This window comes from Faecalibacterium sp. Marseille-P9590 (assembly GCF_017377665.1).
Taxonomy (GTDB): domain Bacteria; phylum Bacillota; class Clostridia; order Oscillospirales; family Ruminococcaceae; genus Faecalibacterium.
Window position 1 is genome coordinate 1 of the sequence record NZ_JAFREF010000013.1, and the last position, 57671, is coordinate 57671.

Here is a 57671-nt window from a genome sequence, read left to right on the forward strand (position 1 = left end):
CGCTACCTCCACCTTGGCAAGGTGGCGCTCTACCAGATGAGCTACGGCCGCATATCCATTGTGGCGCGCCGGGCGTTCCCGACGACGTCGATTATTATACCGCAGCTTTCGCCTCTTGTCAACTACAAATTTGCATTTTTTGAAAAAAGGGACGTTTCCGTCTCCCCACTGCGTACAAAGCTGCGCCGCCATTCAAGTTTGCCGTAACTGACGCGAAGAAAATTTAATTGCTTTCCTTTCTTAATATCGTTATAATTAAGATTGTCAAATCGTTGCTGAACTTTCGCGCCTGCCGCTTCGGGCTGCTGCACCGAGGAACAGGCGTGTTTTCATGCAGGGGAGAATATAGGAATAAGGAGCAAACGCAATGTACAAGATCACGGAAAAGGTGGCGCTGAACCCCACCGTTACAAAGATGGTCATTGAAGCCCCGCTCATTGCCAAAAAGGCAAAGCCCGGCCAGTTTATCATTGTGCGCCCGTTTGAAGACAGCGAGCGCATCCCCCTCACCGTCGCAGGCTATGACCGTGAGAAGGGTACTGTGGACATCATCTTCCAGATCGTCGGCGGCACCACCATGGAGCTGAACAGCCTCGAAGTGGGTCAGAGCGTCCACGACTTCGTCGGCCCGCTGGGCCGCGCTACCGAGGTGGAAGGCCTGAAGAAGGTCTGCGTCGTCGGCGGCGGCGTGGGCTGCGCCATTGCGCTGCCCATCGCCCGTGAACTCCACGAGCAGGGCTGCGTTGTCCACAGCGTGGTCGGCTTCCGCAGCAAGGACCTGCTCATCCTCGAGGACGAGTTCAAGGCCTGCAGCAACGAGCTGCGGATCATGACCGACGATGGCAGCTACGGCACCAAGGGCGTCGTCACCGCTGCCCTCGACGAGCTGGTGGCTGCCGGCAACCAGTACGACCTGGTCATCACCATCGGCCCGCTCATCATGATGAAGTTCGTGGTCAAGACCTGCCAGAAGCACGGCCTCAAGAGCACCGTCTCCATGAACCCCATCATGATCGACGGCACCGGCATGTGCGGCGGCTGCCGCCTGACCGTGGGCGGCGAGACCAAGTTCGCCTGCGTGGATGGCCCCGACTTCGACGGCGACCTCGTGGATTTCGACGAGGCAATGGCCCGCGGCACCATGTACCGCCCCTTTGAGGCCAAGGCCCGGGAAAAGGCCTGCAATCTGTTCAAGACTCAGGAGGGAATGTAAAATGGCTTTCAATATGGACCCCAAAAAGTGTCCCATGCCCACTCAGGACCCCAACGTCCGCAACAAGAATTTTGAGGAAGTGGCTCTGGGCTACACCGCCGAGATGGCCGTGAACGAGGCCAAGCGCTGCGTCCACTGCAAGAACAAGCCCTGCCAGACCGGCTGCCCCGTCGGCATCGACATCCCCGAGTTCATCGGCCATGTGGCTGAGGGTGACTTCGAAGCCGCCTATCAGGTCATCAATCGTTCCTCTTCCCTGCCCGCCGTCTGTGGCCGTGTCTGTCCGCAGGAGAGCCAGTGCGAGGGCAAGTGTACCCGCGGCATCAAGAACGAGCCCGTCGGCATTGGCCGTTTGGAGCGCTTCGTGGCCGACTGGCACCGTGAGAATGTCCACACTGCCCCCGTCGTGCCTGCGTCCAACGGCCACAAGGTCGCCATCATCGGTGCAGGTCCTGCCGGCCTGACCGCCGCAGGCGACCTCGCCAAGCTGGGCTATAAGGTCACGGTCTACGAGGCCCTGCACGTCGCAGGCGGCGTGCTGATGTACGGCATCCCCGAGTTCCGTCTGCCCAAGGCCATCGTCCAGCAGGAGATCGACGGCCTCAAGAAGATGGGCGTCGATTTCGAGTGCAACATGGTCATCGGCAAGGTGCTCACCATCGACGAGCTGATGGGCGAGTACGGTTATGAGGCCGTCTTCGTGGGTTCCGGTGCCGGCCTGCCCCGCTTCATGGGCATTCCGGGCGAGAGCCTGAAGGGCGTCTACTCCGCCAACGAGTTTCTCACCCGCTCCAACCTGATGAAGGCTTATCTGCCCACCAGCAAGACCCCCATCCGCACCGGCAAGAAGGTCGCCGTCGTCGGCGGCGGCAACGTGGCAATGGACGCTGCCCGCAGCGCTCTGCGTCTGGGCGCTGAGACGGTCTACATCGTCTACCGCCGCGGCATGGCTGAGCTGCCTGCCCGTAAGGAAGAGGTCGAGCACGCCGAGGAAGAGGGCATTATCTTCAAAACCCTCTGCAACCCCGTGGAGATCCTGCCCGATGAGGACGGCTTCGTCAAGGCCATCACCTGCATCGAGATGGAGCTGGGCGAACCGGATGCTTCCGGCCGCCGCCGCCCCATCGAGAAGAAGGGCAGCGAGTTCACGATGGACGTGGACACCGTCATCATGAGCCTGGGTACCAGCCCCAACCCCCTCATCCGCTCCACCACGCCGGGCCTCGAGACCAACAAGCACGGCTGCATCGTCACCGAGGGCGACGAGGGCAAGACCAGCCGCGAGGGCGTGTACGCCGGCGGTGACGCCGTCACCGGTGCCGCCACCGTCATCAAGGCCATGGGCGCAGGCAAGGCTGCCGCCAAGGCCATCGACGAGTACATCCAGAACAGGTAACCACCGATAGCAAAAGCAGGTCATCCCGCCGGGATGGCCTGCTTTTTGTTATCGGTAAAGATTTGCCGCCTCTGCGTTTTCCAGCGTCAGCAAGCGTATCTTCTTTTCGATGCCGCCCGCGTAGCCGGTCAGGCTGCCGTCGCTGCCCACCACCCGATGGCAGGGTACGATGATGGAAACAGGGTTATGCCCCACCGCGCCGCCCACAGCCTGCGCGGAGACGCGCTTTCCGCCGTTTATCTCCGCCAGCTGTTTTGCCAGTGCGCCGTAGGTCGTGGTCTGTCCGTAGGGGATCTGCAGCAGCAGTGCCCACACCGCCTGTCGGAAATCGGAGCCGATAAGATGGAGTTTCGGAGTAAAGTCCGGCTCCCGGCCTGAAAAATAGACGTCCAGCCAGCGGCAGGCGTCTCCCAGCACCGGTGTTGTCCCCTCTTCATGCTCTGGAGGAAGCTTCGCCGCAAAATACTTCTGTGCCTCGAACCATACTCCGGTCATCCCTTCTTCGTCTGCTGCCAGCAGTATCTTTCCCAGCGGCGAATCGTAATGCATCGTATAGGTCACGACGGTTCACCCTGCCTTCTTTCGTTTCGCGGGCGCGTGATCTTTCAGGCCTGGCACCGCGCCGCCTGCTGCCGCCCAGAGGTAGAGGCTGGCCACGCTGCAATAGGGACTGAACCGGCGGCGGTACTTTTCGAACAGTTTCCGGTCGATTTTTCGGTGGTGGTACACCATCCGCAGCCCACGCTGGATGGCAAGGTCGTCGTAGCTGAACACGTCGGGCCGCTGCATACAGAAGAGCAGTATCATCTCTGCCGTCCAGACACCGACGCCTTTCAGGCTGCTCAGCTCCCGGATGGCCTCATCGTCCGGCTTCTGCCGGATGCCCTCAAGGTCAAATTCTCCGTTTTCGATTTTCCGGGCAAAGTCCGTAATGTATTCAGCCTTTCGGAAGGTCATGCCGAAGCTCTGCAGCTTCTCCACCCCGGCTCCGAGGACGGCAGCGGCATCCACCACACCGAACTCGTCCCGCATCCGCTTCCAGATGGTCGCCTGCGCTTTCGTGGAGATCTGCTGGCCGACGATGTGGTGTACCACCGCCGAAAAGAGGTCGGTATCCACTTCCCTCTCGATGTGTCCCGCCTGTGCGATGACCGCCGCCATCCGCTCGTCTCTTGCGCCCAGATACGCCGTTTCCGCTTCGCCGTATTGGAAATACATCTGTCCCGCCTTCTTTCTATACAACCTTTCGTTTGCTCATCAGTTGTTGATTTGATTATAACAGAACGTACGAAGTTTTGCAATATAAAAGCGCCCTGCCAAAAGGCAGAGCGCTGAAAGTTTGTTGGTAAGCCTATTCTTGGACGTTCAGGATGCAGCTGTCTTTTATCGCAAGTCAAGAAATTAGCGCAACATTCAAACAGCATATTTGCGATATGCAATTCAACGTTGTTGCTGTTGCATTAAAAAGTTGAATTGCTATAAGTGACAGCCCTACTTTTTATCGGTACGGTGTACAAATCACTTACATTCCTTCTTCATGGCAGAATAGCCGATGAGAACAGTCCACACATAGGCGCAGGTCTTAGGGATCATCAGCATCCCGATCATGGGGATGGCATTGGCCCAAAGAACAACGGGAATGTAGAAACCGAAGCTCAGCACGATGGTCAGCCACATCCAACGGAAAGCTGAGTCGTTGTGCTCCTTGGCGCTGCGGTAGAACAGCACGATGATCAGCAGGCCCATCAGTGCAAAAGGAATATTACGGTAAATGCCCCAGGACAGCGGGGATCCATCGTTCAGCCACTGGTTCTGCGGCATCATGCACAGGATAACACGCACAGCAGCCAGACCGTAGACGGCGGCAGTCAGGCCATTGCTGCCCTTGACCCGGTAGCGCTCACGCCAGACATAGTACAGCAGCACATAAAAGACTGTCATTGTCACAGAGGTGATCCACTTACCCAGACCCAGGGGAACGGTAAAGTTTTCAAAACCCGTGGTGCATAGAGCCAGCGCACGGGGAATCAGATGGAACGAGTCGCCGGCGCCCAGAACGACAGCCATCAGACCGAACAGCTTGAACTGGTGGCTGCCCTTGCAGCCGCGGATCATCAGGATACCGATGGTGATGACGGATACCAGATATACCGCATCAAAAACAGTTTCTACGATTGCTTGCATAGTTGATTGCTCCTTGTTGATACATCAAATTTATTGTAACACTGCATTTTTTTGCAGGGTCGTCTTAGTTTTTACGGTCATCAGAGGCTTGCCTGGCATAGCTGCATCCAACGCGCAGGATGTTGAAGCTGGCAGTGCTCCACACAAGGCAGGCGAGCCGCAGCAGGATACTGCGATGAACCTTCCTATGAGCGTCCCCTTTGAGTGAACATCGTTCAATTTGGACGTTATAAAATTCCCACAGCAGTGTGGGAAGAAAATGCGGTCAATATAAGGTTCTGCGCACGATCTCCAGCACAGCGGCGGGGTCGTAGTCCTGCCGCAGCAAAGCAGACAGCATAAGCGAAAACAGCACATCGGCAAATTTTTCAACGGTGAATTGCTCATTAAAAGCGCCCGGACGGATTTTGGTATCCTGTTGCAGCACCGTACACAGACCGTTTAAGATATGGTGCCAGATTTGCTGCATGTGCCGTTTGCCATCGGCCTTGTCCTCCTGCATAAAGCCGAGAGAGTGCAGTGTGAAGAATCCGGGATACTGCTCATAGCCGTAGGCCATGCGCTCGTACATCCATTTGACACAGGTCTGCACGTCCTGAAATACGGCCTCGTCCTGCGGGCGGTGGAAAATTTCGCACCAGACGCTCTCGACCGTGGCGCTGATAAGCTCAGCCTTGGAGTCATAATAGTTGTAGATCGAGCCGACCGAGACCCCGCATGCCGAGGCGACAGAACGGATGCTGACTGCCGCCCAGCCCTTTTCCCGGATAAGCTCACGGCTGTTTTTTAAGATCTCTTCCTTGGAGGTCACGATCGTATTCATGTAGTCACCCTCAATATGAACAATGTTCATTTTTATTATACTGCCCCTTCCCACTTTGTCAAGAGGATTTCATAAAAGGTTTATATTTTTGTGGTCATCCCTTTCAGCCATGTTCACGGATGCTTTTCTTGTACACCAGCGCCTTGGGCATGAAAAGGTTTCGACCACACCTGGCACCTATGACCACCTATACCCAGACCGAACAAGCAACGTCGCGGGCCGGCTGGAAGCTCTGGCTTTCCCAGGGAAGAAGAAACCGTGATACTGGTTTGATTCTTCCTCGGGTGTTATTTTTTCTGTTGCTTTGGATGCGAAAAAGCCCCGCCTTCAAGCGAAAAATCTCGAAAGCAGGGCTGTTTTTTATACGTTATTCCGTTCTATTTTTGATGGATTCAAAAAGTCGGAAGGCAAATTTTTATTACTCGAGCTCGGTAAGTTCGGATTCTTACTAAACAAATTTGTTTAGTAATGCTATTCTTGAATGTTCGCTTTTCCATGAGATTGCTGTGCTAGATGTGGCTTGCTGATTTTTTAGTATCAGGATAGTATCACATAGCCAGCGGAAGTTCTGTGAGTATTATAACGTATTTACGTTTAAGATGCAACTGCTTTTTCAGCAGGGAGATCCTTATTATTTCTTTAAGGTACAATCTCTGCTTCTAGCTGATCATGCTGAGCTTCTGATTCCAGCCATTTAGCTAGCTGTCGGAGAATCTCTGCACTCTGTGGAAACCTCAATTCCAGTTCCCGTGCCTGTGCTTGATAACACTTTGCTTGTTCATAAAGGTTTCGACCATCCTGTACAATTCGTGCACCACGGGAATTAAACTTTCCATAAACTACCACTTTCGTCAATTTCTCATTCTGCTGTTTTTCCAAAAACTCTCGGATAAATTCATGCGGAAAAGCACCGTCTTTTCCATTACAGCTTTTTCCCATAATATAGCCTAAAATCTCTGGAAACTCCTCATATAAACATTCAGCCCAGCAGTCAAATGCCCGTTTGTCCTGATACGCCTCCTCGGGCAGATAATAGTCGTTTTCTACATCAAACAATCTTGAAGGATTCTCTTCCAAAAACATTTTCATTTTCTCCGGATGCCTAAAGAAGAGTCGCCGCAAACACAGAGGAAGTTTCTGCAGCAACTCCTTTTTATAGAGTAGTAGACAACACTTAGCCCATTCATCAGTATAATATTGCTCATCCACTCTGCGGACAATACCAGAAAGGTATCCCCTTTCCTCCGCATTGACTCCCTGTTCAGCAATTGCCTCAAATACTCTCCTAAATAAATCAAACAAGTGCTCAACCTGGCCACTATTGCCATACAGGTAAAGTAAGATTCCTCCCGGATGGTACTGCAGCAGTTTCTTGTATCTTCGCTCGTTGTAGGACCACCTCATATCCTGATTCGCCCAATACGTCTGTTCTCTCTCCCGCGTTGTCAGCCATGAGTCAATTTCTTCACGCTGCAACGTAGACAATAGCCGAAGTTTTTCATTTTCTGACATTTTTTCAAAGACAGCAGATGCTTCTTGAAAATCCCCTTGATCGAAAAAGCCAGCCAACAGCTGTTGTTTTTCTTGTTTTCGAATTGCTTCAGCTACCTTCGCAAATTCTTCACATGTAGTGTTTTTAGCAAGAAATACACCCCATGCGTGCTGATTCCTCATCGTTTCCAGTAACCGCAACACTGCGTCCATTCCAAATTCTATTTTCAGTGCTGCAAATTTCTCCGCTCGAATGCGTTCCCTTTCCTCTTCTTCCCTCTTCCAGTTCTTTTCTTCTTGATTGTCTAAAAGCTCTTCCATAGGCAAGCAGTGCCATTCCAGAAATATCCATCCGAATTTTCCCACCGGATCACTGGATTCCGTGCAGCGTATCCATGTTTTCAGAACTTCTATCCATTCTGTCCAACCATATTCTTTACTATCACAAAGCTCAGTTCTTAACCAATACTGCATCGGTTGTAATTCTGTTGATGAGAATTGCGCTGCATCAAACTGCTCTGCCATCTCCAGTAGAACATCCTGTCCCAGCCGACGATACTCTTTCAACAGGTTTTCTATTTGCTCAAGCCATTTCTTCTGTAGTGCTGTACGATAAACAGCTCGTGTGATTTCATCGTAAGCTTCAAACAATTCTTGTTCTGGGATTAATTGAGCGGGTCGTTCCTTCTTTCCTCGGCGATGTCCTCGAATCAGTGAGGTTTTACAGAGTAGTTCAATGCCGAACTCCACTCCAAAATCTGGCTTTTGCTGAATTATCTGAATTGTCAGAACCTTTTTTTCTTCAAGAGTCAGCGCCGTATGAGAGCTCCATAAGCAAAGTGCATCTAACAGATGCTGTTTCGACTCTTTACCATTCTGTTTTCCTTGCAATGCCAGCCGACACAGTATTTGACAAGCCGAAAGACATGTATTCTCCCGTTCTATTAAAGTATCTAGCGTCCAGAGGACTTCATTTCGTCCATCCAGCTGTTCTTTCTTCAAAAATTCAAGTACAGCTTCCGGTGCTGCTTCAGCAAGGATTCGAAGTTCCTTTATCAGGCTCTCTTTACAATCATCTTTATGAAAAAAGGAAAGAATTTCCCTCACCTGAGCATCAATCATATTTTGATCTGACCCAGTCTCCGCAAAACAAATGTAATTTTTAAGCAACCGTTGAAGAACACCATACCTTCTATGATTTTGTGCTGCATCTGTGCAGGAGAGTGCCGCACGGATTTCCTGATGCATCCGCTGCCCCATGGCACTTTCTATGTCTATGTTCAGTGCCAGCCACGCTTCTTCATCATTGACGATTTGATACCACGCCCCAGCTTTTTTGATTGGGCTGTCATCTATCCGCAATAGTTCCTCATATTTTCGTTCCACTACAGGATATGGTGTTTCAGCCAATCGTGCAACCAGCTGTTTCTCTTTCTCGTCTAAAATATTGTAGTGTCGTAGAAGTACAAGCGGTTGCAACAAATCAATATCTGCCGCACTCATCCATTCAGGCTGTAGATCAGCTTCATTTCCCGGAATTTTTCGGATGAGTGCTGGAAGATTTCCATGCGTATAACTATAAAGTTCGTCAGCATTTGCGCTGTCGACACCCATCTCCTGCAACGCCTGAAGATACTGCGTTTTCCATCGTGGAAGCAATCGAATTGCATCCTTTTTCGCAGTGCCTTTTCCCTCGCAGAGAATTGTTCGGTTACGCCCTGATACCTGCCCGTTATACGGAAACTTCAACAGGAAATATGCGTTTTCGCATAAGTCATCCAGCTGATGATATGTCGTTTCACTACAAATAACAGTCACCTGTTCGGCCAATGCCGAATCTTGTATCAGCGCAGCCAAGCAGAATCCATATGCTTCGATTCGGGATTCTGCCGCCACACGGCATATCTTTTCATTCACCTTTTTGCGGAAAGCCTCCAGCTGCTCTTCCCTACCGATTTGGAACATTGCCTGATTAAGCGGAGGGTTTGTCCTTTGTACAAACTGCTCCCATGCATGCGCAACAGAATCTATTTCCACCGCTTCATTTTCCAGATAGTTTTGTATTAGCCATGCACAAACCGCCGGTTCCGAGTTAAGCCAATCGCACAAAACAGATGCGTCATATACATAGACTGCTTTCCATTCATCTCGGTGTTCCGCCTCCCACTCTGTAAGTGATATATTGTATGCCCATACTTTAGGCACTACGAGATAGAAAGTAGTATCTGATTTTTTCACTCCAAGCGGACAGGTCGTGCGTTTTCCATAATCGCTGTTGATTTTTTCCAAGGAATCCGCATTGGTTCCAAATTCCCACACGCTTGTTCCCTGTGCCACATAAGGCGTTTTTGTTCCGTTATCCACGATTCCATCATATCCCGGCGCCCAAATATCATCTTCCTCTGGTGCACGAATATATGAATAATCCGGGCAACTGCTTCGGATCAACCGCTTGATAATTTCTGGCAGCAGTCCTTCCGACTTTTTCTTTTGTTCGCCCATCAATCGTTCGAGCATTTTACTTGTGAACAATTTCATAGACATCCCTCCACAAGCAACTTTGTTTTAATTTCAGGGTAATATTCTCCCTGGAGCGTAAGAAGTTATTTTTCTGCTCACGAACACACGATATTAAACATTATTTGTTGTCTTCCTCTGCCATCGAGCTTCCGCCAATCCCAAAGAACTTATCAAAGAAGCTCTTCAACTTATCGATCACGCCTTGCTTCTTCTGCGCACGGCCACCGCCGCCAAAGCGGGAAACAGGCGGCATCAGCTTGTCAATATCAGTGCCCACGGTCTTGATCTCACCGTCACGGAACGCATTGGCCAGATATTTGCGCGTTTCCGGCTCCTTCAGCTTTTCCTCTTGGATGATCTTTGCAAGCTCTTTCTCCCGCTGTTCGGACACAAAGGCGTTCCACTCTGCCATCACGTCATCCACATCGTTGACCCCTGCAATAAAGGTTTCAATCAGTTGCTTTTTGCTGCGCAGTTCCGGGCTGGCATCAATCGCCTTGCGAATCGTGATGAGCACCTCTTTGTCATCGCAATGGGTGTCATGGTACTTTTTGACCAGCATCAGGATGTAGTCAATGTTGATCTCGACCTGCCGAATCAGCTCCACCTCAAACACCACGTCATCGGTGATGTCCTCTTTCGTTTCATCACGCTTCTTGTTTCGCCATTCATCCCGCAAATCCTGATAGCGGCCCAAATAGTCCTGTAAATCCCGTTCCGAGATCATCTCGTTGCCCTTGAAATCATCAAAGGAGGACAGCAGGTTCCGCATCCGCAGCAGTGCGCCAAACAGCACGATAAAGTCTTTCTGGTTCTGCTCCCCGATGATTTGCGGCTCTGTCAGTGGGAACTTCTGCGTCAGGTCATCGATCATGTCCGTATAGCCCTGATGGTATTTTCCCTGCTCATCCATATAACCGTGGTAGTAGTCCGCATATTTGCGCAGCAGAACGATGCCGCCCGCATTTTTATCTCCAAACAGCGAAATTGCCGCATCCACCCGCTTTTGCAGATTGCGGAAGCAGACGATATTGCCAAAGGTCTTGATGCTGTTCAAGATACGGTTCGTCCGGCTGAACGCCTGAATCAGACCGTGCATCTTCAGGTTTTTGTCCACCCAAAGGGTGTTCAGGGTCGTGGCATCGAAGCCCGTCAGGAACATATTGACCACGATCAACAGGTCAAGTTCTTTATTCTTCATGCGGAGTGATACATCTTTGTAGTAATTCTGGAACCGTTCACCATCCGTCGAGTAGTTCGTATGGAACATCTCGTTGTAGTCCTGAATGGCGGCATCCAGAAAATCCCGGCTGCTCTGGTCAAGGTTGGAGGTATCTTCCGGGTTTTCCTCGTCCAGAATGCCATCCGTTTCCGCTTCATTGGCTCCATAGCTGTAAATGGTAGCAATGCGCAGCCGCTTGGTTGGATCTGCCGCCATCTGTTTTTTGAACTCCTGATAATACAGCTTTGCCATCGGCACAGAAGCCACGCAGAAAATCGAATTAAAACCGCTGACGCGCTGTTTTTGCTTGATTTCCTCCACCGCACCACGCTGGGCAGAGGCCACCTCTGCCACATTCGTCAGCAGATTAAACTCATACGATTTGTCTCCCCGATAGGTTTTCTGGTCGAAGTGGTCGAGGATGTACTTTGTCACCAGAGAAATACGCTTGGGTGCCATGAACGCCTTTTCCCGGTCAATGTCCCAAACCTGCTTGTCGTCCATGTCCGGCTCTGCGTCCATCGTTTTGATGTAATCCACACGGAACGGCAGCACATTCTTGTCGTTGATGGCATCCACGATGGTGTAGGTATGCAGTGGTAGAACCTTTTCGCCTTTTTCATTTGGTTCACCGCCAAACAACTGAGGCGTTGTCCTCATACCGGGTTTTCCGCTCGTACCTGCATTTGCTGCGTAAATCGGTGTTCCGGTAAAACCGAACAGGTAGTACTTTTTGAAGTTGTGAACGATAGCACCGTGCATATCACCGAACTGGCTGCGGTGGCACTCGTCAAAGATGATCACAACATGCTTCTGGTAGACCTCATGCCCCGGATTCTTCTTGATGAAGGTCGCCAGCTTCTGGATGGTGGTAATGATGATATGTGCTTCCGGGTTTTCCAACTGGCGTTTCAGAATCGTGGTGCTGGTGTTGGAGTTTGCCGCTCCTTTCTCGAAGCGGTCATACTCCTTCATCGTCTGATAGTCCAAGTCCTTGCGGTCTACCACAAACAACACCTTGTCGATGTAGGGCAGCTGCGATGCCAGCCGTGCCGTTTTGAAGGAGGTCAGCGTCTTGCCGGAGCCAGTGGTGTGCCAGATGTAGCCGCCGCCCTCGATGGTGCCATACTTTTTGTAGTTGTTGGCGATCTCGATGCGGTTCAATATCCTCTCGGTTGCCGTGATCTGATATGGGCGCATCACCATCAGCATCTTTTCTGAGGTAAAGATGCAGTACCGGGTCAGCACACTCAGGATCGTGTGCTTTGCAAAGAATGTCCGGGTAAAGTCGATCAGATCCGTCAGCACACGGTTATTCGCATCGGCCCAGTAGGAGGTAAATTCAAAGCTATTGCTGGTCTTTTCCTTTTTCGTCTTGCCGTGTTTGGCATCCTTGATAGCATTGTAGCGGGTGCTGTTGGAGTAGTACTTGGTATTTGTGCCGTTGGAGATTACGAAAATCTGCGTATACTCGTACAAACCGCAGCCCGCCCAGAACGAATCCCGATGATAGCGGTTGATCTGGTTGAACGCCTCCCGGATGGCTACCCCGCGCCGCTTTAGCTCCACATGAACCAGTGGAAAGCCGTTGACCAGAATCGTCACATCATAGCGGTTATCATGCCGTGCGCCGTCTGCTTGTTTTACCTCATACTGGTTGATGACCTGCAGACGGTTGTTATGGATGTTCTTTTTGTCGATCAGCGTGATATTTTTGGAGCTGCCATCATCCCGGTGCAATACCTGCACATTATCTTCCTGAATCTTCCGGGTCTTTTCGGGAATATGCTCGTTGGGGTTGGCAATTACATCACTGAAAAACTGCCGCCACTCCGTATCGGAAAACTGGTAGTGGTTCAGCTCTTCCAACTGGCTGCGGAGGTTAGCAATCAGTTCATCCTCGGTATGCAGCGGCAGATAGGTGTAGCCCTGCTCGCACAACAGCCGGATAAACTCTTTTTCCAGTTCCGCCTCGCTCTGGTAGCTGTCAGAGCGCACCTTGGAGGGTTCATAGGTGGCAACAACGGTATCTTCATTGGTAGCCGCAACGATATTGAAAAAGGACATTTCAAATTCCTCCTGCAATTTATCCTTCCGCTATATGCCACAATTCACAATATAGCGAACTCCTATAAACTGGTATCATTTCAACAAATTCAAGTTTATCTCCTGTCCATTTGGTTATTACAAAGTTTTCTTTTTCGTAGATGAATGAAACATAGGTATCATACTCTGGCAACCTGTCCATTCGATATTGAAAAAGATACTTAAAATCCGCATTCAATCCATCAATTGCAAGTTTTCTTCCCTGTTCAAAATTGTCATTTGAATCAAAATTGAAATTATATGGAAAGAACAGCATTATATTTTTCTTTGTCTCAAATATCTTTATAATTTGAGATACATCCTTTTCCAATACATCTTCTTTCTCTTTCTTCTCTCGAATTTCTATCATTTTATTCCAAATTAGGCTCCGAAACACTGCATGCGGAATACTGTAAGTAATCGGTTTATACCCCGGAACACCTTCGTGCTTTTCTGGCAGTCCAAAGCCTATCACACTGGGCATGAATTCTTGGATTGATGGTGAGAGGATTTTAGCCGCTTGCAGCCTTGATTGAGATGCGAAAAGCTTAAAATCAAGCTTGTATTCATCTGAAGCGCAGTCGTATTCTCCGTGTGCTTCTGACTCCGGCTTCTTATATAGCTTTCCATTGGATTTTTTCAGGAAGCAGCTTGAACAATTCACAAAATCCCGCAAGTAATCTTCATACGAATATGGCTCCATCACACCACCTATAAAGTTGTCAATCACTCTAGCTGCTCCAAGAAAATCCACTCTCATTTCAGAATATTCCAATCAATTCAACTCCTTAAAACTCAACAGCCTATCCCGATAGTACTCATACTGCTTTTGCCTTGCCTCAATCTCCGCGGGCAGGCCGCTGGTCAAATCATTGCAGATTGCATCAAAGCGATCAAGGATAGAAACAACGCACTTCTGTTCCTCAATAGACGGTACTGCAATCACAGCCTTTGCAATATTGTCATTGTACAATCTCGGAATTGTTCCACCCTCAGATGCTTTCCACGGTTTCAGTTCATAGCAGTAGCGAAGATAGCTATTCAAAACAATACTTTCATCGTTATCAATCCAAACGATGTTAGAATCTTGGAAGTATGCAGGCTTCCCATCATAAACAACTGTTCTGCCAATCGTTCCCGCCGCAGAAATCAGCACATCGCCTTTTTTCGGAAAATTATACTTCGACCGATATTCGTTAAATGTTTCCTGCGAAATATAGGCATCTGCTTCTTTTCCAAAGGTTCCAATTTTATAGAACGGAACACCGCTCACCGTATTTGTCTGGCTCTTCAAAATACGCTTACACATACAGATAGAGCCAATATCACCTAAAGAGATTCTCACATAGCCAAACACATACTGCATGAGCTTAATCAGTGCTCTGCTCTGCTCTGCTCTGCTCTGCTCTGCTCTGCTCTGCTCTGCTCTGCTCGCTCTGCTCTGCTCTGCTCTGCTCTGCTCTGCTCTGCTCTGCTCTGCTCTGCTCTGCTCAAAATTGTGTTACCAGTTTCTGCAAATGTCAAGAGTTTATCACGGTAATACTCGTACTGCTTCTGCCGGGCTTCAATTTCAGCAGGTAAGCCAATATTGAGGTCGGAGCAAATCTTTTCAAAGTTGTCCAGCACATTTACAATACGGCTTTGGATATCAAGTGGCGGGATTGTCATTCGATATTGTGCAATCGTGTTTCCAGTCAAGGACGCTCGTGTTGTAAAAGCACAGTGTTTCGTCACATATTGTCTAAAGTCCGATGTGCTAAAGCAATAAGCACAGTATTCGGGCAAAAGCTCTTTGGTTTTCGGCGTTGCCTTTATTGTAAAGCCATTAAAGACGCAATCATCCATATCATCAAGCATTACAGACGACCATCCAATATCTTCCGCCGTTTCGGATGTTCTTGTAAAAAGGACATCCCCTCTTGATACTTTTAACCGTTCCTTTTCATCTTCAGTACACTCAACCAGTGCCGTTATATCCTTTTTTCTAAGCGTCCGATGATTGTAAACATCTGTGTAACGAATAAATGGGGTCCCCTTTCCAAAAAACTCTTTGCCCTTGCTAAGGCCGTTCCTGAAATCAAACATTTCCCCAAGTGTTCTTTGGCAGAAGTTAATCGTCCCCTCCTTGAGGACATCAAAAGTCAATAGCTTATCCCGATAGAACTCATACTGCCTTTGGCGAGCTGTAAACTCCGCTGTAAGTTTCGCTGCAAGTTCCGCTGTAAGATTTGTAAAATTGTCTAAAATACTGACAATTTCACGCTGAATTTCAAGCGGCGGAAGCGCAATTTTCAGTGACCGGAAATCCCTACCCGTAAGTTTAGGGATATTTCCATGAATTAATGAAGTAACATCAATTGTTTGAATATAAAAATAGAGGTACCGAAGCATTGTCCCCGACTTTTCTTCTATAACATGTGCGTGATTATTAACCCAAATTTTTCCTTCTGCCCATGTCACAACAGGTGTGCCAGATTTTGTTATTACACTACCATCTTCTCCAACTAAGACAAACTTTCCATTAAAAATATAATCAGAAACGTAATCCTGTACTCCATTAGCTCCATAATAGGGATATTCTCCCTTTTCGCGAGAGTTTTTTGTTACAGGCTTACGTTTTTTATCAAGAATATTACAGCACTCTTCCAATGGAAATGTTTCCACACCATCCGGGCAAAGTTCCCGAATCAGTTCATCCAGTTTACTCATCTTTTTTCACCAGCCTCAACTATCTTCCTTGCTTTTTCTCCCAATCCATCAAGTTTTCTTCCGCCAGCTATATCAATTCCTGCGCATTCGTCATGTTCTGTATCAAACACTAGTATTTCACATAGCGTAACGAAATAGATATATCTATATTTCTTTACTCCTACATTGATAGAGTTTACTGCCTGTATGAGCTTTGGAATCATCCAACTATCAATAACTTCTTCCGAGTAAACATACAAATCATATCCTTCTAATTCCGCATAATTGCCACTATTTAGTTTTCTTATTTTTTCTTCATATGCTTCAAGAAATCTTTTACAAGGAGTGTCTTTTATATTTACATCATTGAAATCGCCATCATACATATAGGATTCAGATGGATGTGCCATCCCATACTTCGTGTAGCGATATCCCATTTTTTTCAATCTCTTGCGTCTACGCTCTTGGGATTGTTCGTTCACATACGGCATCATAGCCGCTAAGTTTAATGCCTCTCGCTCTTCTTTTGGAATTACAGAGGTCACTTCTATACCAATATTATGTTTCAAATCTCTCAAATCTGGCTTATCGCTTAATTGTAGATTTTCATATTTGTTCGGAAAGAATTTTTCCAAAATCAGCTTAGCGTAACATTCATCATACGACAATTTCGTATGTGGGGGTAGCGGCTCGTTTTCTCTGATTTTTGCCACAGCTTTTCTCCTCCGCCTAGGTCACTCTGTACTAATAGTTTCCTCCAAATACCTGTCAAAATCGCTCTGGTACAGGCGATCCTGCACCACACGGTACTTTTCAAACTCCGTTTCGGCGTGCATCTTTGCAAGCTGCGCCGAGATTTTGCCTGCATCCTTCAGCACTTCCAAATCATCTGCCTGCAAATAGATGTCCAGCCGCTTAGCCCAGTCCTCCATGGTCATGGGAATATGACGGCGGGCACGGTTTTCCGCCAAATCGAGGTAAGCCGAAACGATCAGCTCCATGGACTTCATTTCCTCTTCGGTCAGGTAGTTTTTCGCCACCGAAACATCGCTCTTTTTGATTTTGCCGTTGGGAGCGTCCTTCCATGTGTGGAGCCCCATGTGCGGCTTTTCAGCATCGGCACGCTCATAGATCAGTTCTGCCGCTGTATGGCGATGCACGGCATAGTGCATCTTGTTCTGTACCTTCGCAAAAAACTCTTTTGTGGTCAGTGCATTGCGGTCATAATCCAGCGAAGTAGCGTAAATGTCAGTGAGTTTCTGGTAGAAGTTGCGCTCCGAAATGCGAATCTCCCGGATACGCTCCAACTGCTCTTCAAAGTATTTTTTGGTCAGGACAGTGCCGCCGTTTTTCAGGCGTTCCTCGTCCATTGCCCATCCCTTGATGGTGTACTGCTCCACGATCTGGTTCGCCCAGACACGGAACCGCACCGCCCGCTGGTTGTTCACCTTGAAGCCGACCGCAATAATCGCCTGTAAATTATAGTGATTCGTATTGTACTTTTTTCCGTCCGTGGCAGTTATTAAGTATTTCTTAATAACTGCTTCTTCCTGCAATTCCCCATCCTCAAAAATCTTTTTCAGATGCTGGTTTATCGCCGCGACAGATACATCGTAAAGGGTCGCCATCATCTTTTGCGTCAGCCAGATGTTTTCATCCTCGTAGCGCATCTCAATGCTGTCTTTGTCCTCGCCCGTAGAGGCAACAAAGGTCAGGTATTCCGCCGCAGAAGAACGTGTCAATGCAGAATCTTTCTTTTCGTTTTCCATCTCAGCCCTCGATTTCTGCCACGATCTGGTCAATGGCGGACCGCAGTTCGTTTTCTCGTGCTACGATTTGCGCAATTTCAGCGTTCAGCTTTACAATGTCGATCTTCTCACGGGTGTCCTTAGCCTCCACATAAGTAGAAACCGACAGGTTATAGTCATTTTCCTGCACCTCGGAATACTCCACCAGATGGGAGATGTGTGCTTCTTCTGCCCGCTGTGCAAAGGTGTCCACGATTTTGTTAATGTTCTCTGGGGTGAGTTTGTTGTTGTTCGTCACCTTGACGCACTCGGAAGAAGCATCAATGAACAGTACCTTATTGTCCGTTTTACCCTTTTTCAGCACCATAATGCAGGTGGCAATACTGGTACCAAAGAACAGGTTGCTCGGCAACTGGATGATGCAGTCAATAAAGTTGTTGTCCACCAGATACTTGCGGATTTTCTGCTCTGCGCCGCCACGGTACATAATACCGGGAAAACAGACGATTGCAGCCGTACCGTTGGAAGCCAGCCATGCCAGCGAGTGCATGATAAACGCCAAGTCCGCTTTGCTCTTCGGAGCCAGCACACCAGCCGGAGCAAAGCGAGGGTCATTGATGAGCAGCGGATTCTCGTCACCGGCCCACTTGATGGAGTACGGCGGATTCGATACGATCAGCTCAAAAGGTTCATCATCCCAGTGCTGCGGATTGGTCAGCGTGTCCTCACAGGCAATGTCGAATTTGTCAAATTCAATGTCGTGCAGGAACATATTGATGCGGCACAGGTTGTACGTTGTGATGTTGATTTCCTGCCCAAAGAAGCCGTTGCGCACGGCATCCCGTCCCAGCACCTTTTCTGCCTTCAGCAGCAGCGAACCGGAACCGCAGGCAGGGTCATAGACCTTGTTGATTTCCTTCTTGCCTACCGTACCCAGCCGGGTCAGCAGCTCCGAAACATCGGCAGGCGTAAAGAACTCGCCACCGGACTTGCCCGCATTGCTGGCGTACATGGTCATCAGGTATTCATAGGCATCGCCAAAGGCATCAATGTCATGCTCTTTCACATCGCCAAGGTTCATATCTGCCACGCCGTTCAGCAGTTTCACGAGCTTCTCATTGCGCTTGGCAACAGTCGCACCCAGCTTATTGCTGTTGACATCGTAATCATCAAACAGCCCTGCAAACTGCCCCTCGGAGGAGCTGCCCTTTGCGGATTCTTCAATATGTCGGAACACTGTTTCCAGAGTTTCATTGAGGTTTTCATCGTTGGCTGCTTTTGCCCGCACATTGCAGAACAACTCACTGGGCAGGATGAAGAACCCTTTTTCCTGTACCAGCCCTTCCCGTGCCTGCTCTGCCTCTGCATCAGACATATCTTCATAGCGGAAATCCGGGTTGCCTGCATCAACTTCGCCCTGATTGATATAGCTGGCAATGTTCTCCGAAATATAACGGTAGAACATCGTACCGAGAACGTAGCTTTTGAAATCCCATCCGTCCACTGCGCCGCGCAAATCATCCGCAATCGCCCAGATTGCACGGTGCAGTTCTTCGCGTTCCTGCTCTTTTTTGGTGTCTACCATTTTTATTTCCTCCATCAAATGCGGATTTCCGCATTGTTTTCTTTCATTTTAACATAGTAAATGTACCACTATTGGTACACCATGGTGTTTTTCCCAAAAAGGATATACTTTCCCTTTATACTATCCTAGTAAAGCGTACCACAGCTTTTCCGTGATTGCAAGCCGATAAAAATTTCTATTGCTTTTTTCGGGGTCGAATTATCACTTATATGTACAGACCCCCGCCAACTCCGCTGGCGGGGGTCTGCTATGCTTACAGTTCTACGCGGTTCTGCCTGTTCCTCTTCTGGCTTCTATCCGCGGTCTGCTCCCGCTCCCTCATAAGCCCAATGACCTGCTGCATCTTTTCGGCACCGAAATAGTTCCATACTCGCCCGAAATCACGTTTCATCGCATAGAGCTGCTCATTTTCTGCCTTCACCTCTTTCAGCCGCTGGCTTAGATGATGGGTAGCTTTCTTCTCGTCCTGATAGAAGTGCAGATACTTATCCCGCTCATCCTTGACCTCCCAGTACTTCCGATGGAGGGCAAAAAGTACCTTCACCAACTTCTGGATCAGCGGCATGGCCTTCTTCTCCCGATAGCTCTTGGCGGTCTCAAACGTGGCTGCTTCTGGCACCCATTCTTCTGGCCGCTGGGAATACTGTGCTGACAGGCTTTCCAGCCCATCCATAATGGGAGCCAGCTTGTTCAGTTCCTTGCTCTGCTTCTGGTAGGTCAGCTCTGCTTTCTGTACCCGCTGTTCAGCGGCTTCTACGGCTGTCTGCGCTGTTTCCAGCTGTTCCTGCATCTCGGTCAGGTCGGTCTGGCACTCCTGCTTGGCAGCTTCCAGAGCCGCTACCTCTTTACTACGCTCCTGCTTTTTGAAGTCCAGCACAGACAGGTGCTCTTCGTGGGTGCCTTTCTGTTCCCACTCGATGCCGTGCCGCTCCATCACGGCGGCAAGCTGCTCTTTCTCGGCGTTGATCCACTGGTTCAGCTCGGATTCCCGTTTAGAACCGCCTGCAAAGCCCAAGGCTTTCAGCGCCTGCTTCAGGGACACCTTGGTGTCCAGTCCTTTGCCCTTCCAGCCGGACACATACGGCACGAAGTCGATGTGTAGATGGGGCGTAGCTTCGTCCATGTGGAGGAAAGCCCCGAACACCCGCAGTGTCGGGTTCCGCTCTTGGAAGCCCTGCATATACTCGTCCAGCAGTTCCTTTGCCAGTGCGCCATTCTCGGTCAGGACACCCATATCATCTTTGTTGCCGATCTGGACGATCAGCTCATGGAAAAGCTTTTCCTGCTTGCCTGTCCACAGGTGCTCATAGTAGTCGGTGATACAGCGGTCCTTGCGCTTCTGCTTGGCATTGTAACGCTTCACTGCCTCGTCAAACAGTTCGTGGTACACCTTCTGAATCGGCTCATCACGGTACACGACATTCAGACTGCTGCGCTTCGGGTCTACGTTTTCAGCGGTGAAACTTCTCCGGTTATGGTTGAGGGAGCCGGGACCCCGCATTGCGGAAATGGTTCTTTTCAATCGCACGTCCTTTCTCTGTGGAAGTAACTGGTGCCGGACACGGCAAAGGCTTTGTTACTTTCGTCGAAAGTAACGCAAAAGCACTTTTGACAGACGTTCCGTCCATCAAAAGATGCCTTTGCGCCCTGCCGGGGGCTTCCGTCTGCGGACTGGGTTTCGCTGCATCTCGCCGCTGCCCGGTCCAACACCACCTTCCTGCGTGATTGCATTCACAGGAGCGTGACACGCTCCTGTACTTTGCCAATAGAGGGACTCACCAGCGGAAGCTTTCTGGCACGCCTCGTCTGTCCAGATACTCCTGCCGAGCCTGCTCCCGCTGTTCCTCGGTGGGTGCTGTCTTGTACTGGGCATACAGCTCATGCCGCAGCATCGCATCCAATTTTTGCTCCAGACCCTGCTCAATGACCTCTTCGTACTCATTTTCGCCGCTCAAATGATAATGCAGCAAGGCGACGAAAAGTTCCTGCGAAATCTGCACATTTTTCATCATTATCACCATCCCGTGTCGGTTGTGTCGATTGTGACGGTATTTTACATAGTAGCAAAAATACCGTCACAACCGTCACGAATCGTCACGCCCCAGAATTTTCCAACGTTAATTTGACCACTCTGCCCTCATGGGTTCGCTTGCTTTCGTACCGAATTCCATAATCGTTGTAGAGCCTGTCGGCACTCACGTTCAGCTTCCGGGTCAAGATGTTTGCCTGTATGCTCACACCAGACAGACGTTCCAGCAGCTCCGTGGGCGTACCGCTCCACTCTGGCTGTTCCGGGCTGAGCATCTTTGCCACCGCTTCCAGAAGCGGGTCGGGCGGCAGCTTCCAAAGTTCCGTTTCGGCTCCTTGGAACTCCCACACGCAGCGTTCCCGGTCAAACTCCAATGTCAGCTCCTGATCCGGCTGGTCACGCCCCACGATGTCCAGTAGTGCGGTGTTGTCCGTGCGCCGCTTCTTCTGCATGATGAATGCGCCATCCGCCGCACCCAACAGACCGTTGGTGCCGGAGATCATATCAAAGCTGTCCTCGGCTTCCATCTTCCGGGTGTGATGAACCACCAGCAGGCAGATGCCGTACCTGTCGCTGAAAGTTTTCAGTTTGGTCACGATCTCGTAGAGCTGTATCGGTCCCCGCCGATCTCCCGCACCTTCTGCAGGGTGTCGATGATGATGAGCCGTACATCCGGGTACTCCCGGATGAATCCTTCCAATTGCTGGTCAAGTCCCTCGCTCACGGACTTGGCCTGCGTTGCGAAGTAGAGGTTGCTGGTTTCCTCCACCCCGAACATCCGGGAGAGCCGCCGCTGCAGCCGGGCGTAATCATCCTCCAACGCCAGATAGAGGACGGTACCTTGATGCACCTCGTACTCCCACAGCGGAAGCCCCATCGCCACATAGTAGGCGAGCTGCCCCATGAAGAAGGACTTGCCCACCTTGGGCGCACCTACGAAGAGGTAGGTGCCACTGTACAGCAAGTCGTTCACGATGGGTTTCCGAGGTGGATACACTGTGTCGTACAGCTCGGTCATTGATACCGTGTTCAGCCCGAAATTGTTTGACTTTTTCGCGGCTTGCAGATTGATTTGCTTGTCAGAATTTGTTATAATATTGGTGGTAATTTTATCAGACGACTGTACCGCATCTGCGCCAACAGATGCACCCGGTACGGTCGTTTTTCTATTGTCCGTCATTCGCATTCCTCCTTAAGTCCGTTCAACGTCAGAGCCACCATTTGCAGGGTCTCCAGCAAGTCCGGCGGAACTTCTTCATCCACGGCCAGCCGCTGCAATTCCTGATAGATCAGCTTCATCTGGTCTCGCAGGGCTTTGTAGACCCTTGGGTTGCCTACTACGGTGATCTCCCGGTCGGTCAAGCGGCGGATGATATACTCCTGTTTGGTCAGGCCGGAGAGCTTTACTTTGGCTTCCAGAACCTCGTTCTCTTCCGGGGACATTCGGAAGGCCACCACCTTGTTCCGCCAGCGGCCTTGCCTGTCAAGCACTCGTTCCATCTTCATCCCTCCTTTCGTTCCATGTCCAGCTTCTGCGCCATCTCCTGCTGCTTCGAGGGGAAGAGGTGGGCGTACTTATAGGTGATGTCCACGCTCTCATGCCCTACCCGGTCTGCGATTGCCAGAGCCGAGAAGCCCATTTCGATCAGCAGCGACACATGGGAGTGCCGCAGGTCGTGGATTCGGATCCGCTTCACCCCGGCTTCCTTGGCTCCCCTGTCCATCTCGTGGTGCAGGTAGCTCTTGGTCACCTCAAAGATCCGCTGGTCTGGCTGGACTTTGTAGAGGGATTTCAGATAGTCTCTGATCTCGTCCGTCAGAAACTGCGGCATCTGGATGACCCGGACGCTCTTGGGTGTTTTCGGGTCAGTGATCACATCCCGGCCTTTCAGCCTTTGATAGGATTTGGTGATGGAGAGCAGCCCCTTGTCCAAGTCGAAATCTGCCGGAGTCAGAGCCAGCAACTCGCCCTCCCGGATGCCACACCAGTAGAGGACCTCAAAAGCGTAATAGGATTGCGGCTTGTCCATCATGATCTCTGCGAATTTGAGGTACTCCTCCTTCGTCCAAAAGAGCATTTCCTTGTGCTTTTCTGACCCCATGCACCCGGCTGTGGCTGCTGCGTTTGATTTCAGCCCGTAGAACCGGACGGCGTGATTCAGAATGGCACTGAGTTGTCCATGCAGCGTCTTGAGGTAGGTCGGCGAGTAGGCCTTGCCGTTTTTGTCCCGGTAGTTCAGCATCTCGTTCTGCCATGCGATCACATCCCGCGGCTTGATCTCTCTGAGCCGCTTTTCCTTGAAATACGGTAAGATTTTCGTTCGGATAATATGCTCTTTAGTAAACCATGTGTTTTCCCGGAGTCGCTTCTTTTTGTCAGTGATATAAATTTCCACAAAGGCTTCAAATGTCATGGTCAGGTCTGCCGCCTGTTGAAGAAGGAACTCCCGCTCCCACGCCAGAGCATCCTTCTTGGTGGCAAACCCCCGTTTCAGCTTCTTCTGCTTCACACCTTGCCAGTTTTCGAAGTAGAAGGTCTTGGCGGTTTGGGTCAGTTTGGCGGTCATTCAATTTTACTAAGCATTTTTGCTTATCTTTTTGTGCTTTCATTATACTAAACACATTCCGTTAAGTCAAGAGACTTTCAGGTAAAATCTTAAACTTTTTTGTTTATTTTCTATTGCATCTCCTGTTTTTCTGTGCTATACTGGGTTCAACAAATATGTTTAAGTCAGGAGGCAATCGCATGGCAGTCGGTGACCGCATCAAACGTGCCCGCAACCTCCGAGGTATGACCCAGAAAGAACTGGGCATTGCCATCGGGTTTGAGGAGAAGAGCGCAGACATCCGCATCGCACAATACGAAAGCAACACCCGTACGCCCAAGGAAGAGTTGCTCCGCAAGATTGCGGAGGTATTGGATGTGAACTATCGGTCTCTCTATGAGCCGACCCTGTACGCCGCAGAGGATGTGATGTACACTCTGTTCGAGCTGGACGAGCACTATCCCGGCACCCGGCTCTACGAGGTCACAGACACCACCGACCCAGATTTCCCTGAAAAGCACATGGCAGTCAGCTTCCGCTATCGCCTGCTGGACGATTTTCTGAAGGAGTGGCAGCTCCGCAAGAAACAGCTCCGGGAGGGTGAGATCACCAAGGAAGAGTATCTGGAATGGAAGCTCAACTGGCCTCAGACTGCCGACGGTTGCGGCCGGTACGAGCCGAAGAAAAAGTGGCGTAAAGAATAAAAGACACAAAAATGCCCTCTGAAAAACTTACCGTTTCTCAGAGGGCATTCTCATGTCTCTCTTTATGAATAATCGCCTGATAGTATCAAAGCAGTATCACAGAGCCTTTTGACTCTCAAAATATTGCATTGCATCAATTCTTTTCAGGGTTTGCAGATTACTCCAATTCGATTGTGGCCGGCGGCTTACCGGTGCAGTCGTAGAACACGCGGTTGACGTGCTTGACCTCATTGACGATGCGGCTGGTGACAGTACCCAGCACGTCCCAGGGCATATTGTAGCTCTCGGCAGTCATGAAGTCAGTGGTGGTGACAGCGCGCAGGGCCACGGCATAGTCGTAGGTGCGCTCGTCGCCCATAACGCCGACGCTGTGCATATTGGTCAGAGCCGCATAATACTGGCTGATCTCCTTATCAAGGCCGGCCTTGGCGATCTCCTCACGCCAGATGGCGTCGGCGTCCTGCACGATAGCGACCTTCTCGGGGGTCACTTCGCCGATGATGCGGATGCCCAGACCGGGGCCGGGGAAGGGCTGGCGGCTGACCAGATACTCGGGCAGACCCAGCTCACGGCCAGCCTGACGGACCTCGTCCTTGAACAGGTTGCGCAGCGGCTCGACCAGCTCCTTGAAGTCCACGGTGTCAGGCAGGCCGCCGACGTTGTGGTGACTCTTGATGACGGTGGATTCACCGCCCAGACCGCTCTCGACGACATCGGGGTAAATGGTACCCTGTGCGAGGAAATCGACCTTGCCGATCTGCTTTGCCTGTTCCTCAAAAACGCGGATGAACTCCTCGCCGATGATCTTGCGCTTGCGCTCCGGCTCGGTGACACCGGCCAGCTTTGCAAAGTAGCGGTCACGGGCGTCCACACAGATGAAGTTGATGTCAAAGCCGTTGGCGTTGCCGGGGCCGAAGACAGAGCAGACCTCTTCCTTCTCGTTCTTGCGCAGCAGGCCGTGGTCAACAAAGACGCAGGTCAGCTGCTTGCCGATGGCCTTGGCCAGCATGGCAGCCAGCACGGAGGAATCGACGCCGCCGGACAGGGCGCAGAGCACCTTGCCGCTGCCGATGCGCTTTCGCAGGGCCTCGACGTTGTTCTCCACGAAGGAGTCCATCTTCCAGTCGCCGGTGCAGCCGCAAACATTGTACACGAAGTTGTGCAGCATCTTCTTACCCTCAGCGGTGTGGAGGACCTCGGGGTGGAACTGGACGGCGTACAGCCCCTTTTCCTCGTTCTCAGCTGCGGCCACCGGGCAGTTGACGGTGTGGGCAGTGATTTTGAAGCCGGGCGCAGCCTGCTCGATATAGTCGTTGTGGCTCATCCAGCAGACGGTGGAGGGCTGCACGTCGGTGAACATCTTGCTGCTGTTGTCCACGAAGACCTCGGTCTTGCCGTACTCGCGCTCGGGGGCGCGGCAGACGCGGCCGCCCAGCAGGTGCATCATGAGCTGGCTGCCGTAGCAGATGCCCAGCACAGGCACGCCCCAGCTGAATATCTCGGGGTCGACGGTGGGCGAATCCTCCAGATAGACGCTGTTGGGGCCGCCGGTGAAGATGATGCCCTTGGGGTTCTTCGCCTTGATGACGGACAGGTCCGTCTTATAGGAATAGATCTCACAGTAGACATTATTCTCGCGGACGCGGCGCGCGATGAGCTGATTGTACTGGCCGCCAAAGTCCAGCACGATCACGGTTTCATGCTGCATGATGTTCTCCTCTCTATATATCACTGGTGTGCTTCTTATAGCTAAGATTTAGTATAGCACATTTCACAACCAAAAGCGACATCTTTTGTGTATTTTTCTGTTTTGTTTTTCGTTTCGAATTGTAAACCTTTTCGCGAATTCAAAGTTGACGCAGCGTTTGCAGTCTGCCATACTGGGAGTATGGCCGCTTTGGGCCAGAATGTATAGGAGGAACAATTCTTATGAGTCAGAACACCCAGGCCGCCGTGGCCACCAAGTCCAAGTTCTCTGTGCGGGACATCTGCTATGCAGGTCTGTTCGCCGCCGTTATCGCTGTCATGGCCCAGATTTCCATTCCGATGCCTCTGGGCGTCCCCATGACCATGCAGACCTTCGCCATCACGCTGGCTGCTGTGGTGCTGGGTTCCAAGCTTTCCGCCATCGCTTCGCTGGTGTACCTGGCACTGGGCGCTGTGGGCGTGCCAGTGCTGGCAAACTTCTCCGGCGGTTTCGATAAGTTCGTCGGCCCCACCGGCGGCTTCCTCATTTCTTTCCCCCTGATGGCCTACATCATCGGCCTCGGCGTGGAGCACCGTAACGCCTTCAAGGGTGCTTTCGTCACCGCTGTCATCGTCGGCACGGTGGTCAACTATGTGGTGGGCGTTGCAATGTTCGTGGTCGTCGCCCACAGCACCATCGCCGTGGGTATCACCGCCTGCGTCCTGCCCTTCATCCCCACTGCCATCATCAAGGCAGTTCTGGCCTGCGCCATCGGCCTGAATCTGCGGAAGCGCACTCCGGGGCTGAAAGCATGAGCATCGTACTTCGTCCCCATCATCTGCTCTGCACGCAGGGCTATTCCGGCAAAGGCTATGACAACGATTTCGTGGCCCACATGACCGACGTGGTGCATCAGCTGCGGGATGTTCCCGGCACCACCATCCACCTCACCTTCTCCACTGACACCCTCTGCTCCTGCTGCCCCAACAAGCTGGGGACTGACCTCTGCGACACGCAGGAAAAGGTCAAGCGCTACGATGCAAAGACGGTGGAATACTTCGGTCTCGAGGAAAAGGATTACGTCTACCAGGACCTCATTCGCGAGATCGACGCCAAGGCCACGCCAGAGATCCTCGCCGACATCTGCCGCGACTGCTGTTGGTTCCCCATCAGCGCCTGCTGCAAGAATATCTGCGAAGGCCGGTATGTGAAATAAAGCGATAAAAAATACGGGATGCTGTAAAATGCAGCATCCCGTATTTTTGTTTTATCAGGCGATGAACTTATCGTACAGGCCGAACACGAAGATGAACAGGACGATGAGGGGCAGACCATAGGTCAGGTAGCCGCGCATCCAGTCGTGCATCTTGAGGCCTTCGCCGGTGTTGACTTCCTTCTTGTAGTTGTCCCAGCCCCAGCCGTAGCGGGTGACGCAGAACAGCAGGTAGACGAGGGAGCCCAGCGGCAGGAAGAGGTTGCTGACGAGGAAATCCTCCACATCCAGCACCGCGCCGCCGAAGATGGCGAAGCCGTCCCAGGCCCAGACGTTGTAGCCCAGCACACAGGGCAGAGAGAGGGCGATGATGAGGAAGAAGTTGACGAGGCTGGACTTCTGACGGTTCCAGCCGGTCAGCTCCATGCCGCAGCAGATGATGTTCTCGAAGACGGCCAGCACGGTGGAAAGTGCCGCAAAGGCCATGAACAGGAAGAACAGGCTGCCCCACAGACGGCCCATCGCCATATTTGCGAAGATGTTGGGCAGGGTGATGAAGATGAGGCTGGGGCCGCTGGTCTGGTCCACACCGTAAGTGAAGCAGGCCGGGAAGATGATGAGGCCGGCGGTGATGGCGACGAAGGTATCCAGCACCACGACGCGGACGCTCTCGCCCAGCAGGGCGTGCTCTTTGCCGATGTAGCTGCCGAAGATGGCCATTGCACCGATGCCGAGGCTCAGGGTGAAGAACGCCTGATTCATGGCCCCCACCAGCGTATTGACGATGCCCACTTCCTTCATCCGCTCAAAGTCGGGTACGAGGAAGAAGGTCAGGCCCTCCTTTGCGCCGGGCATGAACATGCTGTTGACTGCCAGCACCACCATGATGACCAGCAGAGCGATCATCATGACTTTCGTGACTTTTTCGAGGCCGTTCTGCAAACCGCGGGCGCAGACGAAAATACCGATGGCCACAACGACCACCATCCAGAAGCCCATGGTCAGCGGGCTTGCCAGCATCTCGGTGAACTTGCCAGCCACCTGGTCGGCGTCAAGGCCCACCAGCTTACCGGCAGCGGTCATGTAGAAGTAGTGGAGCATCCAGCCGGCCACCGTGGTGTAGAACATCATCAGCAGGTAGCAGCCGATGAGGGTGAAGTAGCCGTGGATGTGCCACTTCTGGCCGGGCTTTTCGAGGGCCTGATAGGCGCGCACCGGGCTCTTGTGGCTGGCACGGCCCACGGAGAACTCCATGGTCATGATGGGCAGACCCAGAATGACGAGGAACAGCAGGTAGAACAGCACGAAAGCTCCGCCGCCGCCCTGACCTGCCATGTAAGGGAACTTCCACACATTTCCGATGCCGATTGCGCAGCCAGCGGAAAGGAGGATGAACCCGAGTCTCGATTTGAGTTTTTCGCGTTCCATTGATTGTCTCCTTTATTGCACCTTGCAAAAATCCGCGCCCGTCGTTTCGTCCACGACGGGCGCACAGTATATTGATTATATCACAGCTTATGGCAAATCTCCCAGAAGTCTTGCTTGAATCTTTTTCATGTTTTCTTCAGGAGAGTTTGCTGTATTTTCATGTTTCGAGCAGTTCCGACTGCATTTCGTCCAGCTGCTCGTAGCTGTAAAGGCGGTTGAGGGCTTCCACCAGCTCTTTTTTCGAGAGCCGGGGCGGCAGACCGAGAGCGCAGAGCAGCTTTGTTTTCCGCTCAGCCGAACCCGCCGTACCCGAAAGCCCCCACTCATAGAGGTCGGTATAAGTAATTTGCCGCCCCTCCGGCTTTGCAGGGGCAATGCCAGCTTCTTCGCCCAGAGCGTCCCGGAGCGCCTGCAAAACGAGGGCATCGTCCACGCCCTCGACCCCCAGAAGCCCCTCTTTGCCGGGCTGAGCCTTCCGCTTTTCCTTGCCGTGGATGGCCGGAACGTAGGCTTGCACCACGTTCTTCTCCCCCACCAGATTCGTGATGTAGGTGCGGATGCGGAAGCCCGCCGCGTCGGAGTCCGTCAGGAGGATAAGGCCGTTTTTGTGGGCCAGCTGTTTGAAGAGCTGCTGACGCTTCTTATCCTTATAGATGCCGAAGCCGTCCGTCAGCAGGATCATGGCGTCGGTCAGGTGGGAGAGACGGGCCGCATCGTATTTGCCCTCCACGATGAGCACACGGTCGGTGTGCAGCAGTTCCAGTTTCTCGCTCATCTTCTTCCTCCCGCCATTGCCAGGCGGCAGAGCGCCGTTTCCAGCAAGGTCTGCGCGCTCACGGGCTGGCTTTTCAGACTCTTGTCCAGCTCAAGCAAAATCTGCATACAGGCTTCCAGCTGGGGCAGCGTGTAGTGGCTGGCTGTCTCGGCAGAACGCTTGAGCCGGTAGTCGCTGCCCTTGTAGCCGAAATCCTTGAACACGGTGCTGTAGCTCTTCCGCTTGGCTGCGCCCAGTTTGACCCGATAGAGATCTACATAGCTGCCGATCATGGCCGCCGTGATGGGGATGGGCTCCTGCTGCAGGCGGAGAAGCGTTTGCAGCTTTTTGCAGGCACCGGTGGCGTTTTTCGCCGTTATCATCCGTATCATCTCGAAGACGTCGGCCTCGAGGCTCACAGTCCCCATCTCGGCCACCATGGCCGTGGTCACAGTCTGATAGCCGGAGAGGGCGCAGAGCTTGTCCACCTCGTTCTCGAGAAGGAACGGGTCTTCGCCGCAGCGTTCCAGCAGGGCCGTCGCCGTACCCTCGGAGAGGGTGGTGTCCTGCGCCTTGGCGCGGTCCATCACCATGACCTTCAGCTCGTAGGGCTTGGGCTTGGCCAGCTCTTCGGCAAAGCCGACCTTAGTACACTGGGCGATGAGCTTCTGTGCCCGCTTGCCCAGCTTGAGCTTATTGCGCTCCATCTCGAACACGCTGCCCAGCACCACCACGGCATTCTCGAGGCTGACCAGCGTGGCGCACAGCTCGTCGAGGTCTTTGTCGCTGTAGGCGGCGGGGTCCACCTCGGGCAGAAGCACCACGCGCCGCGTCCCGAAGAAGGAGATGGTGCCTGCTGCCATGATGAGCTGCTCGATTTCGGGCGCAGCACCGTCCAGAACGGTCGTCTCTTCGTCCTCACCCTCGGCCAGAAGCTTTGCCGCCCGGGCCACAGCCTGCCGGACAAGATAGCGTTCGCTGGAATAAAAATAGTAGACCGGACAGCCTCCCTGGGCCAGCTGCCGGAGTTTCGTTTCCGTTGCCAAATGATCGGCTCCTTTGTATTTGGATTATTTTATTCTATCATACTCTGCCCGCTTTGAAAAGCGCTCACCCCTCGAGACGGAGGCGCAGCCGCGAGACAGGCTCTGCGTCCTCTTCCATCCAGCGGTATTTGCTGCTCAGGGTCAGGCAGTCGGTGTACCGGATATTGTCCGGCCTTGCCATCGAGGCCAGCAGCCACTCGGCCCGGATGGGCTTTGCAGGCCGGACGGTGCCGCTGAGGGTGATGAATCTCTGCCCGCCGACACGCATCCGCAGAATGCAGCCCTGCCGGGTGCGGAAAAGTTCCAGATCCACTTCGCCGCAAGAAGCACGGCGGGTGGTGTTTTCGGCCAGAGCAGCGGCATTGATGCGCTTTTGGGCCTCGATACGGCAGGGTTCTTCCGGCTGCATCCGCAGGTCAACCAGAAGTTCCACCGTCCTCACGCCCCGCTTTTCCAGCTGATTTTCCACCGCCCGCTGGGTGATGCTGCTGCCCCGGAAGAGGACGACTGCCTTCTCCCTCTGGGTGATGACGACGGCAGGCGCAGCCCGGGTCCCCACGAGTTCGATGTTCACCACGTTCCAGCTCAGAGCCGTTTCCAGTCCGATAGCCAGCGCCGCCAGCAGAATGACCGTCGGCAGAGCTACTCGGAGTCGGATGTGCCGCCGCATTGCCATTACGCAGAGCAGGATCAGCGCAAGACACACCAGTGCGGCATAGGTCCCATCAAACCAGAGGGACGCTCCCGGCAGAACGGACACCCGGAAAGCCCACTCGTTCATCAGCCATGCCAGCCCTTCGGCACAGAAAGCCACCGGGCGGCGGATGATCTCAAACAAAGGCAAGCCCTCCGCGGCCAGACCCAGCAGAGCTGCACCGAGGCCGAAGCTCAGCATCGGCCCCACCAGCCAGAGGACGGCCACGCCCGACGCCACAGCCCAGACCGTCGTGCTCATCCCCCGCAGCACCAGCACCGGGAAGGTCGCCGCCGAGGCACAGAGGGAGACGCAGAGCGAGTCCCACACGCCGCCCGCAAAGTGCCGGAAAAGGAGCACCGCGCGGAATGGTTTCTCCCGGCGGCTTTTCCGTTTCTTCTTTCTGTCGTAATAGCGCTCCCGCCCACGCCCTGCGCACTCAGCACCAGCCAGTGTTCCCATCACTGCCGCAAACGACAGCTCGAAGCCCACGTCATAGACCGCGTACCCGTTGCCCAGACACATGAGGACGCCTGCCGCGCCCAGCGAGGTGAGCGTATCCGCCGGGCCTCCCACCCAGACGCCGAGGGAGCTGACCCAGACCGCCACCGCCGCCCGGAGGACAGAGGGCGTCGCGCCGGTGATGCCCACCAGCAGAAGGGCCGTTCCGGCCCGGAGCAGCGACCTCGCCCGCCGGTAAGCTCGGCTCCGCTCCCGCTCCTTGTGGGGCAGAGCATCCAGCAGGCCGCAGAAGATGGTGACGTGGAGGCCGCTCACCACCAACACATGGGAAAGCCCCGCGCCCCGGTAGGCACTGCGAAGAGTCGAAGTCAGATGGCTCCGGTCGCCCACCACCATCGCGGCCAGAACGCCGCCGGTGTTTTCGGCCATGCCTTTCCGCAGGGCGCGGCTCAGCGCCGCCTGGAGCCGAGCCGTTCGAGCGCGGAAGCTCTCGCTCTGCCCAAGACGAAGCATCCCGGACAGATATTCCGCGCTGAGGACAATGCCGTCGGCGTAGTCGTCCAGACGCTGGGTGGCATCCGGCACATCCAGCGAAAAGCGGCCCCGGATGCGGCCTCCGGCCTCACATTTGGGCAGACTGGCGCACTCCACCCGGAAGTGGACAGCTTCCCCGTCCACTTTTTCCACCATTAGCACGGCGCTCACCCGGCCCGCCGTGTAAGCGCGGCCTGTGCTCTCCACTTCGGCGGTGAGGGTCACGTCTCTCCCGGCGTAAGCGTCCTGTATCTTTGCCAGCCGTGCGCCGGTCATCTCCATGATGCCGACGCCCAGCACTGCGCCCAACAACAGACAGACCGCATACCCTCTCGCGGCCCCGCCTTTCCACCAGACCAGCAGGCAGAAGACAACAAAAATTGCCGCAGACGGCAGCAAAAGCCCCATCTGCGGCAAAAATGAGCACAACGCTAACACACCCAGCGCACTCAGGCAGAACGCGCAGAGCGGGCGTCGCATATCGGTTTAGTGGAAGAACAGAGGCAGCGGCTCGAGGAAGATGATGTCCTTGCGCTGGGCAGCATCACCCTCGGCCAGAACGGCGGCCTGACCCACGATGGTACACTGGGTCTGCTCGGCCAGCTCGTCCAGAGCCTTGAGAGAGCCGCCGGTGGAGATGACATCATCCACGACCAGCACCCGCTTGCCGCTCATCTTGTCCAGCTCCTTACGGTCGATGACCAGCTTCTGCTTGCCAGCAGTAGTGATGGACTGGTCCTCGACGACAACAGGGTCGGGCATATACAGCTTGACGCCCTTGCGTGCGCAGACGTAGGGCTTGCCGCTCTGGCGGCTCATCTCGTGAGCCAGCGGGATGCCCTTGGCCTCAGCGGTCAGCAGGATGTCAAAATCCGGGCATTTCTTGAGCAGCTCAGCGGCAGCAGCCACCGTCAGCTCGGCGTCGCCCAGCATGATGAAGGCCGCAATGTCCATGTGGTCGTTCACCTTGCAGATGGTCAGCTCACGGGTCAGGCCCGCGACATTCAGCGTATAAGTCTTAGCCATATTCAACGATCTCCCTTACTTTTTCGGAATCAGACAGGCAGCTTCTCGCCGCCCAGAACATGGAAGTGCAGATGCTTGACGGTCTGGCCGGCGTCCTCGCCCACATTGGAGATGACGCGGTAGCCGTTGTCGAGGCCCTGCTCCTTGGCGAGCTTTGCGATGACCGCAAACACATGGCCCAGCAGAGCGCCGTCTTCCTCGGTCAGCGCAGCGGCCGAGGGGATGTGCTTTTTGGGGATGACCAGGAAATGCACCTTGGCCTGCGGGGCGATGTCGTAGAATGCCACCACCTGCTCGTCCTCATAGAGCTTCTTCGAGGGGATGTCCCCCGCTGCAATTTTGCAAAACAGACAATCTTCCATGGGAATCGCTCCTTCCAGATTTTTTAATGAGTCAACCTCTCAGTCTCGCTTCGCTCGCCAGCTCCCCTACCGAGGGGAGCCTCTGGCGAAGAGGTAAAGCTTTCCGCCATGCCAAGGCCTCCCCTCAATAGGGGAGGTGGCACGCCGTCAGGCGTGACGGAGAGGTTTATTCCAGAATCAGCCCAGCTGCTTCTCCACGATGCTCTTGACAGCGGCCAGAGCCTCGTCGATCTTGGTCTCATCCTTCAGACCAGCCATAGCGAAGTCGGGCTTGCCGCCGCCCTTGCCGCCTGCGATGGCAGAGATCTCCTTGACGAGATTGCCAGCCTTCAGACCCTTTGCCTGAGCGTCCTTGGTCACGGTAACAGCCATGGTGATCTTGTCGTCAGACTTGCCCACCAGAACAGCCACAGCAGCAGCCTTGGCATTGTCACGGATGGTGTCGCACATGCCGCGCAGGGTGTCGCCGGAGGTACCGGTGAAGTAAGCGGAAGCGATCTTGACGTCGCCGACGGTCTCAGCGTTGTCGAACAAGCTGGTGACCTTGGAAGCAGCGACCCTTGCCTTGATGTCCTCCAGCTCCTTGCTCATGGCCTTGTTCTCAGCCATGACAGCCTCCGCACGAGCGGGCAGAGCGGCGACGTTGTTTGCCTTCAGGGTGTTAGCCACGGTGTGCAGCATCGCTTCCTGCATATTGGCACGAATCAGCAGATTGCGGCCGGTGACAGCCTCGATACGGCGGATACCAGCAGCAACAGAGCTCTCGCTGACGATCTTGAAGCCGCCGATCTGAGCGGTGTTCTTGACGTGGGTGCCGCCGCAGAACTCGGTGGACCAGCCCTCAATATCAACAACACGGACGACCTTGCCGTACTTCTCGCCGAACAGAGCCATAGCGCCCAGCTTCTTGGCCTCTTCGATGGGCATCTCCTTGACGGTGACGTTCATCGACTCGAAGATCTTGTCGTTGACGATCTTCTGCACACGGATCAGCTCCTCGGGAGTGACAGCGCTGAAGTGGGTGAAGTCGAAGTGGGTGATGGAAGCGTCCTGATAGGAGCCTGCCTGATGGACGTGGTCGCCCAGGACCTCGCGCAGAGCTGCCTGCAGCAGGTGGGTAGCGGTGTGGTTGCGGGCGATGGCCATGCGGTATTCCTTATCCACGCGGGCGGTCAGATGGTCGCCGACATGGACGATGCCGCTCTCGAGGGTGCAGGTGTGGACGTAGTAGCCCTTGGGGGTCTTCTTGACGTCCTGCACACGCAGCACGCACTCAGCGCCGGTGATGACGCCGTGGTCTGCGGCCTGACCGCCCATCTCAGCGTAGAACGGGGTCTTATCGAGAACGACCAGCACGCCTTCCTTGGCCTGCTCGTCGGTGGCGATGGCGTCGGTCAGAGTCTCCTCATCGCTCAGCGCCACAACGACGCTGTCGCTCTTGAGGGTGTCGTAGCCCACGAACTCGGTGGGCTCAGCGGTCAGAGTGCCGAACAGGTCTTCGCTCCAACCGGAGATGTTCTTCTTGAGGCGCTCTGCACGGGCGCGCTCCTTCTGCTTGGTCATCTCGGCGTGGAAGCCATCCTCGTCGATCTCGATGCCCTGCTCCGCAGCGATCTCCTTGGTCAGGTCGAGGGGGAAGCCGAAGGTATCGTTCAGCTTGAAAACGTCCAGACCCTTCAGCAGGTGCTCGTGAGCCTTTTCCAGACCGTCGATCATGTTGTTCAGGATGTTCATGCCGGCGTCGATGGTGCGGGCAAAGTTTGCCTCCTCGGTGCCGATGACCTTCTTGATATAGGCGTCGTGCTCACGCAGCTCGGGGTAAGCGGACTCGCTGGACTGGATGACCGTCTCCACCAGCTCCACGAGGAAGGGGCGACTGATGCCCAGCATACGGCCATGGCGGGCAGCGCGGCGGAGCAGACGGCGCAGCACGTAGCCGCGGCCTTCGTTGGAGGGCAGGATGCCGTCCGACACCATAAAGGTGCAGCTGCGGATGTGGTCGGTGATGACGCGGATGGAGATGTCCTCCTTGGGGTTGGTGCCGTAGGTCTTGCCGGCGATGCGCTCCACATGGTGCAGCACGCTCTGAACGGTATCGACCTCGAACAGGTTGCCCACACCCTGCATCACGCAGGCCAGACGCTCCAGACCCATGCCGGTATCAATGTTGGGGCGTGCCAGACGCTCGTAATGGCCCTTGCCGTCGGCGTCGAACTGGCTGAACACCAGATTCCAGATCTCCATATAGCGGTCGCAGTCACAGCCCACGCCGCAGGTCGGCTTGCCGCAGCCATACTCGGGGCCGCGGTCGAAGTAGATCTCAGAGCAGGGGCCGCACGGACCGGAGCCGTGCTCCCAGAAGTTGTCTTCCTTGCCCAGACGGACCATGTGGTCGGGGGCAACGCCCACCTTCTTGGTCCAGATGTCGTAAGCCTCATCGTCCTCTTTGTAGACGGAGATGTGCAGCTTATCCTTCGGGATAGCCATCCACTCGTCGGAAGTCAGGAACTCCCATGCCCAGGGAATGACCTCTTCCTTGAAGTAATCCTGGAAGGAGAAGTTGCCCAGCATCTCGAAGAAGGTGCCGTGGCGGGCGGTGATGCCCACGCGCTCGATGTCAGGGGTGCGGATGCACTTCTGGCAGGTGGTCACGCGATGACGGGGCGGCTCCTCCTGAGCGAGGAACCACTTCTTCATAGGTGCCATGCCGCTGTTGATGAGCAGCAGGCTGGGGTCGTTCTTCGGGACGAGCGGGAAGCTGTCCAGACGCAGGTGGCCCTTGCCCTCAAAGAAGGTAAGGTACTTGTCACGCAGTTCATTCAAACCGGTCCATTGCATAGTTTTAATCTCTCCTCGTGTATCGGCGTCCTCCTCCGGACGCAGTTTTTATGGCAGTCGGGCAAAAAACAAAAAACAGCCCTCATCCCGAAAAGGGACGAAGGCTGTCTGAAAAGCTCCGTGGTACCACCCAAATTGCAGAAATGCCGCCGGGGCGCTCCTGCCGCTTTGTGCGCTGTAACGCTGCGCAGCGTCCGGTTTGTTTCGCCGGAAGCTCCGGGGTGGCGTAAAAAATGCTCTGCCGGAACGCCTTTCAGCCAAGGGCGTTCTCTCTGGGCGGCGGCACACATCCTTCTGGCCCCATCCTTGCCATTTGCCATAATTACCATTCACGCGCAAAGGGCATACTGCTCCTTTGCGTTCATTTCAGATTATAGCATAGTCAGGCCATTTGTCAACGGGTTTTCCCAAAAATCGCGCGTCACGGCACCCAGATGCGGAGGATATTGCTGACGACGCCGTCCTTCGTGAAGACAGTGGTGTTGTAAGGCGTCCAGTTGTCCTTGTCCTCCGAGACGGCCTTGCCCACCTCGATGGCGCCGTTCGTCTCCACCGGCACAGCGTCCACGCTGGCGGAGCTGTCGCTGAGGGTCACACTGTCGTCCACGGGCAGCACGAGTTCCCCCATCATGTAGTAGACCGGGTAGTCGTCGTAGGTGACGGTGCGGTAGATGTCGCCGCTGCGCCAGAGGTCTACGCCGCCCTCTTCGATGCCGCCGTTGATGGAGACGGTGCCGTTCTCTTCATTCTTTTCGATTTTTTCCACAGTCACGTTCTGTGCTTCCACAGCGCCGTCCAGATGGGTGCTGAAAACGCTGCCCACATCCAGCGCGTCCACGTCCTCGGCGCGGTAAGCGTCGTAGCCGTAGACCGTCAGGGTCATCTGGCGCTTCTTGGCGTCCACGCTCGAGATGTTCGCGGCGAACTTGTAGGAACCAGTCTTCATCTCTTCAAGACTGCCCTGGTCGATGGGCATCATGACGCCCTCTTCGCCGGGCAGGACGCGCACTTCGCTGCTCACCTCTTCCACTTCACTGGCGGCGGGCATCGAACCGGCCATGCCGCTGGCGGCACTGGCAGCGCTGGCAGAGCTGCATCCGGCCAGCATCCCCAGAACCAGAATGCCTGCAAGGAGCATCAGTTTCTTGTCGTTCGTCATATCGATACCTTCTTCCCTCTTCAATCATGTAAGGCTCTCATTATACCATAAATAGAGATCCGATGATGAAGCCATCGTTAAATTCCGATGAATTCTTTTTGCACCGGCACAGTATACTCTTGTTTTTCGAAAAAGTAAACAACCAACTTGACGTAAGAAGGCGGATTCGCTACAATAAAAGCAAATCTTAACCTATTCTTAATTTAGAGAGGAAATTTCCGTGAAAATATTGAAAGTAAAATGTCTCGCCCCCACCCGGCTGGACAACTATCTGATGCAGCAATTCCCCGCGCTGAACCCGGGCCGTCTGAACAAGGCCCTGCGTGAAAATAAAATCAAGCTGAACGGTAAAAAACAGCCGCTCTCCACCCGCGTGATGGCAGGCGATGAGATCAAGCTGTTCATCCTTGACGATGTTCTGGACGCTGACAAGCGTGTGGACGGCCCGGCGTGGAAAAACGCCCGCGGCCCGGCGCAGGTGGTGTACGACTGCCCCCAGATCCTCATCGTCAACAAGCCCGCCGGCCTCGCCGTGGACGGTCCCGACGACGACACCCTGCTGAACCGTGCTCTGCTCTACCTCAACCAGCAGGGCGAGTACAAGGAGAACGACATCTACACCCCCGCCCTCTGCCACCGCCTCGACACCGGCACCAGCGGTCTTGTCATCATCGCAAAGACGCCGGAGGCCGAGGAGCTGTTCCTCGCCGCCATCAAGAGCCGTGAGGTGAAAAAGACTTACCTCTGCGTCACCTTCGGCCGTCCCACGCCCCCGGACGCCACCCTCGGCGGCTACTTGCTCAAGGACGCCGACCGTGGCATCGTGAAGATCGTGGAGGACAAGCAGCCGGGTGCCAAGGACGTGGAGACCCGCTACGAGACCATCGCCGTCTCCGGCCGTCTGGCTCTGCTCAAGGTTCAGCTCATCACCGGCCGCACCCACCAGATCCGCGCCCACATGGCAAGCATCGGCTGCCCCATCCTCGGCGACAGCAAGTACGGCAACAACACCGCCAACCGCGAACTGAAGCTCAAATATCAGGCCCTCTGTGCGTGGGAGCTGACCATGCCCCACTTCAACCAGCCCGATTTCGAGTTCCTCAGCGGCAAGACCTTCCACGCCCCGAAACCGTGGTACTATCAGCAGGTCCTGGATGGAACGCTGAAATAATAATGTAAAGCCATTTGGCAGGGAGTGATCGTTTCATGGCGATTCCAAAATACAATGAGCTTTATCGCCCTCTCTTAACCGTCCTTCAAGATGGAGCGCCGCACTCTATGAAAGATGTGCGGAGTTCTATTGCGCAGATGCTCCATCTGACAGAGCAGGACCTCGGTGAAACGCTTTCCAATGGTTCATCTGTTTATACCGGGCGTGTGGGCTGGGCGAAGACCTATCTCAAAAAAGCAGAATTGATAGACTCTCCCCAACGTGGTTATATCAATATCACGCCTTCCGGGCGAAAAGTTCTGGCCAGCAAGGAGCCTATCACAAACCTCATTCTCGCTCAGCAATGCCCTACATTTGTTGAATTCTATCAGCGCAAAAATATTGATGGCGTTTCAGTCGTTCCTGCTCCGACAGTGGTTCATGATGATACGCCCGAAACGCCGCAGGAAACTTTTGACCGCGTTTACTCGCTCATCAATGACCAGCTGGCAGATGACCTGCTGACAGCTGTTTTAGAGCAAAGCCCGGCTTTCTTTGAACAGCTCGTGGTCGATTTGATGAAGGCAATGGATTATGGTGACGGCTTCGTCACCAAATACAGCGGCGATGACGGCATCGACGGTATCATCCACGAAGACAAGCTTGGCTTCAACCTTATCTACATACAGGCCAAGCGCTGGAAGACGGACATTACCATCGGAAAGCCGGAGCTCCAGAAATTTGCCGGTGCCATGATGGGGCCGCCTAAAGTGGAAAAGGGGCTCTTTATCACCACCGCCAAATTCTCACCGAAAGCCAAAGAGTATGCGACCGCACAGCATATCATTCTGGTGGATGGCAAAAAGCTCACTGAGCTGATGATAGAATACGGTGTGGGCGTCTCGACCCAGAAAGCCTATCTCATCAAGCGCATCGACAGCGATTATTTCTCCGATAACGACTGATACACAAAAAGGGGCTGTTGCAAAATAAAAATGCGATAGCAACTTGCACAAAGAAATAGTGCAAAAACAGAAACCCGGAACCCATTTTGAGCCGTTTTGGCCCTGAAAAGGTTCCGGGTTTTGTGCATATTTTTTTCAGAGAGCTATTTTGCAACAGCCCCTTTTCTTCTTTATTACATCAGACCCGCACCATATCCGGCGTGATCTCCTCGATGGAGTGTGCGCCGCACATCTGCATGGTGTCGGCCAGCTCACCGGCCAGCTTATCGATGTAGCACTTGACGCCTTCCTCACCGCCGCCGTAGACAGCCGTGACGAAGGGGCGGCAGATGAGCACGCCGTCCGCGCCCAGTGCCAGTGCCTTGAAAACGTCCACACCGGTGCGGATGCCGCCGTCCACCAGGACCTTGACGCCGGTACCCTTGAGGGCCGCGGCGATCTCAGGCAGGACTTCGGCGGTAGCAGGACACTGGTCGAGGACGCGGCCGCCGTGGTTGGATACCACGATGGCGGCGGCACCGGCCTCCTTGGCCTTGAGAGCACCCTTGACGGTCATGACGCCCTTGACGATGAATGGACGCTCGGCCAGCTTGACGATCTCAGCCAGCTCGGCCACGCTCTTGCTGCCGGCCGGAGGCGTCATATTCTTGAGGAAAGGCAGGCCGGCGGCATCCACGTCCATTGCCACGGCGAAGCAGCCGCTGGCCTTGGCCTGTGCCATCTTCTCCTTGATGGTGTCGATGTTCCAGGGCTTGATGGTCGGCACGCCGCAGCCATCGGCATTGCCGATGGCCTTGGTGGCCATGGTCATAACGTCAGGATTGGTGCCGTCGCCGGTAAAGGCAGCAATACCGCTCTCGGCGCAGGCGCGCACCAGCACGTCGTTGTAGGTCATGTCGGTGTAGACGTCGGAGTAGTGGAGGTTCACCGCGCCCACAGGACCAGCAAAGAAGGGGTACTTGAAGCTGCGACCGAACAGCTCCACGTGGGTGTCGGGAGTGCCGTTCTCGCAGAGGGTATCCATGTTCACACGGATGTCGGCCCACTTATTATAATTGCGGATGGCCGTATCGCCCACGCCCTTTGCGCCGGGGCCGGGGATCTGATTCTTGCAGGCCACGCCGTTGCACACCGGGCAGGCCTTGCAGTATTTGCCGATGCACTCGCGGGCATTGGCCAAAACATCTGAATAATTCATCTGTTTTTCCTCCTGAATTCCTTTTGTTTTCCGCAGAGTTTCCCGCTCTGCATGCTCTCTGCCCTCATCATAGCCCCGTTTGCCGCCTGCGTCAAGGGGTTCTTCGTCTCCTTTTCATTTTCAGTCATCGAAGCTGCGTCATTTTTGAAAAAATGCAAACTTTTTTGAAAAAATGCTTGACAAAAGACCTTCTTTCAGGTATTATAGTGGAGCGCTGAGGGCCGCGGCCCGAAGCACTGAGAATTGAAGATGTGGAAAGATGGCTGAGTTGGTCTAAGGCGCACGACTGGAAATCGTGTAACGTGTCAAAAGCGTTCTGGGGTTCGAATCCCCATCTTTCCGCCACAAAACCCAGAACCGATGGTTCTGGGTTTTTGTTATATCCAGAAGTTGAAAGGATGCTTGCTATGTCTGTCACCATCGCCATGCCCCGGATGAGCACTGACCCGGAGCTTACCACCGCACAGTCAAAATATGTGGAAAGTCTGGCCCGGGCCGGTGCCGAGGTACACTGGGTAGCGCTTTCCGACTCGGATGCCGCCGTGACCGAGGCGCTGACCTGCGACGGCCTCTTGCTGCCGGGCGGCGGCGACATGGACCCGGCCTTCTACGGGCAGGAGCGCATCCCCGCCTGCGGCGAGCCGAACCTTCTGCGGGACGCCGCCGAGCCGAAGCTGCTGCGGGCGTTCCTCGCGGCAGACAAGCCGGTGCTGGGCATCTGCCGGGGCATTCAGGTGATGAACGTCGTGCTGGGCGGCACGCTGTATCAGGACATCAAGCCTTTCGAGCATGTTCCCCACAATGACCACTGGGCGAAAGTCCATACCGTCACGGTGCGGCGGGGGACCCTGCTGTCCCGCCTGCTGGGGCAGGACACCGTGCTCGTCAACAGCCAGCACCATCAGGCGGCAGACCGCATTGCCCCCGAATTAGAAATAGCCGCCCTCAGCGAGGACGGCATTGTGGAAGCACTGGAAAAGCCGGACGCACACTTCTGCCTCGGCGTCCAGTGGCACCCGGAGTGGCTCAGCGACGCGGACCCGGTACAGCAGGGGCTGTTTGGGGCGTTTGTTGAAGCTTGTAAAGGTTAAGTGTATCGCGCACCTGCGCGGGGTCAGTTTTCTCTTTCGGTCAAATGGCTTTGCGCTCCGCGCGGGCCAGAGGCAGAGCTGGTTTTTTCTTTAAGCTGGTTCTCGCGCTGGTGGCGCGGGGCTGGTTTTTTCTTTTGGTCAAGCGGCTTGCGCTCCGCGCGGGCCAGAGGCAGGGAGGGGTGTTTCGAGTCCCCCCTCCCTACCTCTGGACTCCACTCTCCCCGCAACGAGTTAAGGGCTTCTCGCCCTTAACGATTCCGAAGATGAGGTCGAAACGGAAAAAAGCTAGTCGCTGCGCTTAACGCTTTTTTCTCGTTTCTCCAATTTGCTGCTTCGCAGCAGACTTTACGCCCTTGCTGAACGTAAAGTTCTGCGAAAGCGTAACACCATCGGCGGAGTCGTAAACCGGAGAAGCCCAAAAAATGCGTTTAGCGAAGCGGCTAGCATTTTTGGGCTTCGACAACTCCTTCGGGATTATCAAGGGCGAGCAGCCCTTGATTCGTGCCTCCCGCGCCTCGAAAGTAGCGGGTGCTTTTCTGGTTCTCTTTTGGCACGCAAAAGAGAACTTAACCTCGCGTAACCGCGCTCTACCCCCGCGCCACCGGCGCGAGAACCAGTTCAAAGTTCCTTCAAGAACCCATCCAGCTCCCGCTGGTTCCGAATCAATACATATTTCTCCGGGTACTTTTCCCTGATCCTCTCCAACTGCGCCCACTTTTGCTTCGTGCGCCCATCGTGGAGGATCCAGCGGACGAATTCGGCATCTATCTTCTCTTCGCACCCGGGCGCAGACGACTCCCTCACACGGCCTTTGTTCTGCTGCCAGCGCCGTATCGCCCGCCAAAGGCAGACCAGTGGTGAAAACCAGAGCACGATGATTTTATCCGCTTCTTTCAGCCGACGGGCATAGCAGGTCTTGCTATAATTGCCGTCGATGACCCAGCCGCCTGCGTTCTCGTCGAGAAACTGCCGGACAATGGCTTCTTCCTCGGCGAAGGGCCGCTCCACCCAGCCGGGCAGGAAATGCACGGTATCCATATGGAGCACCGGCAGGCCGTATCTCTCCCCCAGGCGCTTTGCCAGCGTGGATTTCCCGCTGCCGCTGGTACCAAGTATCGCTATTTTCATTTCTGCCTCCTTTTACCTTATATAAGATGTATCAGACAGTATACGCTGACCGTCTGATAACGTCAAGTTCCGGCTTGACATTTCGTCCACCTGCTCGTATGCTATAATCATAGAGTCTATGACAGGAGGTCTTGCAGATGGCATCTCCAAAAAAACGTGTCAATCCGCTTTTTGTTGCTTTAGCGGTCGTGCTGGTGGCCGTAGTGGTCGCTGTGGGCGTGGTCTTTTTCCAGCTGCACAGCAAAATCTCGGCTCTGCAAACCGGTGCATCCTTCACCTTCCGGTATGAGATAACGCCCAACAGCCCGGATAAGCCGCCGCTGCTGAACATCCTCGATCGGGTGAACGCTTCCAGCGGCAGTATCAGCGGCCAGTATGCGCCCGGAAAGCTGCAGCTCTCTTTCTACCAGCTCAACGAAGACGACTCCGTCAAGACGTCTCCCTTCACCCGGGTCTATATCGACTCGGAAGAGACGCTCTTCGACATCGGGCAGCTCTACACCGTTCTGCGTCAGGCTGTCACCGATAAACTCTCCATCGCAAGCGTTCTTCTGCCCGAGTGGAGCCTCGGAGACTACATCTCCCAGACGCAGGCTTCCGCCGTGCTGGGCGTCGAGACGAACAAGGTCGAGCTTCAGGAGCTTTCCGGCTTCACCCTCTCGCTCAAGGGGCTGAAAAAAGTCTCTCCTTCTGCCGCACGGGACGGCTACCGCTACTATCAGTTCCCCGCCGCAGCCGACGGCACGACCCTCGTGCTCGGCTTTTCGACGGACGCTCTCTTCTCGAAGACCACGCCCATCCATGTGTTGCTGACCATCCCGGACCACAACGTCCACATCCAGCTCACCGGCACGGTGACTTCTGCCAAGACGGTGCTCTCTCCCCCGGCTTCCCGGATGAGTGACGAGGACATCGTCACGCTGGCTCAGATACGCCAGAGCATCGAGTCTGTCTGGAAGATGATACAGTCCGCCACCCAGACCACAAACTGAATGATACCAAAAAAGCAGACGCTTTGTGCAGCGTCTGCTTTTTTGTTTGCGATTATTTACCGGTCGAGGATACGGCCATCCACCGAGAAGGTGACGACATTCCAGGGGATGAACTTGCCGCTGTTCTTGAGGGCAGTGACGGCGGCGTGTTCGAGACCTCCGCAGCAAGGCACCTCCATCCGCAGGACGGTAACGCTCTTGATGTCGTTATTGCGGATGATCTCGGTCAGCTTCTCGCTGTAGTCCACGGCATCCAGCTTGGGGCAGCCGATGAGGGTAACATGGCCGCGCATGAACTCCTGATGGATGTTCGCGTAGGCGTAGGCGGTGCAGTCGGCGGCGATAAGCAGCTTGGCACCGTCAAAATAGGGTGCATTCACCGGCACGAGCTTGATCTGGCAGGGCCACTGGGCCAGCTGCGAGGGCTGGGCGGCGGCAGGAGCTGCAGCCGGTGCGGCCTGCTGGCGGTCAAACTGGCGCATGGCGCTGCCCGGGCAGCCGTGGAAGACGGGCTTTTCGGCAGCGGCAGCAGCCTTTTTCTGTTTGTTTTCCAGCACAGCCTGCTCATCGTAGGCAGCGGCCTCCCGCTCCTCGAAGGTGATGGCACCGGTGGGGCAGCCGGGCAGGCAGTCGCCGAAGCCGTCGCAGTAGTCGTCGCGCATAAGCTTGGCCTTTCCGTTCACGAGGCCGATGGCACCCTCATGGCAGGCAGTGACACAGGCACCACAGCCATTGCATTTTTCTTCGTCTATATGAATGATTTTACGGATCATATCCACACTCTCCTTTTCTTGATGGGCCTATTATAACAGATGCTTCGTCCTATTTCTGTTGTCATGACCACAAAGAGAGAGGAAGTTTTTCTCAGTAATGCACGACATTGCCCGCATTGCGGATGCGTGCCAGCACCGGCTCTGCCTCCGGGCTGCGGAAATAGTCGAGGCTGGTCTTGGGCAGCAGCGTCTCGAGGGTATCCCAGTCGCCGCTCTGCAGGCACTGGCGGACGGTGGAAGCACTGATGGCCTTGCCGTTTGCTTCTTTGCGGGGTACAACGACACACTCGATACCCGCTTTGGGCAGCTGCTCGCACATAATCTGGTTGTAAAGCCCCGTCACCTGACTGGTAGGCTCCTCGCCCACATAGCGGGCAGTGATGTTCAGCGCCGCCGCGATTTTCGTAAAGACGGCGAGGTCCAGCCGGGCGTGGCCGTCGATGACAGCTGCCTCATCCTTCAGGAAGTAACTGGGGAAGGTGGCATTCGAGATGATGTAGGGGCCGCTGTCGTGGAGCACCACATTCGGCAGATGGGCCACGCCCGCCTCCACCAGCTTCCTGCGCACGGCAAAAGGCACGAGGCTGGCGTCCTCACTGACCACGAACAGGTGGAGCGTGTCGCAGGCGGCAGCGGCTTTTTCCACAAGATACTGATGACCGAGGGTAAAAGGGTTCGCGTTCATGACAAGGGCCGCACTTTTGCCCTCGGTCCTGGTCTTTTCCAGATCGCGCAGATAAGCCCCGAAGCCGTCGCGGCGGTTCTCCATGAAGACAAGGGTATCCTCCACCCGGGCGATCTCGTAGAAGCCGAGGTCGCCGAAAAACTTGGAGCTTTTTACCTTGGTGTAGAGAAACAGGTGCATATTCCCCCGCGCGCACTGCACCTCGATGAGATGGGTGATGATCTGGTTCAGCAGACCCTCGCCCTGATGGGCGCTGCTGACGGCGAAGCACCGCAGGGTGTTGCCGAAGCAGCTGCCGGTACCGATGACGTTGTATTCCTCGTCGAACATGGCGCAGATGTAGTCCAGATTGCCGTCGCGGCGGATGCCCTCCTGACCCAGCAGTGTGTCGATTTGGGCCAGAACGGTTTTATCGGTCGGATAGACCTGCGAAATGGTATATTCACTCATTGATATTCCCCTCAGTAGTAGCAAAATGGAGCAGCCAGGTCAGCGCCAGCAGGTCGGCACTGCCGCCGGGCGAGAGATTTTCCGCAATGAACCGGTCATCCAGCGCCGCGAGCGCATCTTTATCCGGGTAAGGTGTCTGGGCGAGAAGGGCTTTCAGCTCTTCGGTGAGGGCCAGCTGACGCTCCCGGCTCGAGCGGGCAATGATGTTGGTATCGGTGCTGTTGGCCAGGATGGCCAGCAGTGCGCCGCCGCTGGCGCGGTCGAAATCGTAACCCTTGGCAAGCCCGGCTTCCAGCACCGGCAGGCCGACATTCAGCACTGCGGGAAGTCCAGCTTCCACCTGCCCGCGCACACCGGTGATGCCGTACCGGATATAAAGCTTCTGGCCCACGGTAGCGGCGTTCTCGGCAGTGACGCCTGCAAAATCCTTCTCGGTCAGGCCCGCCGTCATTGCGGATACTTCCGCCAGAACGCGGGCTGCTTCGGCCCAGAGGGAGCGGTCGAGGCGTCCCAGCGCCGCGCAGACGATGCCCACCGAAAAGACCGCGCCCTTGTGGGTGTTGACGCCGCCGGTGGCGTCCAGCATCTCGCCCTCGGCCTCACAACCCAGAGGCCGCAGGGCCGCGAATGTCTCGGGCGCGGGCTGTTCCGCCGTCTCGCGGCCCGTCTGGGCGCAGGCTTCAAAATAGGGATAGAGCGCCGCGGCGCTGTCCATGAAGGTGAAGACGTCCATGTCTTTATGGCTTCCGCTGTTACGCCGGTCCACAAGGCCGGGCTTCGGGGTGGTGGTCACTTCGTAGAGCAGGGCGCGGACGGCCAGACGGGCCGCGTCGGCAATGTCCTGCGCGTCCCGGGCCTCGGTCAAGATCTCCGTCGTCTTTTCCTGCAGTTCGGCCACGGTATGGACGCGGCGGCTGCTGCACACCTTAGCAGGCCCGCCGCAGATGAGACAGCGGCGGCCTTCGAGGTTTAGCTCTTCTCTGTCCACTTTGAGGCCGTCCGGGCGGATGACATCCATGTCGAACAGCCGCCCCAGCGGGGTGGCGTCCTCGATGTCGGTGGTGAATTTCTTGATAGTCAGCGGGTCGGCGTCCAGCACATAGAACGCCTCACAACCGGTCACTTCCCGGACGGCGTCCTGATACAGCGGCGTCAGCTTTGCCCGCAGAAACTGCTGGCGCAGCAGCTGACGCCCCCGCGCAAAGCCCCGCCGGATGAGGGGCGAATCCTTTATCGGGCCGCAGATATTCATGGTAAAGCAGATGAGCGGCTTGTGATACTGGGCCAGCAGCTCCTGCTGATGCTGCACCCGGCGCTCCCGTGCATCCAGCATCTGGACCAGCGAAACAGTCGTTTCCATGTTTTTCTCCTCTCAGCGGTGCTTTTTGAGCATGTCCATAAAGAGCTGCACCTGCGGCAGGGCGGCTGCGTCTCTCTGGCAGAAAATATAGGTGCGCCGGACGAAGGGCTCGCCGTTCTCGAAGGTGCAGGGCTTGACATATCCCTTGAAGTTATTCAGCGCCACTTCCGGCATCAGCGCCCAGCCAAGGCCCCGCTCCACCATCTCGCGGCAGACCATGATGTTATCCACCACAAAATTACCCGCATCGTTGGTCACGCCGTTCTCGTAGCGCCAGCGGGCCATCTGGGCGCTGATGGTGGCGTCGCTGCTGTGGTCGATATAAAGGTAATCGGAGATGGGTCTGTCCTTGTTCTCCTCGCTGCAGATCAGGCAGATATTCTCCTGCGAGAGCAGGAACTGGGTACCGTCCCACGGATACTCGCCCCGCAGCACTGCCACGTCCAGCGAAGAGTCCAGCATCTGCTGGTAGATGTTCCGGCTGTGGCCGGTAGCGATGTCGAGGCGTACCTTCGGGTAGGCTTTGTGGTATTCCGTCAGCACCTCGGGCAGGCGGTAGTAGGAGAAGTTCACCGAGATACCTGCCCGCAGGGTGCCGCAGGCTTCGCCCCGAATGGAAGCCAGCTGGCGGCGCATCTTTTCCATCTCGCGGGCGGCTGCGGCGCTGTGGAGCAGCACCTGTTCACCTGCCGGCGTGAAGCGGATGCCCTGCCGCGAGCGCAGGACGATCTCCACCCCCAGCTCCTGTTCCAGTGCCTTGATGCGCTTGGACAGTGCCGACTGGGTCATGTACAGTTTGTCCGCTGCGTGGGTGATGTTGCGCGTCTCGTCCAGCGCGTGCAGCAGCTCGTAATCTTTTTCGTCCATCGTAGCTCTCCCCCTATTGCCCTTTATTTTTCTTATCATTCCTGTTTGCGCTTCATCGCGGCGCTTTTTTCTCTGATTCCATATCCGTTATTCATAATACAACAGATTTCAGCAAATGAAAAGGGGGATATTCGCCTTGATTTTTCCGAAAGTCCATTCCCAGATGGAATAACTCAGCACTTTTCTTGCGGTTTTCTTAACCCTGCCTTAATTCCATCTTAATGCGGTGTTGTTGTACACAACATCTTCATTTTTTCTCTGCTGATGGGCGGTCTTCCTCCCGCAGTACTGAAAACGCAGTTCTCTTTTCATTTTTGCCTGAAAAATCAGTAAAAGTCCAGTTTATTGGATATTATTTGTATTATTATAAAAACATGAAAATACTCGTTTCTTTCTTTTTTGGCACATTGCAGATTTTTCCGTCTGCTTTTTTATGCAAAGTCCCAGAATTTTTCGTCGAAAAGCGCGTTTTGTTGACAGACGCTTTTTGAAAAGCGTATCCTTATTGCAAACCAGAGTCAGGAGGTCATTTTATGGAGCACTCCACACGTCTTGCCCACATCAGCGAGGACGGCACCCGCACCCAGACCGTCTACGACCATCTCGCCGGCACTGCCAGACTGGCCGGTTCCTTCGCAGCCCCCTTCGGGGCGCAGAGCGAGGCCGAATTTGCCGCGTGGCTCCACGATGTCGGCAAATACAGCGACGCCTTCCAGCTGCGGCTCAAAGGCGGTCCCAAGGTGGACCACTCCACCGCCGGGGCGCAGGAGGCCTGGGTTCGCCACCATCCCCACGCCGCCTTTGCCGTGGCCGGACACCACAGCGGCCTGCCCGACGGCGGGAGCCCCGCCGATGACCCGGGCGACGCCACCCTGTTTGGCCGGAGCAAGAAGCCGGTAGCCCCCTACGACAGCTGGCAGGAAGTAACGCTCCCCGCCTCGACGCCGCCCGCGTGGGCCTGCGCCGACCCGCTGAGCCTCGCGTTCTTTACCCGGATGCTCTACTCCTGCCTCGTGGACGCCGACTTCATCGACACCGAGACCTTCATGGACGGCAAGGCCGCACCCCGGGGCAGCGGCACGGACATCGCCGCACTGCGGGACATCGTTTCCGCACAGGCGCAGCGTTATCTCAGGGCCGAATCGCCCTCGCCCGTCAGCGTCCAGCGCAACACCGTCCTCCGCGCCTGCCTCGAGAAAGGCGCGCACGGCCCGCAGGGGCTCTACACCCTCACCGTACCCACCGGCGGCGGCAAGACCTTTGCCTCCCTCGCCTTTGCGCTGGAGCACGCCGCCGCCCAGAAGATGAAGCGGGTCATCTACGTCATCCCTTATATGTCCATCATCGACCAGACCGCCGCCGTCTTCTCGGGCCTGCTGGGCGCAGAAAATGTTCTGGCCGACTTCTCCAACGCCGAGTACAAGACTGTTGAGCAGGACGACCTGACCCCCGCCCAGTACCGCCAGATGCTGGCCAGCGAAAACTGGGACGCCCCCGTCGTGGTGACGACGGCGGTGCAGTTCTTCGAGTCGCTCTACGCCAACCGCAGCAGCCGCTGCCGCAAGCTCCACAACATCGCCGACAGCGTCATCATCTTCGACGAGGCGCAGACCCTCCCGGGCGACTACCTTGCCCCCTGCGTCAGTGCCATCGCCCAGCTCATCCAGCATTACCACTCCACGGCCGTCCTCTGCACGGCCACCCAGCCTGCCCTTGAGCCGCTGTTCCGGCGCTTTGCGCCGGAGCTCCACCCGCAGGAGATCACGCCCGACGCGGCCCGCCTCTACGAAGTGCTCCGGCGCACCACACTGCAAGACCTCGGCACCCTGCCGCAGGAGGAGTTCGCCGCCCGGCTGGCAAATCACCCGCAGGTGCTCTGCGTGGTCAACCGCCGCAAGACGGCCCAGCAGCTCTACGCTGCTCTGCCCGCCGAGGGCAGCTACTGCCTGACCACCCTGCTCTGCGCCGCCGACCGCCGCCGTCAGCTGGACGACATCCGCCAGCGACTGAAAGAGGGTCTGCCCTGCCGGGTGGTGTCCACCTCTCTCATCGAGGCGGGCGTGGACGTGGATTTTCCCGTCGCTTACCGCGAGCAGTGCGGTCTTGACTCGCTCTTACAGACTGCCGGGCGCTGCAACCGCGAGGGGCGGCGGGGCGCAGAGGAAAGCATCGTCTACCGGTTTCGGCTGGACGAGTGTTCCACGCCCCAGATGCTCAGGCAGAACGTCAGCGCGCTGGACTACACCGCCCGGCATCAGGACACACTGGACACGCCCCGAGCCATTCAGCTCTACTTCAACGAGCTTTCCGACCTGCGCGGCCCCGACGCCGTGGACAAGCACGGCATTCTGGATGCCTTTCTCCGGGGCATCCGGGGCTGCCAGTTCCCCTTTGCACAGGTGGCGGAGGAATTCCGCCTCATCGAGAACGCTGCCCGCACGGTCTATCTGCCCGTCGGCGAGGGCGCAGCCCTCTGTGAGCAGCTGCGCAGCGGTCATGTTACCCGGACGCTGCTGCGGAATCTGGGCGTTTACAGCGTCTCCTGCTATAAGGACCAGTTCGACAAGCTTGACGCCGCCGGGGCGCTGGAACTGCGGCCCGATGGTTCCGCCATCCTCACCGACACCAGCTGCTACAGTGAAAAGACCGGCCTTGCCATGGATGTGGAGACGGGCATCGGCCTTTACTTCTAAAAAGAGAGAAGCGGCAAAGCATACACCGCTTTGCCGCTTCCCCTTGACATCTCCGACATCAATTAAATATTTCAATCCTCATCAGAGGCATCCAAACCTCCAACGACACCAACAGTATACGGAAAAACGAACTTTTTTTCAACATTTTCCAGATAATTCCTCATAACTCCTTGACAGCGCTTTCGAAAAAGAATATACTAAGCTCAGAAAGGATATAGAGACATATCCGATTATCAAATAAATGAAGTAAAATAGTGAAGAGGTGGTTGCAATGGCTAACATTCATCTTAGTCTGAAAATTCAACTTCACCTAGAAAGGAGGCGATGCTGATGTCCATGCTCATTGAGGTGTGGGGCGACTATGCCTGTTTCACTCGTCCGGAAATGAAGACCGAGCGTGTGAGCTACGACATGATCACTCCATCCGCTGCGCGGGGCCTTGTGGAGGCCATCTACTGGCACCCCGGGCTGCGTTATACGGTTGACCGCATCTATCTGCTCAAGCCCTTCGGCCTTGACCCCGAGGATGAAGCGTCCACCGAGGAATACACCCAGCGGCCCATCCGGTTCACCAACATCCGGCGCAACGAGGTCAAGTCCACCCTACTGTCCTCCGCCGCCCTCAGTGCGGCCAAAGGCGGCACGCCGCCGGTGCTCTACACCTCGGAGGACATCCAGCAGCGGGCCGCGATGGTCCTGCAGGACGTCCACTACGTCATCGAGTGTCACTTCGATTTGACGGACAAGGCCGCCCCCAGCGACAATCCCGGCAAGTTCCAGGACATCCTGCGCCGACGCCTGCGCAAAGGTCAGTGCTATCACCAACCCTGTTTCGGGTGCCGGGAGTTCCCGGCCAACTTCCGGGAGTGGCCGGGCGGCAGCATTCCGGCGCTGAAGGTCACGCAGGACCTCGGCTTCATGCTCCACAGCCTCGATTACTCTGATTCGGCCAACATCCGCAGCCAGTTCTTCCGCGCAAAGCTGGTGGACGGCGTGATGGAATGCCGAGACGTGGAGGTGTTTACATGATACTCCAAGCACTCACCGCCTATTATGAACAGCTCTTGAAGCAGGGCAAGGTGGAGGCCCCCGGCTGGGACAGTAAGTTCAAAGTCAGCTATGAACTGCGCCTCGGCCCCGACGGCCAGCTCCTCGCCCTCAACGACCTGCGGCAGGAAGTCCCCAAGGGCAAAAAGACCGTCATCGCCCCCCGGGAGCTCCCTGTCCCCCACCGGGTCAAGCGCGCCTCCGGCGTCGCCGCGAACTTTTTGTGCGACAATACGTCCTATCTGCTGGGCGCAGACGAAAAGGGCAAGCCCGAGCGCTCCCGCCAGTGCTTCGAGGCCTGTGCCGCCCTTCACCACAAGGTGCTCGACGGTGTGGACTCCCCTGCCGCCAAAGCCATCCTCGCCTTTTTTGACAGCTGGGAGCCGGATACAGCCCCCACCCACCCGCTGCTGGCAGAGCAGTGGGCCGACCTGAACAACAACGCGAACCTTGTGTTCGGCTACGAATCCCCCGACGGCGCCCACTGGCTGGCCACCACAGATGACGCCATCCGGGCCGCATGGCAGTCCGCCTTTGACACCTCCGATGCAGACGCCGAGACGGCCCGCTGCCTCATCACCGGCAAAGAAGCCGGCATCGCCCGCATCCACCCCGCCATCAAAGGTGTGATGGGCGCACAGGCCGCCGGTGCGGCGCTGGTCTCCTTCAACGCGCCCGCTTTCTGCTCCTATGGCCATGAGCAGGGTGCCAACGCCCCTGTCAGCGAGTACGCGGCCTTCGCCTACACCACGGCTCTCAATCTGCTGCTGGCTGACCGGAACTGCTGTCAGCGCATCGGCGACACCACCATCGTCTGCTGGGCCGAAAACGCCGCTCCCGTCTACTCAAATGCCATGCTGATGTTTTTCTGCGGCGGTGCCGAGGCGCGCGGCGTCTCGGAAAGCGACCTTGCCGCCGCACTGAAAGCCCTTTCTCAAGGACGTCCCGTCTCCTTCCTCGACGACAAGCTGGACCCGAGCCAGAACTTCTATGTGCTGGGCATCTCGCCCAACGCGGCCCGGCTCTCCGTCCGGTTCTTCCTGCACAGCAGTTTCGGACAGTTTGCCAAAAATCTGCAGGACCACGCCGACCGGCTCAGCATCACCCGCCCCGCCTTCGACAAGCGGGAAAACCTGTCGGTCTGGGCGCTGGCGCAGGAGACGGTCAACCAGAAATCCCGGGACAAAAATCCCTCGCCCCAGCTGGTGGGCGATCTGCTCCGGGCCATCCTCACCGGCGGGCCGTACCCCGCCACTCTGCTCAACGGCGTGACCCTCCGCATCCGGGCCGAACGGGAAGTCACCCGGGGCCGCGCCGCCATCCTGAAAGCCTACTATCTCCGCAACTACCCCACCGAGCTCAACAAGGAGGTATTTACCGTGAGCCTGAACGAAAGCAGCAATGTCCCCTATGTTCTGGGGCGTCTCTTCTCTGTGCTGGAGACGATCCAGAGCGTCGCCAATCCCGGCATCAACGCCACCATCAAAGACCGGTACTTCAACTCGGCCTGTGCCACCCCGGCAACGGCCTTCCCTACGCTGGTCAAGCTGGCTCAGAAGCATCTGCAGAAGATGAGCACCCCCAACGAGGTGCATTTCAGCAAACAGCTCACCGAGCTGATGGCCCAGCTGCCCGAGACAGGCTTCCCGGCGCGGCTCAGCCTGCCGGAGCAGGGTGCCTTTGAGATCGGCTACTACCACCAGACCCAGAAACGCTACGCCAAAAAGAATGAGGAGGAATAAACCATGTCTGAGCCCATCAAGAACCGCTATGATTTCGTTATCCTGTTCGACGTCGAGAACGGCAACCCCAACGGCGACCCCGATGCAGGCAATATGCCCCGTATCGACCCCGAGACGGGCTACGGTCTGGTGACCGACGTCTGCCTCAAGCGGAAGATCCGCAACTATGTCGAGACCCTGAAAGAGGACGAAAAAGGCTATCGTATCTACATCAAGGACGGCGTTCCCCTCAACCGCAGCGATGCCGAGGCCATCAGCACGCTGGGCATCGACCCCGACCTGAAAGCTGCCAAAAAGGCCGACCCCGACATCGATGCCAAGCTGCGGGACTATATGTGTGAGAACTACTTCGACATCCGCACCTTCGGTGCCGTCATGACCACCTTCGTCAAGGGTGCGCTGAACTGCGGTCAGGTGCGCGGCCCCGTCCAGCTGAGCTTTGCCCGGTCGGTAGACCCTATCGTCCCGCAGGAAGTCACCATCACCCGCGTGGCCATCACTACCGAGGCCGATGCCGAGAAGAAGGGTACTGAGATGGGCCGCAAGCACATCGTGCCTTACGCCCTCTACCGCGCCGAGGGCTATGTCTCGGCCAACCTCGCCCGGAAGACCACCGGCTTCTCCGAGGATGATTTGAAACTTCTGTGGACTGCCATTCTGAATATGTTCGAGAACGACCACAGCGCTGCCCGGGGCAAGATGGCCGTGCGGGAGCTCATCGTGTTCAAGCACGATTCTGAGCTGGGCAATGCCCCGGCCTATAAGCTCTTCGACTCCGTCGCCGTCCAGCGCAAGCCCGATGTGGACGCCGCCCGCAGCTACCGCGACTACACCGTCACGGTGGCAGACACTCTGCCGGAAGGAGTCACCTGCGAGAGGCTGTCCTGATGGGCGGCGCAGACGACTGGCTGCCCCTGTCGGGCATCCAGCACTTCTGCTTCTGCCGCCGCCAGTGGGCGCTCATCCATCTGGAACAGCAGTGGGCGGAGAACCGCCGCACCGTCGAAGGCCAGCTCGACCACGCCCGCTGCCATGACACAAACCAGACCGAACGGCGCGGCGGCCTGCTCATCACCCGAGGGATGCAGGTGGTCAGCCGTCGGCTTGGCCTGAGCGGAAACTGCGATGTCGTCGAGTTCCGGGCCGACCCGGAGGGCATCCCCCTGCAAAGCACGGAAGGGCTTTGGAAGCCCATGCCTGTCGAGTACAAGCATGGCCGCGCCAAGGCCAGCGACGCTGATCGGCTGCAGCTCTGCGCACAGGCCATGGCGCTGGAAGAGATGCTGGTGTGCAGCATCCCGGAGGGTGCGCTCTTCTACGAAGAGACGCGGCGGCGGGAGGTCGTGCCGCTGACCGAAGAACTGCGCCAGGCCACCCAGAAGATGGCCGATGAGATGCACGCCTATTTTGCCCGGGGCTATACCCCCAAGTCAAAGCCCGGCACTCACTGCAACGCCTGCTCCCTCAAAGAGCTCTGCCTCCCCGTGCTGTATCAGCGTGCCGACCCGAAAGCCTATCTCCGCGCCCATCTGGACGAGATGCAGGAGGCCGCGCCATGAGAAAGTTTTTGAACACGCTCTACGTCCTCAACAAGGACGCCTACCTTTCCCTCGAGGGGGAGAACATCGTCCTGCTCTGCAACAAGGCTGAAATTGGCCGGGTCCCGCTCCACACGCTGGAAGGCATCGTCTGCTTCAGCTATCCCGGCGCAAGCCCTGCCCTGATGGGTAAATGCACCAGCCTCGGGGTCGATTTGAGCTTTTTCAGCCCGCAGGGCCGCTTTCTGGCCCGGGCCGTAGGCGAAGAGCGGGGCAACGTCCTGCTGCGGCAGACCCAGTACCGCATCGCAGACAGCGAGGCAGAGAGCTGTCTCTATGCGCGCAATTTCATCCTGGGCAAAGTCTATAACGCCCGCTGGGTGCTGGAACGGGCCACCCGCGACCACCCCCAGCGGGTGCCGGTGGAACAGCTCAAGCGCACCAGCGCCCAGCTGGCGGCGGCGCTGCCCCTCATCGAACAGTGTGACGACCTCGACCAGCTTCGCGGTCTGGAGGGCGAGGCAGCACAGCGGTATTTCGACTGCTTTGATTCACTCATCCTGCAGCAGCACGATGATTTTGCCTTCACCGGTCGGAGCCGCCGCCCGCCACTGGACAATACCAATGCCCTGCTCTCTTTCGCTTATTCGCTTCTGGCCTCCGACTGCACGGCGGCTCTTCAGAGTGTGGGCCTCGACCCCTACGTCGGCTTTCTCCACCGCGCCCGGCCCGGGCGCAGGAGCCTCGCCCTCGACCTCATGGAAGAGCTGCGTGCAGTTTATGCCGACCGCTTCGTGCTCTCCTGCATCAACCAGAAAATCATGACGCCGAAGCATTTCCAGAAGCAGGAGAACGGGGCCGTCCTTCTCACCGATGAGGGCCGCCGCGCCTTTCTGGGCGGGTGGCAGACCCGCAAGCAGGAGACTATCACCCACCCGTTCCTGAACGAAAAGCTTCCGTGGGGCCTCGTGCCTTATGTGCAGGCTCTGCTTCTGGCCCGCACCCTGCGAGGCGATATGGAGCTTTACCCGCCATTTTTCTGGAAGTGAGGGATGTGTATGCTGGTCCTCATCACCTACGACGTCAACACCGAAACTCCTGCCGGGCGCAAACGTCTGCGCAAAGTCGCCAAGCGCTGTGTGGACCACGGCCAGCGGGTGCAGAACTCCGTGTTCGAGTGTCTGCTGGATGCCGCGCAGTATGCCGTTCTCAAGGCGGAGCTGATGTCTCTCATCGACCCTGCGCTGGACAGTCTGCGCTTCTACCAGCTGGGCAACAACTATAAGAACAAGGTGGAGCATATCGGCGTTCATCCGCCCTTCGAGCAGGACGGCCTGCTGTTGTTCTGAGTTTCCCGCCCCGGTGCGAAGGGCGAGTTCTCAGCATTTTTCCGGCACCTTCGCACCGGATTTTTGTGTCATTTTGCATGATTTGGATAGTTCTTTGACCCGTTGTAAATCAAGGCTCTTCTAAATTCGTGCAGAATGTTGTATAATTTGTTTGAAAATAGAGATTTTGTCTCTGTTTTTGCTGTCGCCCTCCTCGCGGAGGGCGTGGATAGAAATTGCAAAACGCATACACAGGTGGCAGACCGCTGCCGGGTCGCCCTCCTCGCGGAGGGCGTGGATAGAAATATCGTCAATTTGACGTCTTGCCGCCTTTTAAAGGTCGCCCTCCTCGCGGAGGGCGTGGATAGAAATCCGGCTATACGAACTACATCGACATTGCAATCAGCGTCGCCCTCCTCGCGGAGGGCGTGGATAGAAATGCAAGCGTCAACTTGCAGGCCCAAATCTTTTATGGTCGCCCTCCTCGCGGAGGGCGTGGATAGAAATAAGCCATTTTTCCACCCCCCGAAACGCCGGAAAAGGTCGCCCTCCTCGCGGAGGGCGTGGATAGAAATATTCTGGCGTTTGAGGTCATCCGCACCAACTACAACGTCGCCCTCCTCGCGGAGGGCGTGGATAGAAATGAGACCCTGCTGGTAGGTATGGTCATGCCGGATGCGTCGCCCTCCTCGCGGAGGGCGTGGATAGAAATAAAAAGGCAAGCAGCGTGGCCCCAGCACCGCAGGGTCGCCCTCCTCGCGGAGGGCGTGGATAGAAATACCAACGAGGGAGGCTACTGGATGGACTCCAAAGGTCGCCCTCCTCGCGGAGGGCGTGGATAGAAATATCCTTGCAGCCAGCTTTGCCGCCCCGCTCCTGCGGTCGCCCTCCTCGCGGAGGGCGTGGATAGAAATAACGTCGATGTGACCTACTACATCAACCGCAGCGGTCGCCCTCCTCGCGGAGGGCGTGGATAGAAATGTAAGCTGCGAGGTGCGCAGGCTGAGGACGTCGGAGTCGCCCTCCTCGCGGAGGGCGTGGATAGAAATCGCGTTACTTCGGTGGCCCGCAGCCAGCCTTTAACGGTCGCCCTCCTCGCGGAGGGCGTGGATAGAAATTGGATGCCCTGCACAAGGAGACGGACGAACTCAAGTCGCCCTCCTCGCGGAGGGCGTGGATAGAAATCTGCTTTCCAGCGGCGAAATCGCGCGTGGAAAGGTGTCGCCC

At 55.6% G+C, this 57671-nt stretch carries 49 protein-coding genes, 1 tRNA gene, 1 pseudogene and 1 CRISPR repeat array (1 of these 52 running past the window's edge); of the genes and pseudogenes, 18 read left to right on the plus strand and 33 right to left on the minus strand.

All coding sequences use genetic code 11. The annotated features are described in order from the left end of the window. The 3 genes from J3349_RS12130 to gltA all read left to right on the plus strand — a co-directional run. Nucleotides 1-207, plus strand: a 207-nt coding sequence (locus J3349_RS12130; RefSeq protein ID WP_207677592.1) for a hypothetical protein, incomplete at its 5' end; no start/stop codon positions are given. 160 nt (nucleotides 208-367) lie between these two features. After that, nucleotides 368-1213 (plus strand): sulfide/dihydroorotate dehydrogenase-like FAD/NAD-binding protein, encoded by an 846-nt coding sequence (locus tag J3349_RS12135; protein ID WP_207677593.1) that lies wholly within the window; start codon nucleotides 368-370, stop codon nucleotides 1211-1213. Nucleotide 1214: 1 nt separating this feature from the next. Continuing rightward, complete coding sequence (gene gltA, locus J3349_RS12140; protein ID WP_207677594.1) at nucleotides 1215-2609, plus strand: NADPH-dependent glutamate synthase; 1395 nt, start codon at nucleotides 1215-1217, stop codon at nucleotides 2607-2609. 48 nt (nucleotides 2610-2657) lie between these two features. Here the strand turns inward: gltA and J3349_RS12145 are convergent, their stop codons facing one another. From J3349_RS12145 to J3349_RS12225, 17 genes and pseudogenes are all read right to left on the minus strand, one after another. Next, entirely contained in the window at nucleotides 2658-3170 is a 513-nt protein-coding gene (locus J3349_RS12145; RefSeq protein ID WP_207677595.1) for a methylated-DNA--[protein]-cysteine S-methyltransferase, read from the minus strand. Nucleotides 3171-3176: 6 nt separating this feature from the next. Further along, entirely contained in the window at nucleotides 3177-3827 is a 651-nt protein-coding gene (locus J3349_RS12150; RefSeq protein ID WP_207677596.1) for a DNA-3-methyladenine glycosylase 2 family protein, read from the minus strand. 300 nt (nucleotides 3828-4127) lie between these two features. Next, a complete protein-coding gene (locus J3349_RS12155; protein WP_207677597.1) occupies nucleotides 4128-4793 on the minus strand; it encodes a hypothetical protein in 666 nt (221 codons plus the stop codon). Nucleotides 4794-5058: 265 nt separating this feature from the next. Next, the gene (locus J3349_RS12160) at nucleotides 5059-5616 is read right to left on the minus strand and encodes a TetR/AcrR family transcriptional regulator (RefSeq protein WP_207677632.1); all 558 of its coding nucleotides are present in this window, start codon (nucleotides 5614-5616) and stop codon (nucleotides 5059-5061) included. A 639-nt stretch (nucleotides 5617-6255) separates the two neighbouring features. Next, on the minus strand, nucleotides 6256-9645 hold the full coding sequence (locus J3349_RS12165; RefSeq protein ID WP_207677598.1) for a hypothetical protein: 3390 nt from the start codon (nucleotides 9643-9645) through the stop codon (nucleotides 6256-6258). A 100-nt stretch (nucleotides 9646-9745) separates the two neighbouring features. Continuing rightward, on the minus strand, nucleotides 9746-12916 hold the full coding sequence (locus J3349_RS12170; RefSeq protein ID WP_207677599.1) for a type I restriction endonuclease subunit R: 3171 nt from the start codon (nucleotides 12914-12916) through the stop codon (nucleotides 9746-9748). 19 nt (nucleotides 12917-12935) lie between these two features. After that, nucleotides 12936-13709 (minus strand): hypothetical protein, encoded by a 774-nt coding sequence (locus tag J3349_RS12175; RefSeq protein ID WP_207677600.1) that lies wholly within the window; start codon nucleotides 13707-13709, stop codon nucleotides 12936-12938. After that, the gene (locus J3349_RS12180; protein ID WP_207677601.1) at nucleotides 13710-14300 is read right to left on the minus strand and encodes a restriction endonuclease subunit S; all 591 of its coding nucleotides are present in this window, start codon (nucleotides 14298-14300) and stop codon (nucleotides 13710-13712) included. It abuts the gene before it with no gap. An 8-nt stretch (nucleotides 14301-14308) separates the two neighbouring features. Next, the gene (locus tag J3349_RS12185) at nucleotides 14309-15643 is read right to left on the minus strand and encodes a restriction endonuclease subunit S (protein WP_207677602.1); all 1335 of its coding nucleotides are present in this window, start codon (nucleotides 15641-15643) and stop codon (nucleotides 14309-14311) included. After that, nucleotides 15640-16335, minus strand: coding sequence for a hypothetical protein (locus J3349_RS12190; RefSeq protein ID WP_207677603.1), 696 nt, complete (start codon nucleotides 16333-16335; stop codon nucleotides 15640-15642). The genes J3349_RS12185 and J3349_RS12190 overlap by 4 nt, the downstream gene beginning before the upstream one ends. Before the next feature lie 21 nt (nucleotides 16336-16356). Continuing rightward, complete coding sequence (locus J3349_RS12195) at nucleotides 16357-17391, minus strand: virulence RhuM family protein (protein ID WP_207677604.1); 1035 nt, start codon at nucleotides 17389-17391, stop codon at nucleotides 16357-16359. A 1-nt stretch (nucleotide 17392) separates the two neighbouring features. After that, nucleotides 17393-18955 (minus strand): type I restriction-modification system subunit M, encoded by a 1563-nt coding sequence (locus tag J3349_RS12200; protein ID WP_207677605.1) that lies wholly within the window; start codon nucleotides 18953-18955, stop codon nucleotides 17393-17395. A 253-nt stretch (nucleotides 18956-19208) separates the two neighbouring features. Next, nucleotides 19209-20477 (minus strand): plasmid recombination protein, encoded by a 1269-nt coding sequence (locus J3349_RS12205; RefSeq protein ID WP_347565013.1) that lies wholly within the window; start codon nucleotides 20475-20477, stop codon nucleotides 19209-19211. 253 nt (nucleotides 20478-20730) lie between these two features. After that, entirely contained in the window at nucleotides 20731-20964 is a 234-nt protein-coding gene (locus J3349_RS12210) for a complexin-2 (RefSeq protein WP_097778380.1), read from the minus strand. 85 nt (nucleotides 20965-21049) lie between these two features. Beyond that, nucleotides 21050-22164, minus strand: a pseudogene (locus J3349_RS12215) (AAA family ATPase). Beyond that, nucleotides 22161-22490 (minus strand): hypothetical protein, encoded by a 330-nt coding sequence (locus J3349_RS12220; protein ID WP_207677606.1) that lies wholly within the window; start codon nucleotides 22488-22490, stop codon nucleotides 22161-22163. Before J3349_RS12220 ends, J3349_RS12215 begins: the two are co-directional and overlap by 4 nt. After that, on the minus strand, nucleotides 22487-23551 hold the full coding sequence (locus J3349_RS12225; protein ID WP_207677607.1) for a site-specific integrase: 1065 nt from the start codon (nucleotides 23549-23551) through the stop codon (nucleotides 22487-22489). Before J3349_RS12225 ends, J3349_RS12220 begins: the two co-directional genes overlap by 4 nt. A 179-nt stretch (nucleotides 23552-23730) precedes the next feature. Here J3349_RS12225 and J3349_RS12230 point away from each other — a divergent pair, with 179 nt between their 5' ends. Next, nucleotides 23731-24234: a helix-turn-helix transcriptional regulator gene (locus J3349_RS12230; RefSeq protein WP_097770294.1), complete on the plus strand. Its 504-nt coding sequence runs from the start codon at nucleotides 23731-23733 to the stop codon at nucleotides 24232-24234. Between the two features lie 157 nt (nucleotides 24235-24391). Here the strand turns inward: J3349_RS12230 and guaA are convergent, their stop codons facing one another. Next, entirely contained in the window at nucleotides 24392-25942 is a 1551-nt protein-coding gene (guaA, locus tag J3349_RS12235) for a glutamine-hydrolyzing GMP synthase (protein WP_207677608.1), read from the minus strand. A 221-nt stretch (nucleotides 25943-26163) separates the two neighbouring features. On the opposite strand from guaA, the gene J3349_RS12240 reads away from it, so the two are divergent. Then, a complete protein-coding gene (locus tag J3349_RS12240; RefSeq protein WP_207677609.1) occupies nucleotides 26164-26736 on the plus strand; it encodes a biotin transporter BioY in 573 nt (190 codons plus the stop codon). Next, entirely contained in the window at nucleotides 26733-27137 is a 405-nt protein-coding gene (locus tag J3349_RS12245; RefSeq protein WP_015565132.1) for a DUF1284 domain-containing protein, read from the plus strand. The genes J3349_RS12240 and J3349_RS12245 overlap by 4 nt, the downstream gene beginning before the upstream one ends. Nucleotides 27138-27191: 54 nt before the next feature. Here J3349_RS12245 and J3349_RS12250 read toward each other — a convergent pair whose 3' ends face one another. The 8 genes from J3349_RS12250 to J3349_RS12285 all read right to left on the minus strand — a co-directional run bounded on the left by J3349_RS12250 (nucleotide 27192) and on the right by J3349_RS12285 (nucleotide 37437). Further along, complete coding sequence (locus J3349_RS12250; RefSeq protein ID WP_158394862.1) at nucleotides 27192-28562, minus strand: sodium-dependent transporter; 1371 nt, start codon at nucleotides 28560-28562, stop codon at nucleotides 27192-27194. A 157-nt stretch (nucleotides 28563-28719) separates the two neighbouring features. Beyond that, entirely contained in the window at nucleotides 28720-29337 is a 618-nt protein-coding gene (locus J3349_RS12255; protein WP_207677610.1) for a DUF4093 domain-containing protein, read from the minus strand. Beyond that, nucleotides 29334-30362: a DNA polymerase III subunit delta gene (gene holA, locus J3349_RS12260; RefSeq protein ID WP_207677611.1), complete on the minus strand. Its 1029-nt coding sequence runs from the start codon at nucleotides 30360-30362 to the stop codon at nucleotides 29334-29336. The genes J3349_RS12255 and holA overlap by 4 nt, the downstream gene beginning before the upstream one ends. Before the next feature lie 64 nt (nucleotides 30363-30426). Then, nucleotides 30427-32460 carry a ComEC/Rec2 family competence protein gene (locus J3349_RS12265; protein ID WP_207677612.1) on the minus strand — a complete coding sequence of 678 codons (2034 nt, stop codon included), beginning with the start codon at nucleotides 32458-32460 and terminating at the stop codon, nucleotides 30427-30429. Between the two features lie 78 nt (nucleotides 32461-32538). Further along, nucleotides 32539-33078: a phosphoribosyltransferase family protein gene (locus tag J3349_RS12270; protein WP_158401658.1), complete on the minus strand. Its 540-nt coding sequence runs from the start codon at nucleotides 33076-33078 to the stop codon at nucleotides 32539-32541. 29 nt (nucleotides 33079-33107) lie between these two features. Beyond that, nucleotides 33108-33440: a histidine triad nucleotide-binding protein gene (locus J3349_RS12275; RefSeq protein WP_015565136.1), complete on the minus strand. Its 333-nt coding sequence runs from the start codon at nucleotides 33438-33440 to the stop codon at nucleotides 33108-33110. 177 nt (nucleotides 33441-33617) lie between these two features. Continuing rightward, nucleotides 33618-36278 (minus strand): alanine--tRNA ligase, encoded by a 2661-nt coding sequence (gene alaS, locus J3349_RS12280; protein WP_207677613.1) that lies wholly within the window; start codon nucleotides 36276-36278, stop codon nucleotides 33618-33620. Between the two features lie 421 nt (nucleotides 36279-36699). Further along, on the minus strand, nucleotides 36700-37437 hold the full coding sequence (locus tag J3349_RS12285; RefSeq protein WP_207677614.1) for a hypothetical protein: 738 nt from the start codon (nucleotides 37435-37437) through the stop codon (nucleotides 36700-36702). Between the two features lie 220 nt (nucleotides 37438-37657). On the opposite strand from J3349_RS12285, the gene J3349_RS12290 reads away from it, so the two are divergent. Next, nucleotides 37658-38608, plus strand: coding sequence for an RluA family pseudouridine synthase (locus J3349_RS12290; protein ID WP_158397999.1), 951 nt, complete (start codon nucleotides 37658-37660; stop codon nucleotides 38606-38608). Nucleotides 38609-38643: 35 nt separating this feature from the next. Next, a complete protein-coding gene (locus J3349_RS12295; protein WP_158398000.1) occupies nucleotides 38644-39552 on the plus strand; it encodes a restriction endonuclease in 909 nt (302 codons plus the stop codon). A gap of 178 nt (nucleotides 39553-39730) precedes the next feature. Here the strand turns inward: J3349_RS12295 and J3349_RS12300 are convergent, their stop codons facing one another. Both J3349_RS12300 and J3349_RS14220 read right to left on the minus strand, forming a co-directional pair. Beyond that, nucleotides 39731-40750 carry an alpha-hydroxy-acid oxidizing protein gene (locus J3349_RS12300; RefSeq protein ID WP_158401653.1) on the minus strand — a complete coding sequence of 340 codons (1020 nt, stop codon included), beginning with the start codon at nucleotides 40748-40750 and terminating at the stop codon, nucleotides 39731-39733. Then, the gene (locus tag J3349_RS14220; RefSeq protein ID WP_256275977.1) at nucleotides 40747-40878 is read right to left on the minus strand and encodes a hypothetical protein; all 132 of its coding nucleotides are present in this window, start codon (nucleotides 40876-40878) and stop codon (nucleotides 40747-40749) included. The genes J3349_RS12300 and J3349_RS14220 overlap by 4 nt, the downstream gene beginning before the upstream one ends. A 125-nt stretch (nucleotides 40879-41003) precedes the next feature. Here J3349_RS14220 and J3349_RS12305 point away from each other — a divergent pair. Both J3349_RS12305 and J3349_RS12310 read left to right on the plus strand, forming a co-directional pair. Then, a tRNA-Ser gene (locus tag J3349_RS12305) sits at nucleotides 41004-41095 on the plus strand. 62 nt (nucleotides 41096-41157) lie between these two features. Then, a complete protein-coding gene (locus J3349_RS12310) occupies nucleotides 41158-41841 on the plus strand; it encodes a gamma-glutamyl-gamma-aminobutyrate hydrolase family protein (RefSeq protein ID WP_207677615.1) in 684 nt (227 codons plus the stop codon). 618 nt (nucleotides 41842-42459) lie between these two features. Here J3349_RS12310 and J3349_RS12315 read toward each other — a convergent pair. Beyond that, nucleotides 42460-42969 (minus strand): AAA family ATPase, encoded by a 510-nt coding sequence (locus tag J3349_RS12315; protein ID WP_207677616.1) that lies wholly within the window; start codon nucleotides 42967-42969, stop codon nucleotides 42460-42462. Nucleotides 42970-43106: 137 nt separating this feature from the next. On the opposite strand from J3349_RS12315, the gene J3349_RS12320 reads away from it, so the two are divergent. Beyond that, on the plus strand, nucleotides 43107-43961 hold the full coding sequence (locus J3349_RS12320; protein ID WP_207677617.1) for a hypothetical protein: 855 nt from the start codon (nucleotides 43107-43109) through the stop codon (nucleotides 43959-43961). Between the two features lie 56 nt (nucleotides 43962-44017). Here J3349_RS12320 and J3349_RS12325 read toward each other — a convergent pair whose 3' ends face one another. From J3349_RS12325 to J3349_RS12340, 4 genes are all read right to left on the minus strand, one after another. Further along, nucleotides 44018-44734 (minus strand): 4Fe-4S dicluster domain-containing protein, encoded by a 717-nt coding sequence (locus J3349_RS12325; RefSeq protein ID WP_158403557.1) that lies wholly within the window; start codon nucleotides 44732-44734, stop codon nucleotides 44018-44020. A gap of 91 nt (nucleotides 44735-44825) precedes the next feature. Continuing rightward, nucleotides 44826-45869 (minus strand): [citrate (pro-3S)-lyase] ligase, encoded by a 1044-nt coding sequence (gene citC / locus J3349_RS12330; protein WP_158394873.1) that lies wholly within the window; start codon nucleotides 45867-45869, stop codon nucleotides 44826-44828. Continuing rightward, the gene (citG, locus tag J3349_RS12335; RefSeq protein ID WP_207677618.1) at nucleotides 45862-47229 is read right to left on the minus strand and encodes a triphosphoribosyl-dephospho-CoA synthase CitG; all 1368 of its coding nucleotides are present in this window, start codon (nucleotides 47227-47229) and stop codon (nucleotides 45862-45864) included. Before citG ends, citC begins: the two co-directional genes overlap by 8 nt. A 12-nt stretch (nucleotides 47230-47241) precedes the next feature. Further along, nucleotides 47242-48096 carry a LysR family transcriptional regulator gene (locus tag J3349_RS12340; RefSeq protein ID WP_207677619.1) on the minus strand — a complete coding sequence of 285 codons (855 nt, stop codon included), beginning with the start codon at nucleotides 48094-48096 and terminating at the stop codon, nucleotides 47242-47244. Nucleotides 48097-48629: 533 nt separating this feature from the next. On the opposite strand from J3349_RS12340, the gene cas3 reads away from it, so the two are divergent. From cas3 to cas2, 7 genes are all read left to right on the plus strand, one after another. Next, complete coding sequence (gene cas3 / locus J3349_RS12345; protein WP_207677620.1) at nucleotides 48630-50789, plus strand: CRISPR-associated helicase Cas3'; 2160 nt, start codon at nucleotides 48630-48632, stop codon at nucleotides 50787-50789. Nucleotides 50790-51119: 330 nt separating this feature from the next. Continuing rightward, complete coding sequence (gene cas5c / locus J3349_RS12350; RefSeq protein ID WP_158394876.1) at nucleotides 51120-51818, plus strand: type I-C CRISPR-associated protein Cas5c; 699 nt, start codon at nucleotides 51120-51122, stop codon at nucleotides 51816-51818. Beyond that, the gene (gene cas8c / locus J3349_RS12355) at nucleotides 51815-53578 is read left to right on the plus strand and encodes a type I-C CRISPR-associated protein Cas8c/Csd1 (protein WP_207677621.1); all 1764 of its coding nucleotides are present in this window, start codon (nucleotides 51815-51817) and stop codon (nucleotides 53576-53578) included. Before cas5c ends, cas8c begins: the two co-directional genes overlap by 4 nt. A 3-nt stretch (nucleotides 53579-53581) precedes the next feature. Beyond that, nucleotides 53582-54466, plus strand: coding sequence for a type I-C CRISPR-associated protein Cas7/Csd2 (gene cas7c, locus J3349_RS12360; protein ID WP_207677622.1), 885 nt, complete (start codon nucleotides 53582-53584; stop codon nucleotides 54464-54466). After that, complete coding sequence (gene cas4, locus J3349_RS12365; RefSeq protein ID WP_207677623.1) at nucleotides 54466-55137, plus strand: CRISPR-associated protein Cas4; 672 nt, start codon at nucleotides 54466-54468, stop codon at nucleotides 55135-55137. Before cas7c ends, cas4 begins: the two co-directional genes overlap by 1 nt. Next, on the plus strand, nucleotides 55134-56165 hold the full coding sequence (gene cas1c, locus J3349_RS12370; RefSeq protein ID WP_207677624.1) for a type I-C CRISPR-associated endonuclease Cas1c: 1032 nt from the start codon (nucleotides 55134-55136) through the stop codon (nucleotides 56163-56165). Before cas4 ends, cas1c begins: the two co-directional genes overlap by 4 nt. 9 nt (nucleotides 56166-56174) lie before the next feature. Further along, a complete protein-coding gene (cas2, locus tag J3349_RS12375; RefSeq protein WP_207677634.1) occupies nucleotides 56175-56465 on the plus strand; it encodes a CRISPR-associated endonuclease Cas2 in 291 nt (96 codons plus the stop codon). A 183-nt stretch (nucleotides 56466-56648) separates the two neighbouring features. Further along, nucleotides 56649-57671: direct repeats of the CRISPR family, unit length 33 nt; unit sequence GTCGCCCTCCTCGCGGAGGGCGTGGATAGAAAT (it continues 5820 nt past the right edge of the window).

Bases quoted from the DNA above. Each gene is read 5' to 3' on its own strand.
- J3349_RS12135 (WP_207677593.1), top strand. From the start codon at position 368: ATGTACAAGATCACGGAAAAGGTGGCGCTGAACCCCACCGTTACAAAG.
- gltA (WP_207677594.1), top strand. From the start codon at position 1,215: ATGGCTTTCAATATGGACCCCAAAAAGTGTCCCATGCCCACTCAGGAC.
- J3349_RS12150 (WP_207677596.1), bottom strand. From the start codon at position 3,827: ATGTATTTCCAATACGGCGAAGCGGAAACGGCGTATCTGGGCGCAAGA.
- J3349_RS12155 (WP_207677597.1), bottom strand. From the start codon at position 4,793: ATGCAAGCAATCGTAGAAACTGTTTTTGATGCGGTATATCTGGTATCC.
- J3349_RS12160 (WP_207677632.1), bottom strand. From the start codon at position 5,616: ATGAATACGATCGTGACCTCCAAGGAAGAGATCTTAAAAAACAGCCGT.
- J3349_RS12165 (WP_207677598.1), bottom strand. From the start codon at position 9,645: ATGAAATTGTTCACAAGTAAAATGCTCGAACGATTGATGGGCGAACAA.
- J3349_RS12170 (WP_207677599.1), bottom strand. From the start codon at position 12,916: ATGTCCTTTTTCAATATCGTTGCGGCTACCAATGAAGATACCGTTGTT.
- J3349_RS12180 (WP_207677601.1), bottom strand. From the start codon at position 14,300: ATGCAGTATGTGTTTGGCTATGTGAGAATCTCTTTAGGTGATATTGGC.
- J3349_RS12185 (WP_207677602.1), bottom strand. From the start codon at position 15,643: ATGAGTAAACTGGATGAACTGATTCGGGAACTTTGCCCGGATGGTGTG.
- J3349_RS12195 (WP_207677604.1), bottom strand. From the start codon at position 17,391: ATGGAAAACGAAAAGAAAGATTCTGCATTGACACGTTCTTCTGCGGCG.
- J3349_RS12200 (WP_207677605.1), bottom strand. From the start codon at position 18,955: ATGGTAGACACCAAAAAAGAGCAGGAACGCGAAGAACTGCACCGTGCA.
- J3349_RS12210 (WP_097778380.1), bottom strand. From the start codon at position 20,964: ATGAAAAATGTGCAGATTTCGCAGGAACTTTTCGTCGCCTTGCTGCAT.
- J3349_RS12220 (WP_207677606.1), bottom strand. From the start codon at position 22,490: ATGAAGATGGAACGAGTGCTTGACAGGCAAGGCCGCTGGCGGAACAAG.
- J3349_RS12225 (WP_207677607.1), bottom strand. From the start codon at position 23,551: ATGACCGCCAAACTGACCCAAACCGCCAAGACCTTCTACTTCGAAAAC.
- J3349_RS12230 (WP_097770294.1), top strand. From the start codon at position 23,731: ATGGCAGTCGGTGACCGCATCAAACGTGCCCGCAACCTCCGAGGTATG.
- guaA (WP_207677608.1), bottom strand. From the start codon at position 25,942: ATGCAGCATGAAACCGTGATCGTGCTGGACTTTGGCGGCCAGTACAAT.
- J3349_RS12240 (WP_207677609.1), top strand. From the start codon at position 26,164: ATGAGTCAGAACACCCAGGCCGCCGTGGCCACCAAGTCCAAGTTCTCT.
- J3349_RS12245 (WP_015565132.1), top strand. From the start codon at position 26,733: ATGAGCATCGTACTTCGTCCCCATCATCTGCTCTGCACGCAGGGCTAT.
- J3349_RS12250 (WP_158394862.1), bottom strand. From the start codon at position 28,562: ATGGAACGCGAAAAACTCAAATCGAGACTCGGGTTCATCCTCCTTTCC.
- J3349_RS12255 (WP_207677610.1), bottom strand. From the start codon at position 29,337: ATGAGCGAGAAACTGGAACTGCTGCACACCGACCGTGTGCTCATCGTG.
- J3349_RS12265 (WP_207677612.1), bottom strand. From the start codon at position 32,460: ATGGGGCTTTTGCTGCCGTCTGCGGCAATTTTTGTTGTCTTCTGCCTG.
- J3349_RS12270 (WP_158401658.1), bottom strand. From the start codon at position 33,078: ATGGCTAAGACTTATACGCTGAATGTCGCGGGCCTGACCCGTGAGCTG.
- J3349_RS12275 (WP_015565136.1), bottom strand. From the start codon at position 33,440: ATGGAAGATTGTCTGTTTTGCAAAATTGCAGCGGGGGACATCCCCTCG.
- alaS (WP_207677613.1), bottom strand. From the start codon at position 36,278: ATGCAATGGACCGGTTTGAATGAACTGCGTGACAAGTACCTTACCTTC.
- J3349_RS12285 (WP_207677614.1), bottom strand. From the start codon at position 37,437: ATGACGAACGACAAGAAACTGATGCTCCTTGCAGGCATTCTGGTTCTG.
- J3349_RS12295 (WP_158398000.1), top strand. From the start codon at position 38,644: ATGGCGATTCCAAAATACAATGAGCTTTATCGCCCTCTCTTAACCGTC.
- J3349_RS12300 (WP_158401653.1), bottom strand. From the start codon at position 40,750: ATGAATTATTCAGATGTTTTGGCCAATGCCCGCGAGTGCATCGGCAAA.
- J3349_RS14220 (WP_256275977.1), bottom strand. From the start codon at position 40,878: ATGACTGAAAATGAAAAGGAGACGAAGAACCCCTTGACGCAGGCGGCA.
- J3349_RS12310 (WP_207677615.1), top strand. From the start codon at position 41,158: ATGTCTGTCACCATCGCCATGCCCCGGATGAGCACTGACCCGGAGCTT.
- J3349_RS12315 (WP_207677616.1), bottom strand. From the start codon at position 42,969: ATGAAAATAGCGATACTTGGTACCAGCGGCAGCGGGAAATCCACGCTG.
- J3349_RS12320 (WP_207677617.1), top strand. From the start codon at position 43,107: ATGGCATCTCCAAAAAAACGTGTCAATCCGCTTTTTGTTGCTTTAGCG.
- J3349_RS12325 (WP_158403557.1), bottom strand. From the start codon at position 44,734: ATGATCCGTAAAATCATTCATATAGACGAAGAAAAATGCAATGGCTGT.
- citC (WP_158394873.1), bottom strand. From the start codon at position 45,869: ATGAGTGAATATACCATTTCGCAGGTCTATCCGACCGATAAAACCGTT.
- citG (WP_207677618.1), bottom strand. From the start codon at position 47,229: ATGGAAACGACTGTTTCGCTGGTCCAGATGCTGGATGCACGGGAGCGC.
- J3349_RS12340 (WP_207677619.1), bottom strand. From the start codon at position 48,096: ATGGACGAAAAAGATTACGAGCTGCTGCACGCGCTGGACGAGACGCGC.
- cas3 (WP_207677620.1), top strand. From the start codon at position 48,630: ATGGAGCACTCCACACGTCTTGCCCACATCAGCGAGGACGGCACCCGC.
- cas5c (WP_158394876.1), top strand. From the start codon at position 51,120: ATGTCCATGCTCATTGAGGTGTGGGGCGACTATGCCTGTTTCACTCGT.
- cas8c (WP_207677621.1), top strand. From the start codon at position 51,815: ATGATACTCCAAGCACTCACCGCCTATTATGAACAGCTCTTGAAGCAG.
- cas7c (WP_207677622.1), top strand. From the start codon at position 53,582: ATGTCTGAGCCCATCAAGAACCGCTATGATTTCGTTATCCTGTTCGAC.
- cas4 (WP_207677623.1), top strand. From the start codon at position 54,466: ATGGGCGGCGCAGACGACTGGCTGCCCCTGTCGGGCATCCAGCACTTC.
- cas1c (WP_207677624.1), top strand. From the start codon at position 55,134: ATGAGAAAGTTTTTGAACACGCTCTACGTCCTCAACAAGGACGCCTAC.
- cas2 (WP_207677634.1), top strand. From the start codon at position 56,175: ATGCTGGTCCTCATCACCTACGACGTCAACACCGAAACTCCTGCCGGG.